Annotated in this window: 56 protein-coding genes and 5 tRNA genes (2 of these 61 only partly in view); 42 read left to right on the top strand and 19 right to left on the bottom strand. The window is 65.4% G+C overall.

The window, feature by feature from the left end; all coding sequences use genetic code 11:
* The 6 genes from PT85_RS04515 to PT85_RS04540 form a co-directional block, all read right to left on the bottom strand.
* Window positions 1-1,071, bottom strand: the 5' portion of a protein-coding gene (locus tag PT85_RS04515) for an iron-containing alcohol dehydrogenase (RefSeq protein ID WP_039606061.1). The gene continues 99 nt to the left of window position 1, outside the view; 1,071 of the gene's 1,170 nt are visible here — the first part of the coding sequence; its start codon is at window positions 1,069-1,071; its stop codon lies off the left edge, out of view.
* A 3-nt stretch (window positions 1,072-1,074) separates the two neighbouring features.
* Window positions 1,075-2,463, bottom strand: a complete 1,389-nt coding sequence (locus PT85_RS04520; RefSeq protein WP_039606062.1) for an aldehyde dehydrogenase family protein — start codon at window positions 2,461-2,463, stop codon at window positions 1,075-1,077.
* 18 nt (window positions 2,464-2,481) lie between these two features.
* A complete protein-coding gene (locus PT85_RS04525; RefSeq protein ID WP_039606063.1) occupies window positions 2,482-3,855 on the bottom strand; it encodes a glutamine synthetase family protein in 1,374 nt (457 codons plus the stop codon).
* Between the two features lie 47 nt (window positions 3,856-3,902).
* Window positions 3,903-4,943: a TRAP transporter substrate-binding protein gene (locus tag PT85_RS04530; protein WP_039606064.1), complete on the bottom strand. Its 1,041-nt coding sequence runs from the start codon at window positions 4,941-4,943 to the stop codon at window positions 3,903-3,905.
* Between the two features lie 64 nt (window positions 4,944-5,007).
* Window positions 5,008-6,348, bottom strand: coding sequence for a TRAP transporter large permease (locus tag PT85_RS04535; protein WP_039606065.1), 1,341 nt, complete (start codon window positions 6,346-6,348; stop codon window positions 5,008-5,010).
* The gene (locus PT85_RS04540) at window positions 6,349-6,855 is read right to left on the bottom strand and encodes a TRAP transporter small permease subunit (protein WP_027589576.1); all 507 of its coding nucleotides are present in this window, start codon (window positions 6,853-6,855) and stop codon (window positions 6,349-6,351) included.
* A 143-nt stretch (window positions 6,856-6,998) separates the two neighbouring features.
* Between PT85_RS04540 and PT85_RS04545 the strand changes: the two genes are divergently transcribed.
* Entirely contained in the window at window positions 6,999-7,325 is a 327-nt protein-coding gene (locus tag PT85_RS04545; RefSeq protein ID WP_039606066.1) for a TraR/DksA family transcriptional regulator, read from the top strand.
* Between the two features lie 111 nt (window positions 7,326-7,436).
* On the opposite strand, the gene PT85_RS04550 is transcribed toward PT85_RS04545, so the two are convergent.
* Window positions 7,437-9,020, bottom strand: a complete 1,584-nt coding sequence (locus PT85_RS04550; protein ID WP_027589574.1) for a peptide chain release factor 3 — start codon at window positions 9,018-9,020, stop codon at window positions 7,437-7,439.
* Window positions 9,021-9,433: 413 nt separating this feature from the next.
* Here PT85_RS04550 and PT85_RS04555 point away from each other — a divergent pair, with 413 nt between their 5' ends.
* Window positions 9,434-10,597 (top strand): type III PLP-dependent enzyme, encoded by a 1,164-nt coding sequence (locus tag PT85_RS04555; protein ID WP_027589573.1) that lies wholly within the window; start codon window positions 9,434-9,436, stop codon window positions 10,595-10,597.
* 144 nt (window positions 10,598-10,741) lie between these two features.
* Here the strand turns inward: PT85_RS04555 and PT85_RS04560 are convergent, their stop codons facing one another.
* From PT85_RS04560 to PT85_RS04580, 5 genes are all read right to left on the bottom strand, one after another.
* The gene (locus PT85_RS04560; RefSeq protein ID WP_052237610.1) at window positions 10,742-12,286 is read right to left on the bottom strand and encodes a sulfite reductase subunit alpha; all 1,545 of its coding nucleotides are present in this window, start codon (window positions 12,284-12,286) and stop codon (window positions 10,742-10,744) included.
* 187 nt (window positions 12,287-12,473) lie between these two features.
* The gene (locus tag PT85_RS04565; RefSeq protein ID WP_039606067.1) at window positions 12,474-13,391 is read right to left on the bottom strand and encodes a DUF4198 domain-containing protein; all 918 of its coding nucleotides are present in this window, start codon (window positions 13,389-13,391) and stop codon (window positions 12,474-12,476) included.
* 15 nt (window positions 13,392-13,406) lie between these two features.
* Window positions 13,407-13,910, bottom strand: a complete 504-nt coding sequence (locus PT85_RS04570; RefSeq protein ID WP_039606068.1) for a DUF2271 domain-containing protein — start codon at window positions 13,908-13,910, stop codon at window positions 13,407-13,409.
* Between the two features lie 10 nt (window positions 13,911-13,920).
* A complete protein-coding gene (locus PT85_RS04575; protein WP_267958205.1) occupies window positions 13,921-14,571 on the bottom strand; it encodes a PepSY-associated TM helix domain-containing protein in 651 nt (216 codons plus the stop codon).
* Window positions 14,572-14,667: 96 nt separating this feature from the next.
* Window positions 14,668-16,893, bottom strand: coding sequence for a TonB-dependent receptor domain-containing protein (locus PT85_RS04580; protein WP_039606070.1), 2,226 nt, complete (start codon window positions 16,891-16,893; stop codon window positions 14,668-14,670).
* A 175-nt stretch (window positions 16,894-17,068) separates the two neighbouring features.
* Here PT85_RS04580 and PT85_RS04585 point away from each other — a divergent pair, with 175 nt between their 5' ends.
* From PT85_RS04585 to PT85_RS04595, 3 genes are read left to right on the top strand one after another with little or no spacing between them, the layout of a single operon-like run.
* A complete protein-coding gene (locus PT85_RS04585; RefSeq protein WP_027589567.1) occupies window positions 17,069-17,818 on the top strand; it encodes a 5-oxoprolinase subunit PxpA in 750 nt (249 codons plus the stop codon).
* Window positions 17,815-18,471: a 5-oxoprolinase subunit PxpB gene (gene pxpB, locus PT85_RS04590; RefSeq protein WP_039606071.1), complete on the top strand. Its 657-nt coding sequence runs from the start codon at window positions 17,815-17,817 to the stop codon at window positions 18,469-18,471. Before PT85_RS04585 ends, pxpB begins: the two co-directional genes overlap by 4 nt.
* Entirely contained in the window at window positions 18,468-19,373 is a 906-nt protein-coding gene (locus PT85_RS04595) for a 5-oxoprolinase subunit C family protein (protein WP_039606072.1), read from the top strand. Before pxpB ends, PT85_RS04595 begins: the two co-directional genes overlap by 4 nt.
* A 13-nt stretch (window positions 19,374-19,386) precedes the next feature.
* Here PT85_RS04595 and PT85_RS04600 read toward each other — a convergent pair whose 3' ends face one another.
* Window positions 19,387-20,088, bottom strand: a complete 702-nt coding sequence (locus PT85_RS04600; protein ID WP_037008541.1) for an SIMPL domain-containing protein — start codon at window positions 20,086-20,088, stop codon at window positions 19,387-19,389.
* Window positions 20,089-20,257: 169 nt separating this feature from the next.
* Between PT85_RS04600 and PT85_RS04605 the strand changes: the two genes are divergently transcribed.
* The 3 genes from PT85_RS04605 to PT85_RS04615 all read left to right on the top strand — a co-directional run bounded on the left by PT85_RS04605 (window position 20,258) and on the right by PT85_RS04615 (window position 23,126).
* Window positions 20,258-21,514 carry an ATP-binding protein gene (locus PT85_RS04605; RefSeq protein WP_027589563.1) on the top strand — a complete coding sequence of 419 codons (1,257 nt, stop codon included), beginning with the start codon at window positions 20,258-20,260 and terminating at the stop codon, window positions 21,512-21,514.
* A 28-nt stretch (window positions 21,515-21,542) separates the two neighbouring features.
* Complete coding sequence (locus PT85_RS04610; RefSeq protein ID WP_039606073.1) at window positions 21,543-22,103, top strand: response regulator transcription factor; 561 nt, start codon at window positions 21,543-21,545, stop codon at window positions 22,101-22,103.
* An 81-nt stretch (window positions 22,104-22,184) separates the two neighbouring features.
* Window positions 22,185-23,126, top strand: a complete 942-nt coding sequence (locus PT85_RS04615) for an AEC family transporter (protein ID WP_039606074.1) — start codon at window positions 22,185-22,187, stop codon at window positions 23,124-23,126.
* 105 nt (window positions 23,127-23,231) lie between these two features.
* Here PT85_RS04615 and PT85_RS04620 read toward each other — a convergent pair whose 3' ends face one another.
* From PT85_RS04620 to PT85_RS04630, 3 genes are all read right to left on the bottom strand, one after another.
* Window positions 23,232-23,735: an RDD family protein gene (locus PT85_RS04620; protein WP_037008539.1), complete on the bottom strand. Its 504-nt coding sequence runs from the start codon at window positions 23,733-23,735 to the stop codon at window positions 23,232-23,234.
* Window positions 23,736-23,880: 145 nt separating this feature from the next.
* Entirely contained in the window at window positions 23,881-24,093 is a 213-nt protein-coding gene (locus PT85_RS04625) for a cold-shock protein (RefSeq protein ID WP_021700367.1), read from the bottom strand.
* Between the two features lie 348 nt (window positions 24,094-24,441).
* Window positions 24,442-24,527, bottom strand: a tRNA-Leu gene (locus PT85_RS04630).
* 105 nt (window positions 24,528-24,632) lie between these two features.
* Between PT85_RS04630 and queA the strand changes: the two genes are divergently transcribed.
* The 6 genes from queA (at window position 24,633) to PT85_RS04660 (ending at window position 30,729) form a co-directional block, all read left to right on the top strand.
* Entirely contained in the window at window positions 24,633-25,682 is a 1,050-nt protein-coding gene (gene queA, locus PT85_RS04635; RefSeq protein ID WP_039606075.1) for a tRNA preQ1(34) S-adenosylmethionine ribosyltransferase-isomerase QueA, read from the top strand.
* Between the two features lie 14 nt (window positions 25,683-25,696).
* Complete coding sequence (gene tgt, locus PT85_RS04640; protein WP_139182009.1) at window positions 25,697-26,812, top strand: tRNA guanosine(34) transglycosylase Tgt; 1,116 nt, start codon at window positions 25,697-25,699, stop codon at window positions 26,810-26,812.
* A 50-nt stretch (window positions 26,813-26,862) separates the two neighbouring features.
* A complete protein-coding gene (gene yajC, locus PT85_RS04645; RefSeq protein WP_027589558.1) occupies window positions 26,863-27,198 on the top strand; it encodes a preprotein translocase subunit YajC in 336 nt (111 codons plus the stop codon).
* Between the two features lie 140 nt (window positions 27,199-27,338).
* The gene (gene secD / locus PT85_RS04650; protein WP_039606077.1) at window positions 27,339-29,201 is read left to right on the top strand and encodes a protein translocase subunit SecD; all 1,863 of its coding nucleotides are present in this window, start codon (window positions 27,339-27,341) and stop codon (window positions 29,199-29,201) included.
* A gap of 13 nt (window positions 29,202-29,214) precedes the next feature.
* Window positions 29,215-30,126, top strand: a complete 912-nt coding sequence (gene secF / locus PT85_RS04655) for a protein translocase subunit SecF (protein WP_039606358.1) — start codon at window positions 29,215-29,217, stop codon at window positions 30,124-30,126.
* A 63-nt stretch (window positions 30,127-30,189) separates the two neighbouring features.
* Window positions 30,190-30,729, top strand: a complete 540-nt coding sequence (locus tag PT85_RS04660) for a glycine zipper 2TM domain-containing protein (protein WP_039606078.1) — start codon at window positions 30,190-30,192, stop codon at window positions 30,727-30,729.
* 65 nt (window positions 30,730-30,794) lie between these two features.
* On the opposite strand, the gene suhB is transcribed toward PT85_RS04660, so the two are convergent.
* Complete coding sequence (suhB, locus tag PT85_RS04665) at window positions 30,795-31,616, bottom strand: type III secretion system regulator SuhB (protein WP_027589554.1); 822 nt, start codon at window positions 31,614-31,616, stop codon at window positions 30,795-30,797.
* 193 nt (window positions 31,617-31,809) lie between these two features.
* Here suhB and trmJ point away from each other — a divergent pair, with 193 nt between their 5' ends.
* From trmJ to PT85_RS04770, 21 genes are all read left to right on the top strand, one after another.
* Window positions 31,810-32,589, top strand: coding sequence for a tRNA (cytosine(32)/uridine(32)-2'-O)-methyltransferase TrmJ (trmJ, locus tag PT85_RS04670; protein ID WP_039606359.1), 780 nt, complete (start codon window positions 31,810-31,812; stop codon window positions 32,587-32,589).
* Complete coding sequence (gene cysE / locus PT85_RS04675; RefSeq protein ID WP_027589552.1) at window positions 32,582-33,370, top strand: serine O-acetyltransferase; 789 nt, start codon at window positions 32,582-32,584, stop codon at window positions 33,368-33,370. The genes trmJ and cysE overlap by 8 nt, the downstream gene beginning before the upstream one ends.
* 140 nt (window positions 33,371-33,510) lie before the next feature.
* Window positions 33,511-34,002, top strand: coding sequence for a Fe-S cluster assembly transcriptional regulator IscR (iscR, locus tag PT85_RS04680; RefSeq protein WP_027589551.1), 492 nt, complete (start codon window positions 33,511-33,513; stop codon window positions 34,000-34,002).
* A gap of 29 nt (window positions 34,003-34,031) precedes the next feature.
* Window positions 34,032-35,246 (top strand): IscS subfamily cysteine desulfurase, encoded by a 1,215-nt coding sequence (locus PT85_RS04685; RefSeq protein ID WP_039606079.1) that lies wholly within the window; start codon window positions 34,032-34,034, stop codon window positions 35,244-35,246.
* A gap of 36 nt (window positions 35,247-35,282) precedes the next feature.
* Window positions 35,283-35,669 carry a Fe-S cluster assembly scaffold IscU gene (gene iscU / locus PT85_RS04690; protein WP_027589549.1) on the top strand — a complete coding sequence of 129 codons (387 nt, stop codon included), beginning with the start codon at window positions 35,283-35,285 and terminating at the stop codon, window positions 35,667-35,669.
* A 10-nt stretch (window positions 35,670-35,679) separates the two neighbouring features.
* A complete protein-coding gene (iscA, locus tag PT85_RS04695; protein WP_027589548.1) occupies window positions 35,680-36,003 on the top strand; it encodes an iron-sulfur cluster assembly protein IscA in 324 nt (107 codons plus the stop codon).
* A gap of 7 nt (window positions 36,004-36,010) precedes the next feature.
* Window positions 36,011-36,532 carry a co-chaperone HscB gene (gene hscB / locus PT85_RS04700; RefSeq protein WP_027589547.1) on the top strand — a complete coding sequence of 174 codons (522 nt, stop codon included), beginning with the start codon at window positions 36,011-36,013 and terminating at the stop codon, window positions 36,530-36,532.
* A 41-nt stretch (window positions 36,533-36,573) separates the two neighbouring features.
* The gene (gene hscA, locus PT85_RS04705) at window positions 36,574-38,436 is read left to right on the top strand and encodes a Fe-S protein assembly chaperone HscA (protein WP_027589546.1); all 1,863 of its coding nucleotides are present in this window, start codon (window positions 36,574-36,576) and stop codon (window positions 38,434-38,436) included.
* Between the two features lie 4 nt (window positions 38,437-38,440).
* The gene (gene fdx, locus PT85_RS04710; RefSeq protein WP_027589545.1) at window positions 38,441-38,779 is read left to right on the top strand and encodes an ISC system 2Fe-2S type ferredoxin; all 339 of its coding nucleotides are present in this window, start codon (window positions 38,441-38,443) and stop codon (window positions 38,777-38,779) included.
* Between the two features lie 3 nt (window positions 38,780-38,782).
* Window positions 38,783-38,983, top strand: coding sequence for a Fe-S cluster assembly protein IscX (gene iscX / locus PT85_RS04715; protein ID WP_027589544.1), 201 nt, complete (start codon window positions 38,783-38,785; stop codon window positions 38,981-38,983).
* A gap of 208 nt (window positions 38,984-39,191) precedes the next feature.
* The gene (ndk, locus tag PT85_RS04720; protein ID WP_027589543.1) at window positions 39,192-39,623 is read left to right on the top strand and encodes a nucleoside-diphosphate kinase; all 432 of its coding nucleotides are present in this window, start codon (window positions 39,192-39,194) and stop codon (window positions 39,621-39,623) included.
* Window positions 39,624-39,647: 24 nt separating this feature from the next.
* Window positions 39,648-40,766 carry a 23S rRNA (adenine(2503)-C(2))-methyltransferase RlmN gene (gene rlmN / locus PT85_RS04725; protein WP_039606080.1) on the top strand — a complete coding sequence of 373 codons (1,119 nt, stop codon included), beginning with the start codon at window positions 39,648-39,650 and terminating at the stop codon, window positions 40,764-40,766.
* 44 nt (window positions 40,767-40,810) lie between these two features.
* Window positions 40,811-41,575, top strand: a complete 765-nt coding sequence (gene pilW / locus PT85_RS04730) for a type IV pilus biogenesis/stability protein PilW (protein ID WP_027589541.1) — start codon at window positions 40,811-40,813, stop codon at window positions 41,573-41,575.
* The gene (locus tag PT85_RS04735) at window positions 41,572-42,483 is read left to right on the top strand and encodes a RodZ domain-containing protein (protein WP_027589540.1); all 912 of its coding nucleotides are present in this window, start codon (window positions 41,572-41,574) and stop codon (window positions 42,481-42,483) included. Before pilW ends, PT85_RS04735 begins: the two co-directional genes overlap by 4 nt.
* Before the next feature lie 11 nt (window positions 42,484-42,494).
* Window positions 42,495-43,604 (top strand): flavodoxin-dependent (E)-4-hydroxy-3-methylbut-2-enyl-diphosphate synthase, encoded by a 1,110-nt coding sequence (ispG, locus tag PT85_RS04740; protein WP_027589539.1) that lies wholly within the window; start codon window positions 42,495-42,497, stop codon window positions 43,602-43,604.
* A gap of 18 nt (window positions 43,605-43,622) precedes the next feature.
* Window positions 43,623-44,915 carry a histidine--tRNA ligase gene (hisS, locus tag PT85_RS04745; RefSeq protein WP_039606081.1) on the top strand — a complete coding sequence of 431 codons (1,293 nt, stop codon included), beginning with the start codon at window positions 43,623-43,625 and terminating at the stop codon, window positions 44,913-44,915.
* A 26-nt stretch (window positions 44,916-44,941) separates the two neighbouring features.
* The gene (locus PT85_RS04750) at window positions 44,942-45,574 is read left to right on the top strand and encodes a YfgM family protein (protein WP_039606360.1); all 633 of its coding nucleotides are present in this window, start codon (window positions 44,942-44,944) and stop codon (window positions 45,572-45,574) included.
* A 1-nt stretch (window position 45,575) separates the two neighbouring features.
* Window positions 45,576-46,718 carry an outer membrane protein assembly factor BamB gene (bamB, locus tag PT85_RS04755; RefSeq protein ID WP_037008531.1) on the top strand — a complete coding sequence of 381 codons (1,143 nt, stop codon included), beginning with the start codon at window positions 45,576-45,578 and terminating at the stop codon, window positions 46,716-46,718.
* 97 nt (window positions 46,719-46,815) lie between these two features.
* A complete protein-coding gene (gene der / locus PT85_RS04760; protein ID WP_027589535.1) occupies window positions 46,816-48,288 on the top strand; it encodes a ribosome biogenesis GTPase Der in 1,473 nt (490 codons plus the stop codon).
* A 194-nt stretch (window positions 48,289-48,482) separates the two neighbouring features.
* On the top strand, window positions 48,483-49,634 hold the full coding sequence (locus PT85_RS04765) for a pyridoxal phosphate-dependent aminotransferase (RefSeq protein ID WP_039606082.1): 1,152 nt from the start codon (window positions 48,483-48,485) through the stop codon (window positions 49,632-49,634).
* A 23-nt stretch (window positions 49,635-49,657) separates the two neighbouring features.
* On the top strand, window positions 49,658-50,440 hold the full coding sequence (locus PT85_RS04770; protein WP_039606083.1) for an amidohydrolase: 783 nt from the start codon (window positions 49,658-49,660) through the stop codon (window positions 50,438-50,440).
* Between the two features lie 190 nt (window positions 50,441-50,630).
* Here PT85_RS04770 and PT85_RS04775 read toward each other — a convergent pair whose 3' ends face one another.
* Window positions 50,631-51,506 (bottom strand): carboxylate/amino acid/amine transporter, encoded by an 876-nt coding sequence (locus PT85_RS04775; RefSeq protein ID WP_039606084.1) that lies wholly within the window; start codon window positions 51,504-51,506, stop codon window positions 50,631-50,633.
* A 70-nt stretch (window positions 51,507-51,576) separates the two neighbouring features.
* On the bottom strand, window positions 51,577-52,281 hold the full coding sequence (locus PT85_RS04780; RefSeq protein ID WP_039606085.1) for an endonuclease: 705 nt from the start codon (window positions 52,279-52,281) through the stop codon (window positions 51,577-51,579).
* A 352-nt stretch (window positions 52,282-52,633) separates the two neighbouring features.
* On the opposite strand from PT85_RS04780, the gene PT85_RS04785 reads away from it, so the two are divergent.
* The 7 genes from PT85_RS04785 to PT85_RS04815 form a co-directional block, all read left to right on the top strand.
* A tRNA-Ala gene (locus PT85_RS04785) sits at window positions 52,634-52,709 on the top strand.
* Window positions 52,710-52,741: 32 nt separating this feature from the next.
* Window positions 52,742-52,817 (top strand) — tRNA-Glu (locus PT85_RS04790).
* Between the two features lie 53 nt (window positions 52,818-52,870).
* Window positions 52,871-52,946, top strand: a tRNA-Ala gene (locus PT85_RS04795).
* Between the two features lie 49 nt (window positions 52,947-52,995).
* A tRNA-Glu gene (locus PT85_RS04800) sits at window positions 52,996-53,071 on the top strand.
* A gap of 260 nt (window positions 53,072-53,331) precedes the next feature.
* Window positions 53,332-53,982 (top strand): bifunctional 4-hydroxy-2-oxoglutarate aldolase/2-dehydro-3-deoxy-phosphogluconate aldolase, encoded by a 651-nt coding sequence (locus PT85_RS04805; RefSeq protein ID WP_027589446.1) that lies wholly within the window; start codon window positions 53,332-53,334, stop codon window positions 53,980-53,982.
* Entirely contained in the window at window positions 53,979-54,419 is a 441-nt protein-coding gene (locus tag PT85_RS04810) for an acyl-CoA thioesterase (protein ID WP_027589445.1), read from the top strand. Before PT85_RS04805 ends, PT85_RS04810 begins: the two co-directional genes overlap by 4 nt.
* 130 nt (window positions 54,420-54,549) lie before the next feature.
* On the top strand, window positions 54,550-55,342 hold the 5' portion of the coding sequence (locus PT85_RS04815) for a tRNA dihydrouridine synthase (protein ID WP_039606086.1). It continues 179 nt past the right edge of the window; the window shows 793 of its 972 coding nt (coding positions 1-793); its start codon is at window positions 54,550-54,552; its stop codon lies off the right edge, out of view.

Consider the following 55,342-nt stretch of genomic DNA (forward strand, 5'->3'; position numbering starts at 1 on the left):
CTGCGCGATGCGCTCGGCCTGGCTGTCATCCAGGCCGATCTCGGCCAGGCTGTGGGGAATGCCGATCTCTTCGCGCAGGCGCAGAATCCATTCCAGCACCCCCTGGGCATCGCAGCGCGCCAGGCCCAGGTAGCGGCCCAGGCGCGACAGCGGCCGTTCGATGGCGGTGCGGTTGGCCTCCAGCACGTAGGGCATGAGGATGGCGTTGAGCAGGCCGTGGTGGCAGTCGTACAGCGCGCCGAGCGGATGGGCCAGCGCGTGCATGGCGCCCAGGCCGCGCTGGAAGGCGGTGGCACCCATGGTCGAGGCGACCAGCATGTGCAGGCGTGCCTCCAGGTCGCTGCCATTGGCTACCGCCTGTGGCAGGTAGTCATGGATCAGGCGCATGCCCTGCAGGGCGACGCCTTCGGCCATCGGATGGAACAGCGGCGAGCAGTAGGCTTCCAGGCAATGGGACAGCGCATCCATGCCGGTGGCGGCGGTCACCTTGGGCGGCAGGCCCAGGCACAGCTCGGGGTCGAGGATCACGATGGCCGGCAGCAGGCGCGGATGGAAGATCAGCCGCTTGAGCTGCGCCTGCTCGTCAGTGATCACCGCCACCCGGCCGACCTCAGAGCCGGTGCCGGCGGTAGTCGGCACCGCCACCACCGGCGCCATGCGGGTCACGTTGACGCGCTGGTAGTTATCGCCCACATCCTCGAAATCCCACAGCGGCCGGTCCTGGCCGACCATCAGCGCCACCGCCTTGCCGGCATCCAGCGCCGAGCCGCCGCCGAAGGCGATCACCCCGTCGTGGCGTCCGGCCTTGAAGGCGGCCACGCCGTCGCTGACGTTCTGCCCTGTCGGGTTGCCCTTGATGGCCGAGAACAACCCCGGGCGCAACCCGAAGGCCCGGCATCCCGCCAAGGCCTGTTCGACCATCGGCAGGCCAGCCAGCCCGGGGTCGGTGACCAGCAGCGGCGCATGCATGCCCAGCTCGCGGCAGGCCTCCGGCAGCTCGGCCAAACGGCCGGGGCCGACGCGGATGGCGGTCGGGTAATTCCAATTCATCCGGTAGCGCGATGCGTCCATGGCTCAGGTCTCGATCTTGAAGTGGAAGGACTTGGGCTGGGTCAGCTGCTCGTAGCCAAGCGCCGATAGCGTGCAGCCGCGCCCGGACTGCTTGACGCCGGTCCAGGCCAGCCCGGGATCCAGGTAATCGCAGCGGTTGAGGAATACCGTGCCGGCCTCCAGGCGGTCGCCCAGCGCCAGGGCGGCGTCGACGTCGCGGCTGAAGATCGCCGCCGTCAGGCCGTAGACGCTGTCGTTCATCAGCGCCAGGGCCTCGTCGTCGTCGCGTACCTTCTGGATGCCCACCGCCGGACCGAAGGTTTCCTCGCGCATCAGGCGCATGCCGTGGTGCACGTTGCTGAGAATCTGCGGCGCCAGGTAGGGCGTGCCGGGGCAGTCCAGGTCGAAGTCGGCGGGGTCGATATGGGCGATGGCGCCTTCGGCCACCGCCTCGGCGATCTGCCCGCGCACGAAATCCGCCGCAGCCGGACGCACCAGCGGGCCCAGGCTGGTCTTGGGCGTGTCCGGGCGGCCCAGCCGGTAGTGGCGGGTGAGGGCGATGGCGCGTTCCAGGAAGTCGTCGTACAGCGCCTCGTGCACGTAGATGCGCTCGATGGCGCAGCAGGACTGGCCGGAGTTGAAGAAGGCACCGTCCACGCAGGTTTCCACCGCATGGGCCAGGTCGGCATCGGCGCGCACATAGGCCGGGTCCTTGCCGCCCAGCTCCAGGCCGGTGGCGATGAAGCGTCCCGCCGCCGCCTTTTCGACCATCGCGCCGCCGGCCACCGAGCCGGTGAAGGCCACGTGGCGGATCTGCGGCGCCTGGATCAGCCGCTCGGTGTCGGCGTGATCCAGGTGCAGGAACTGGAAGACCCCCGAGGGCACGCCCGCTTCCTGGAACGCCTCGACCATGCGTTCGGCGCACAGCGGCGTCTGCGCCGAGTGCTTGAGCATCACCGGGTTGCCGGCCAGCAGCGCCGGCGCCACGGCGTTTACCGCGGTCAGGTACGGGTAGTTCCAGGGCGCGATGACCAGCAGCGGGCCGCGCGGCTCGCGGCGGATGAAGCGCGTGAAACCGGGTTTCTCCGGCAGGCGGATATCGGCCAGCGCCTGTTCGGCGATATCCGCCATGTGGCTGGCGCGCTCGACGAAGCCGCGAATCTCGCCGGGGGCGTAGCGGATCGGGCGACCCATCATCCAGCACAGCTCCTCGGCGAGCTGGTCCTCCCGGGCGGCGAACAGCCGCAGCGCCTCACGGGTCAGCGCGATCCGCTCGGGTAGCGGCGTGGCCTTCCAGCTGGCGCACGTGGCTTCGGCACGCTCCAGGGCGGCGGCGATGTCGCGTGCCTCGGCCAGGGGACGTTCCACATACACGGATTCGTCGATGGGGGACACGCATTGCAATGTTTTCATGGAAGGGGCTCGTGGCGATCAGATGATTTCAAAGTAGCGGTCCAGCTCCCAATCGCTGACATGTTTGCGGAACTCGCGTTCCTCCCATTCGCGGGTCGCGGCGAAATGTTCGACGAAGGCGTCGCCGAACAGCTCGCGGGCGGCCTGGGAGGCTTTCAGGCGCTGCGCCGCGTCCCACAGGGTGTGCGGCAAGGCCAGCTCGGCCGGATGTTCGACTGCGTAGGCGTTGCCGCTGATTGGCGCGGTGGGTTCCCAGCCCTGCTGGATGCCGTACAGCCCCGAGCCCAGCGCGGCGGCCAGCGCCAAGTAGGGATTGGCGTCCGCCGCGCCCAGGCGGTACTCCACGCGCTGCGACTTGGCCCCGCCGGGAATCACCCGCAGGGCGGTAGTACGGTTCTCCACGCCCCAGGTGGCGTCGGTGGGCGCCCAGTAACCGGGGACGAGCCGCCGGTAGCTGTTCACCGTGGGCGCCAGCAGGCTGAGGAATTCCGGCATCAGCCGCTGCTGGCCGGCGATGAACTGGCGTTGCAGGGTGCTCATGCCATGGGGGGCGGCCGGATCATGGAACGCCGACTGCTGGCTGGCCTGCTCGCGCAGCGACAGGTGGATATGCCCGCTCTGCCCGGGGTAGTGCTCCGACCACTTGGCCATGAAGGTGGCCATGCAGCCGCGCCGCTGGGCCAGCACCTTCATGAAGGTCTTGAACAGCGCCGCCTTGTCGGCGGCGGCCTCGGCGTGATCCACGGCGATGGCCGCCTCGACCACCCCGGGCCCGGTCTCCGAATGCAGTCCCTCGATGGGGAAGTCCATGCGCTGACCCAGGTCGAGGATCTCGTGGTACAGCTCGGCATGCACCGAGTTGCGGATGGTCGAGTAGCCGAACCAGTCCGGGGTCAGCGGCTTGAGGTTGCGAAAGCCCTTGTTGCGCACCGAGTGTGGTGTTTCGTCGAACAGGAAGAACTCGTATTCCAGCGCGGCGAGGGGATCGAAACCCATCGCCTGGCAGCGCTGGATCACCCGCAACAGCGTGTTGCGCGGGCAGACGGCCTCGGCCTGTTCGGCGAATTCGCCAAGGAACAGCAGCATGCCGTTCTCGAAGGGGATTTCCCGGCAGCTGGACGGGAGGATGCGCACCGGCGCATCCGGGTAGGCGGTGTGCCAGCCGGTGTAGGTGGTGTTGTCGTAGAGCTTGTCCTTGACGTCCCAGCCCAGCACCACGTTGCAGAAGCCGCTGCCGTGCTCCAGCGCCGAGAAGAACTTGCTGCGGTTGATGTACTTGCCGCGCATCACCCCATCGATGTCGAACAGCCCCACCTTGACGTGGCTGAGGCCGCGCTCCTCGATGATGCGCCTGGCGTCTTCGACGGTCTTCACGTTGCGTGGATCGAGCATGCGGCCCCCCGGCTGCGGAAGTGGTTGAGTGCTCAGCACCGTGGCGGCTAGCGGTACGGCGTACCGGCCTTGGCCATCAGCGCGTTGTATTGCTTGAAGATCTCCACCACCCGGGCGCAGCGCGGGCTGGTCTTGGCGATCTCGTCCCAGAACTTCTGCGCCTCGTCCTCCACGGTCTTCCATTCCTCGGCGGGGATGGAGGTCAGCTCCAGCTTCTGGCCTTCCACCCGCAGGCGCGCCTCGCCGGCCCAGTACCAGTGCTGGCGGTAGTAGTGCGAGCTGTCCATGCACAGGCGGAACAGGGTCTTGAGGTGCTCGGGCATTTCGTTCCACTTGGCCGAGTTGGCGAAGTAGGAGCCGATCCAGGCGCCGGAAATGTTGTTGGTGAGGAAGTATTTGGTGACGTTGGCCCAGCCCACCGTGTAGTCCTCGGTGATGCCCGACCAGGCAATGCCGTCCAGCTCGCCGGTCTGCAATGCCACCTCGACGTCTTCCCAGGGCAGCGTCACCGGGATCACCCCGAAGCGGGTGAGGAACTTGCCGGCGGTGGGGAAGGTGAAGATGCGCTTGCCCTTGAGGTCGGCCAGGCGGCGGATCGGTTCGCGGGTGGCGAAGTGGCAGGGGTCCCAGGCGCCGCTGCCCAGCCAGGTGACGCCCTGCACCTCGCCATAGGCCTCGGCCCAGATGTCGTTCAGCCCCCAGTTGTGGAACAGCGCCGGCACGTCGAGGCTGTGGCGGGTGGCGAAGGGGAAGTAGCCGCCGAACACCGAGACGTCTACCGGCGCGGCGATGGAGTCGTCGTCGCTCTGCACCGCGTCGATGGTGCCGCGCTGCATGGCGCGGAACAGCTCGCCGGTGGGCACCAACTGGTCGGCGTAGTACAGCTTGATCTCCATTTCGCCGTTGGCGGCCTTGTTGAAGGCCTCGATGGACGGCTTGATGACATGCTCGCCCAGCGCCGGACCGGCGTAGGTCTGCAGGCGCCAGGTGATCTTCTTCGGCTCCTGCGCGTAGATGTGCGCCGAGCCCAGGGCGGCGGTGCCGGCCAGTGCGGTGGCGCCGGTGAGGAAACTGCGTCGTGTTGTCATGGCGTTCTCCGGAAAGTGGGGTGCAACAACTCCAACTGCAGGCGCGGCGAGCAGCCGCGTTTCGTTACAGGTCGCCACCTGCCGAGGCCGAATACCACTGCGGCAGCCACAGGGCGATCTGTGGAAAGAGCATCACCAGCGCCAGGGCCAGCAGCATCACCAGCACGAAGGGCAGGACCGAGCGGTAGATGTCGGCCAGGTCGATGCCGGGTGGCGCCATGGCGCGCATCAGGAACAGGTTGTAGCCGAACGGCGGGGTCAGGTAGGCGATCTGGCAGGTGATGGTGTAGAGCACGCCGTACCACACCAGGTCGAAGCCCAGCGCGCCGACCAGCGGGATGTACAGCGGCGCGACGATCACCAGCATGGCGGTGTCGTCGAGGAACATGCCCATGACGATGAAGGACAGCTGCATCAGCACCAGGATCTGCCAGGGGCTCAGGTGCAGGCTTTCCACGAACAGGTTCTCGATGGCCGCCACCGCACCGAGGCCGTCGAACACCGCGCCGAAGCACAGCGCGGCGAGGATGATCCACATGAACATGCAGGTGATGCCCAGGCTCTTGCGCAGGGTGCTTTCCAGCACGGCAGCGCTGAGCCGGCGCTTGAACAGCGCCACCAGGGTGGCGGCCACCGCGCCGACCGCCGCGCTTTCCACCAGGCTGGTGAAACCGAGCAGGAACAGCCCGGTCATGCTGAAGAAGATGAACAGCGGGGCGATGCCGGCGCGCAGCGAAGCGAGTTTCTCGCGGCGGGTAATGGTGCGGCGTTCCTCGGCGGCCATCGGTGGGCCGAGGCGTGGATTGAAACGGCAGCGCAGTACCACGTAGAGGGCGAACAGACCGGCCATCAGCAGGCCGGGGAACACGCCGGCCAGCCACAGCTGGCTGACCGGCTGGCGGGCGATCATGCCGTAGAGCACCAGCACCACGCTGGGCGGCACCAGGATGCCCAGCGAGCTGCCGGCCTGCACCACGCCGGTGACCATCAGCTTGTCGTAGCCGCGGCGAAGCAGTTCCGGTAGGGCGATGCTGGCGCCGATGGCCATGCCGGCGACGCTCAGACCGTTCATCGCCGAGATGGCCACCATCAGGCCGAGGGTACCCAGCGCCAAGCCGCCGGGTAGCGGCCCCATCCACACATGGAACATGCGGTACAGGTCCTCGGCCAGCCCGGACTCGGAGAGCATGTAGCCCATGTACACGAACAGCGGCAGGGTCAGCAGCGGGTACCACTTCATCAGCTTCATGGCGGCGCTGAAGGCCATTTCCGAACCGCCCTGGCCCCACAGCCAGAAGGCTGCCACTACGGCCACGAAGCCGATGGCGCCGAACACCCGCTTGCCGGTGATCAGCAGCACCATCATCGAGGTGAACATCAGCAGGGCGATGTGTTCGTAGGCCATCTACAGCGTCTCCCCGCGCGCGGTGGCGAGGTCCTTGAAGAAGGTGGCCAGCACCTGCAGCAGCATCAGCAGCACGCCCAGGCACATGATGACCTTGATCGGCGCCATGCGCGGCGACCAGGCGGAGTAGCTGGTCTCGTTGTATTCCAGGGCGTAGAGGGTCGAGGAAAGGCCGCCGTAGAGCAGGAAGCCCAGGTACACCAGCAGCAGGCCCACGGTGCACAGGTCGACGATGGCGCGGGTGCGCGGCGACCAGCGGCTGTAGAACAGGTCCATGCGCACATGCTCGCCCTGTTGCAGGGCGTAGGCGCCACCTAGCAGGAAGTAGGCGACCATCAGGAACTGTGCCATTTCCAGGGTCCAGATCGCCGGGTTGGCGAACGACTTGCTGAAGATGGAATAGAACAGCACGCCGATGATGGCGAAGATCAGATACATGGCGCAGCGCCCGACGAAGCGGGTGATTGCGTCGACGCCGCGCACGAATATCCGAATCGCCCTGGGCATGGCAGTCCTTGCGCTGAAAGGCTATGGGAACAGCCTAGTTCAAGTTCTGGCGTGCAAGGCGGTTCGCTGTGCTGATCGATGTCACCACATACGCGGCCAAGAGCGACCACACTTCAGCGATCACCCTGACAGGAGTTCCAAGCATGAATAGCGTCGAACCCAGCGAGCGACTGCAGCAACTGGCGGAGGAATACCGCACCCGCGCCGAGGCGATCCGCCGTGACCTGGCCAGCCAGCGCGACCCCGATTTCGCCGAGCAGGCTCAGGAGCGGCAGAACGATGATGTGCTGCGGGGGCTGTTGCTGGAAGCCGAGGTGGGACTGCGGGAAGTGAACCGCGCGCTGGAACGTCTGGAGGAGGGCAGCTACGGTGAATGCACGCGCTGTGGCGAGCCCATCGGCGAGGCGCGCCTGGAGGCCTTGCCTATGGCCTCGCTGTGCGTGAGGTGCGCAGATCTGCAGGAGACCTAGGGAGCCTGTGACGCCCGCAGATGTAGGGTGGTCAACGCACGGCGTTGGCCACCGCGCGGCTCGCGCCGGCGGCCGGAAAGACGCCGACCGCCCTACCGTCGACCATCCGTCCTAGTGATGCTCGCGGGTGGCGCGGAATTTAACGTCCGGCCAGCGCTCTTCCATCAGGCTCAGGTTCACGCGGGTCGGCGCCAGGTAGGTCAGGTGACCGCCGCCGTCGATGGCCAGGTTCTCGAACGCCTTGTCCTTGAACTCCTTGAGCTTCTTCTCGTCGCGGCACTCGATCCAGCGTGCCGACCAGACATTGATGGCCTCGTAGGCGCACTCGACCTTGTATTCCTCCTTCAGGCGGCTGGCGACCACGTCGAACTGCAGCACGCCCACGGCGCCGAGGATGATGTCGTTGTTGCGCTCGGGGAAGAACACCTGGGTGGCGCCTTCCTCGGCGAGTTCCTGCAGGCCCTGGCGCAGCTGCTTGGACTTCAGCGGGTCCTTCAGGCGCACGCGGCGGAAGAGTTCCGGCGCGAAGTGCGGAATGCCGGTGAAGCCCAGGCTCTCACCTTCGGTGAAGGTGTCGCCGATCTGGATGGTGCCGTGGTTGTGCAGGCCGATGATGTCGCCGGCCCAGGCTTCTTCGAGCATCTCGCGTTCGCTGGAAAAGAAGGTCAGCGCGTCGGCGATGCGTACATCCTTGCCCAGGCGGGCATGGCGCAGCTTCATACCCTTTTCGTACTTGCCCGAGCAGATGCGCATGAAGGCGATGCGGTCGCGGTGCTTCGGGTCCATGTTCGCCTGGATCTTGAACACGAAGCCGGTGAACTTCTCCTCGACCGGCTCGACCACGCGCTCATTGGCGGTGCGCGCCAGCGGCATGGGTGCCCAGTCGACGATGGCGTCGAGCACATGATCGACACCGAAGTTGCCCAGCGCGGTACCGAAGAACACCGGGGTCAGCTGGCCCTTGAGGAACTCCTCCTGGTCGAACTCATGGCAGGCGCCCTGCACCAGTTCCAGCTGCTCGATGAAGCGCTCGTACTCGTCGCCCAGGTGCGCGCGCGCTTCGGCGGAATCGAGCTTCTCGATGATCTTCACCTCGGTGCGCTCGTGGCCGTGGCCCGGGGTGTAGACGATGATGTAGTCGCCCTTGAGGTGATACACGCCCTTGAAGTCGCGGTAGCAGCCAATCGGCCAGGTGACCGGCGCGGCCTTGATCTTCAGCACCGCCTCGATTTCGTCGAGCAGCTCGATGGGGTCGCGGATGTCGCGGTCGAGCTTGTTGATGAAGCTGACGATCGGCGTGTCGCGCAGGCGGCAGACGTCCATCAGCGCGATGGTGCGCGGCTCGACGCCTTTACCGCCGTCAAGCACCATCAGCGCGCTGTCCACGGCAGTCAGGGTGCGGTAGGTGTCTTCCGAGAAATCCTCGTGGCCGGGGGTGTCGAGCAGGTTGATCATGTGCTCGCGGTAGGGGAACTGCATCACCGAGGTGGTGATGGAGATGCCGCGCTGCTTTTCCATCTCCATCCAGTCGGAGGTGGCATGGCGGTCGGACTTGCGCGACTTCACGGTGCCGGCCACTTCGATGGCCTTGCCCATCAGCAGCAGCTTTTCGGTGATGGTGGTCTTACCCGCGTCGGGGTGGGAGATGATCGCGAACGTGCGGCGCTTCGCGACTTCGGCGGCCTGAGTGGTCATCGGAAAGGAACCCGTCGACGTGTGAGTCGGTCTGTCAGAAAAGGGCGCGATTATAGCGGCAAACGGCGCGTTGCGTGGGCGTCGTGATCGTCGGCCATACGCTCGTTTGTGCAGCATTCCGGCCGCTTTGTGGAGAAAACTTGACAATCGAAAAAGCGTGGCCACCCCTGGGCAATTTTCGATTGATCTCGGCCCGCCTTGGTCCTAAAGTGCGCGCCCGAACGCCCATGCTGGAAACGATCCATCCGGCTCAAGTACTGACGACGAGAGGTTGCGGCGCCCCGCGCGGCAATTCTCGGCGACATGCCTTGGGAAGTAGGCGAACCAAAGTGGGGAAACTGTCCGGCGTTCGCGGCCTCTGAGGCCATTCCACACATTTGTTCTGTTTGTTTTGCCATTTGGAGTCCCAACGCATGTCGATCAAGGTCGAAGACTATTACCCGCGCGCCACATTCCAGAAGATGAAGGCGTTCGCCGACCAGCAGGAAACCCCGTTTGTCGTCATCGACAAGCAGACCATCGCCGATTCCTACGACCAACTGGTCAGCTGCTTCCCGTTCGCCAAGATCTACTACGCGGTGAAGGCCAACCCGGCCACCGAGATCACCGAGCTGCTGCGCGACAAGGGCTCGAACTTCGACATCGCCTCCATCTACGAGCTGGACAAGGTGATGAAGGCCGGTGTGAGTGCCGACCGCATCAGCTACGGCAACACCATCAAGAAGGCGCGTGACATCCGCTACTTCTACGAGAAGGGCGTGCGCCTGTTCGCCACCGACTCGGAAGCCGACCTGCGCAACATCGCCAAGGCGGCACCGGGCTCGAAGATCTATGTGCGCATTCTCACCGAGGGTTCCAACTCCGCCGACTGGCCGCTCTCGCGCAAGTTCGGCTGCAACCCGGACATGGCGCTGGACCTGCTGATCCTGGCCAAGCAGCTCAAGCTCGAGCCCTACGGCATTTCCTTCCACGTCGGCTCGCAGCAGCGCGACATCGACGTGTGGGACGCCGCCATCGCCAAGGTCAAGGTGATCTTCGAGCGTCTCAAGGAAGAAGACGGCATCACCCTGAAGATGATCAACATGGGCGGCGGTTTCCCGGCCAACTACATCGCCAAGACCAACGACCTGCAGACCTACGCCGAGGAAATCACCCGCTTCCTCAAGGAAGACTTCGGTGACGAGCTGCCGGAAATCATCCTCGAGCCGGGCCGTTCGCTGATCGCCAACGCCGGCATCCTGGTCAGCGAAGTGGTGTTGGTGGCGCGCAAGTCGCGCACCGCCGTGGAGCGCTGGGTGTACACCGACGTGGGCAAGTTCTCCGGCCTGATCGAAACCATGGACGAGTCCATCAAGTTCCCGATCTGGACCGAGAAGAAGGGCGAGATGGAAGAAGTCATCATCGCCGGCCCGACCTGCGACAGCGCCGACATCATGTACGAGAACTACAAGTACGGCCTGCCGCTGAACCTGTCCAGCGGTGACCGCCTGTACTGGTTTTCCACCGGCGCCTACACCACCAGCTACAGCGCGGTGGAATTCAACGGCTTCCCGCCGCTGAAGGCCTACTACATCTGAGTCCCGCCGCGGACAGTTCGCTCCCCGCTGGCGGGAGCGAACCTGTTCGCGAGCTTCTGGATGGGGCCTGCTGGAAAGCTCGCGGACAAGTCCGCTCCCACAGAATAATGGCCGGCGGGCTAATGGATCAGGGCTTCAAACCCTTCAATACAGATCCCGCCGATACCGTCCATTCCTGGCCAGCTCATCGACCCGTTCCGCGCCGAGCAACCCGCGCAGCAGGGCATCCACCTCGCGGCCCATGCCCTCCAGGCTGCCGCAGATCAGCAGGCTGGCGCCATTGGCGAGCCACTGGCGCAGCGTCTCGGCCTGGTCACGCAGCACGTGCTGCACATAGCGGCGTTCGGCCTGGTCCCGCGAGAACACCCGGTCCAGCCGGGCCAGATGACCGCTGGCCAGCCATCCTTCCAGCTCCTGTGCCAGCAGGCTGTCATGGGCCGCGTTGCGCTCGCCGTACAGCAGCCAGTGACCGTGCTGGCCCAGGGCTTCGCGCTCGCGCAGGTGGGCGTGCAAGCCGGCCAGGCCGGTGCCGTTGCCGATCATGATCAGCGGGCCGCAGGCCGCCGGCAGTTGGAAGGACGGGTTGGCGCGCAGGCGCAGATCGATGCACTCGCCGACTTCGGCGTGCCGGCACAGCCAGCCGGAGCCCAGGCCCGGGCAGCCGTCCGGGGTGTGGGTGAGGCGTACCAGCAGCTCCACGCCGCCGTCGGCGGGCAGCGAGGCGATGGAATAGTCGCGGTGGTTCAGGCGCGGGAGCTGTTCCAGCAGTTGCTCGATGCTCATCTCGGCCAGCTCGTGCGTATCGTCGGGCCAGCGGCGGCTGGCTAGCTCGCCGATAAGCGCGTCGCCCGGCTCGTTCAGCTGCAAGGCGCGCAGCTTCTGGCGGACGGTCGCCACCGGCAGGCGTGGCGCGATCTCGGCGATGTCGCCGGCCTGCCAGTGGGCGGGACCGTCCAGCGGTTCCAGGCGGATGCGGTAGACCGGCGCACCCTGGCTGCCGGGGTTCAGACGGCTGCGCTCGACCAGCCGCCAGGGGCTGAACGCGGGCGCAGCCCATTCCGCGTAATCCGGCTGGCCGCTCAACTGGGCCAACTGCCACTGCCAGCGGCTCAGCGTGGCCGGTGCCAGCCGATCCGCCTCCAGTCGCTCGAACAGCGGGATGGCCTGCCGCTGGCGCAGGCGGTCATCCACGGCGCGGGCGAAGCCGCAGAACTGCCGGTAGTCGCTGTCGCCCAGGCCCAGCAGGGCGTACTCCAGATCACGCAGCGGCGGCAGATTATCCAGCAGGCGCAGGAAGCGCGCGCCATTGTCTGGTGCCTCGCCCTCGCCGTAGGTGGCCAGCACCAGCAGCAGGCGGTGCTGGCGGGCGAGAGCCTCGGGCGTCAGTGCATCCAGCGACACAGCGGCCGCCGGCAATCCACCCAGGGTGAGTTGCTCCGCGCTGCGTTCGGCAATCCGCCGCGCCTGGCCACCCTGGCTGGCGTAGGCGATCAGCAGGTTGTCTGCGACAGGGAGGGCAGGCTTCGCACGCGCGCGCCGCCAGGCGAGGCCGCACAGGCCGAGCCAGGCCAGCATCACCAGCGCGGCGGACAGTTCGCGCGACGGCTGCCAGGCAAGCAACAGCGCAGCCAGCAGCAGGCAGGCCACGAGTGGCCAGTAGGCGAGCGGGGTATTCGGGGTGGCGCGCATGTCAGGGTTCCGGTGGGCAAGGGCGGGGCGGCCAAGGAAAAGGACGACCACCCTAAGCTTCGCCAGGCGCCAGGCGCGATCGTAGGGTGGTTCGCGCTGTATCGAGCCACCATGCGCGCCGGGCTGGCCGGCGCGTTGGTGGCCAATGGAAAACATTGACCACCCTACGAGGCCAGACACCGGTGTCTCAGGGCGCCAGCACTTCCAGGGTGGCGCTGTAGGAGGCGCGACGCTCGGTGACCGGCTTCTTCACGCCCTTGTCGGTGCGCAGCTCGGCTTCCAGCCAGTACATGCCCGGCGCCGGCCAGGTCACCGTCAGGCGGCCCTTGCTGTCGGTCTTCAGGGTCAGCTCGCCGGTAGCGTCACGGTAGCGGTTGCCGCCGGGAATCACGGTCACTTCCACGTCCGCCGCCGGCTTGCCGTCGAGCAGGAAGTCGAAGGTGGCGGTTTCGCCGGCGAACAGGTCGTTCGGGTGGGTGACCGGTACCATTTCCAGGCCGGCCTTGGTGGGCTTGAGCACGGTGCTGGTGGTGTCGCCGGAGGTGACGAACACTTCCATGCGGTTGCTGCCCTGGGTCACGCGCAGATCGTCGGCCTTGGCCGGGAGGTTCTTTTCCAGGTCTTCCAGCTTGCCCATCCAGCGGTGGGCGACGCCGTTTTCCTTCCAGGAGGCCATCAGGCCCTGGTTGGCCACGGCCAGCTTATAGGTGCCCTTCTGGGTCAGCTGCACATCGAAGGTGGTGCGGTAGCGGCCAACGGCGCCGTTCTGCGGCTGCACTTCACTGCCGTCCGGCGCGAGGATCGCCAGCTTGTTGGCCGGGCGGCGCATCGGCGCCGGCGCGGCCGGCTTGTCAGCTTGCCCGGCAGCCGGTGCGGCCTGCGGGCCACGGGCGGGCAGGGCCAGCGGCTTGCCGATACCTTCGAGCTGCAGGGGGAAGTGCTCGAAATAGAACAGGTCGTTGGACACGGCGGCGTCCACCGTCACCCAGGGCTCCTCACCGGACAGCACGGTGGAGGATGGCAACATCCAGGCGCGGTGCGCCTGGGCAGACAGGGGCAGAGTGACGGCCAGGGCCAGGGCGGTCCATTTCAGCAGACGATTCATGTGCGGCTTCCTTGATCAGGGTTTGACAGTGAGGGTGATGGCGCCCAGCTCGCTGGTGCCCTGGGCCTTGGCGGTGGCAGGCTGCGGCCAGGTGAACGGCACCCGCAGCAGTTCGCGTCCGCCCACTTCGCGGGCGGCTTCGACCACCAGGTTGTAGTCGCCAGCTGGCAGGGACTGCAGCGGCGCTTCGCTGCCCTTGTAGCTCAACTGATGGGTGCCCACGGCGCGGGTGGCAGCCGAGACGCCGTCGACCGGCATCTCCAGGCTGCGGCCGCTGCGCCGCCACCACTGGCGCATGTCCTTGAGCCACTTCTCGCCTTCCTTGTCCTTCATCTTCAGGTCGTACCACACGGCCAGATTGGCCACGTGGCTCTGGTCCGGCTTTTCCAGCCACAGGGCCACGTAGGGGCGGTGGTACTCGGCGACGTCCAGGCGCGGGATTTCCACGCTGATGTCCAGGTCGGCCGCGAAGGCGGCCGGGCTGAGCAGAACAACCAGAGGCAGCAGGTGCTTGCGCATAGCGGTTTCCTTAATGAATGAACAGCAGGGCCAGCAGCACGGGAATCACCACACCCAGCGCGGTGAGCGGCCAGGTGCCAGGGCGCCCCGCGGCATGGCGGTGCAGCAACAACAGTCCCGTGACACAGAACACCACGCAGGCCACGGCGAACAGATCGATGAACCAACTCCAGGCCATGCCGGTGTGGCGGCCCTTGTGCAGGTCATTGAAATAGGCGATCCAGCCGCGATCGGTGACTTCGTACTCCAGCTCGCCGGCGACCAGGTCCAGGCTCAACCAGGCATCGCCGCCGGGGCGCGGCAGGCCGACGTACAGCTCGCCCTCAGACCATTCGGCCTCGCGCCCGTCCGGGCGGATGCCGAGGCGGTCTTCCAGCCACTCGGCCAGCTCGGTCGGCACGCCTTCTACCGGCGCGTCCGCCAGCAGGAGTTCCTGCAGGGATTTGGGCAACTGCTCGATGCGACTGGAGACCTGCGCCTTGCCTTCGATCTGGCCGGCATGGTTCAGGGTGATGCCAGTGACGGCGAACAGCAGCATGCCGGCCAGGCAGAGCGCCGAGCTGATCCAGTGCCATTGGCGGAGGGTGCCGAGCCAGAGACGCATGGAAGACTGGTTCCGGTAATAGGTTGCGGCACAAGGCCAGTAGGAATGGGGCGGGATTCTAAGGCGCTTCGGGCCGTAGATGTTAGGGATTTACCAATAACATACATTCGCAAAAAGGCCCGCCCTTGGAAGGGCGGGCCTTTGGGTGCTGACTTAGAAGTCGACCGTGGCGGAGAGCCAGAGGCGCCGACCTTCCTCCAGCGTACCGGTGGTGGCAGCAGCTGACTGGGTGTAGTAGGACGCCCAGCCTACCGCACCCGTGTCGGTGGTATAGGTTTCGCCGTCGAGGAAGTCCTTGTCGAACAGGTTGTAGATACTCGCGTTGAAGGTCACGTTCTCGGAGGCCTTATACGAACCGCCAAGATGGAATACCTCGTAAGCCTTCAGGTCCCCGACTTCATCCTGAAGGGCTTGGTTGGCGGCAGTCAGGTTTTCGTACTTGTCGGTGAAGCGGGCACGCTCGCCACGGTATTCGCCCTTGATCCACAGGGTCAGCCGCTCGCTGGCGTTCCAGTTGAGGCTGGCGTTGAGCATATGTTCGGGCGTGTTGGTCAGCGGAGCGCCCTTGTTGATGCCGCTTTTCTGTTCACTGTCGCTGTAGGTGTAGTTGCCGCTCAGGCTCCAGCGCGGTGCGAACTGCCAGCGGCTGGCCAGTTCCAGGCCCTGTGTGACGGCCTCGTCGATGTTGATGCTTTGCGCGAAGCTTTCCTGGGTGAAGCCACTGCCAAAGCTCACGCAGCCGGGCTGGTTGGGGTTGGCCGTGTAGAAACAGTTGGCCAGCGGTGTGCCGTCGTCGATCTTGTCCTTGAACTTGTTATGGAACAGCGTGGCATTGGCGCTGAAGCCGGCATAGTTGTCGAAGTACACCCCGAACTCGGTATTGGTGGTGATCTCCGGATCCAGGTTCGGGCTGCCGATGGTGATGGTCTGGCCCTGGGCCGTAACGCCGTTGATGCCGTCATGCAGCTGGTTGAGGGTCGGCGTCTTGTAGCCACGGCTGACGCCGCCTTTCAGCGTCCAGTGGTCGCTGGTGTTCCACACCAGATAGGCGCGGGGGCTCACGTGGCCACCGAAGGCGTCGTGGTTTTCGTAGCGGGCGCCGAGGGTCAGTGCCAGGTCGTCACGGAGGCGCCATTCGTCTTCTGCGAACAGCGACCAGGTGGACTGTTCGAATTTCTCGGACGCAATGCCGTCGATGACCTCGGCGTCCCACCATTGGGCGCCCAGGGTGGCGATATGGGACTCGCCGATGGGGCTGACCAGCTTGGTGTCGAATACGAGGTCAGTGGATTTCAGTTCGCGATCGGCGCCCGCAACGATGGAGGGGTAGCCGGTGTAGGCCACGCCGAGCGTGCCGGGAATGGTCCGGCCGAGCGTTTCCGTGGTGTTGTGGGTCAGGCTGCTGTCCAGGGTGCCGAAGCCCAGGCGCGCGGTGTGGCTCAAGGCGAACTGCTCGCGCTCGAAGCGAAGCTCATCCGCATAGCCGTTGACCTTCGTGGGGGCGTCGGTGGTGCAACCAGACACGGCATTGCCGCCAGTCTTGCCATCGAGCGTGCCGAGCTGGCAGTTGTCATTGTCGTAGACCTGGCGGCCGCGCTCGACATCCAGGCTGAAGTCGTGATTCTGGTGGGGGGTCAGGGTCAGGCGAGCGCCCAGGGTGTTGTTGCGGCCTTCCACTGGAGCGGCGCCGCGCTTGCTGACATTGCTGTCATTGTCGAAGGTAAGGTCGGATTCGCCACGGTCCTGCAGGCTGCCGCGCACCGCCAGGCCCAGCAGACCGTCGACCAGCGGGCCGCTCGCGTACAGGCTGGTCTTGCTGGCTTCGCCGTAGTCGCGGTTTTCCTGGAAGGTGTGGTCCAGGCTCAGCGAGCCGCCCCATTCGGAGGCGACCTTTTTGGTGATGATGTTGACCACGCCGCCCATGGCGTCCGAGCCGTAGAGGGTCGACATCGGACCGCGGATGACTTCGATGCGCTCGATGGCCGACAGCGGCGGCATGAAGCTGGTGGATGTTTCGTTGAAACCGTTCGGGGTGACGTTGCCGGCGGTGTTCTGGCGGCGGCCGTCAATGAGGATCAGGGTGTAGTCGCTGGGCAAACCGCGGATGCTGATATTCAAGCCCCCGGTCTTGCCGGTGCCTTGACGAACGTCGATACCTTCCACGTCTTCCAGCGCTTGCGCGAGGTTGCTGTAACGCTTCTTCTGTAGCTCTTCGCCGCTGACCACGGAAATACTGGCTGGCGCATCGGTAATCTTTTGCTCATAACCGGCAGCACTGACAACGGTATCGCCGAGGACCAGCGGATCCTGGGCGAATACAGCAGCGCTGGCGCTCAGCAGGGCGGTGGCCAGCGCGGTGCGGGCAAAGGGCAGCGGCATCGGAAACTCTCCTTGTGGGGCGGTAAAGGTTTCGTAAAGGCAGACGCGGCGCATGATAATGATTTGCGATTAGCTTGAGAAGTATTTTCAATTGCGAAACTGTCTAAGCCTGATTCGCGCTGCGGCGGGGCGTCCGGGCTTGCGGTAGCAGGGGCAAACCCGGAAGCTTGCGGGCATGAACAAGGCAACGCTGCTGCTTAATTGCGACATGGGTGAAAGCTTCGGTGCCTGGACCATGGGCAACGATGCGCTGGCCATGCCGCTGATCGATCAGGCCAACCTGGCCTGCGGCTATCACGCGGGTGATCCGTTGACCATGCAGCGCAGCGTGGCGCTGGCGGTGCGGCATGGCGTGAGCATCGGTGCCCACCCGGCCTATCCCGACCTGCAGGGTTTCGGTCGCCGCTCGCTGAGCTGCTCGCCGGAAGAGGTGCGCGCACTGGTGCTTTACCAGCTCGGTGCGCTGGAAGCGTTCTGCCGGGCGGCGGGCACGCAGGTCGCGTACGTGAAGCCTCATGGCGCGCTGTACAACGATCTGGTGCGTAACGATGCGTTGCTGGAGGCGGTGCTCGACGCCTGTCGCAGTTTCCGGTCCGGCTTGCCACTGATGGTGCTGGCGTTGCCCGACAATTGCCGCGAGGCGCGTCTGGCCGAGGCGGCCGGTGTGCCGCTGCTCTTCGAAGCCTTCGCCGACCGCGCCTATCAGGCTGACGGCCAGCTGGCGCCGCGTCGTGTGGCCGGGGCCGTGCACCAGGATCCGGAGCGGATTCTCGGCCAGGCACTGGCCATCGCCCGGCGGCAGCCGTTTGCCGATATCGACGGCAAGCCGATACGCCTGCAGGCCGACAGTCTGTGCGTGCATGGCGACAATCCGGAATCCCTGGGCGTGCTGCGTCGGCTGCGCGCGCTGCTTGACGCGGCATGATCCGCTGCGAGCCGGCCGGCGCCGAGGCGCTGCTGTTGACGCTGGCCGAGCAGCCGAACGCCGGACTGCCTGCGCGGCTGGCCGCGCTGGTCGATCGCATCCACGCCGAACTGGGCCCGCTGGTGGTGGACCTGGTGCCGGGGTGGACCACGCTACTGCTGCATTACGACCTGCTGCGCACCGACCATGCGCAGTTGTGCGCGCGTCTGCAGCCCGTGCTGGCGGCCTGGGAGCGTTCGGTTGGCGTTGCCCAATCGACCCGTTTGCATGAAATTCCCGTCAGTTACGACGGCGAGGACCTGCCGTGGGTGGCGCAGGCCTGTGGGTTGAGCGTGGCGCAGGTGATCGCGCTGCACAGCGGACGCGAGTACCGCGTCGGCGCCATCGGCTTCGCCCCGGGATTCGCCTACCTCGGCGAGCTGGACCCGCGCCTGGCCCTGCCGCGCCGGGCCACACCCCGCACGCGGGTGCCGGCCGGCAGTCTGGCCATCGCCGAACGGCAGACGGCGATCTATCCGCAAGCGTCGCCGGGCGGCTGGCATCTGATTGGGCGCTGTTCGTGGCGGTTGTTCGACGCGCGACGCGACCCGCCCTGTCCGTTGCGGGTAGGCGACCGGGTGCGCTTCGTGTCCGTTGGCGCGGTGGGCCCATGAACGGCTTGCGCGTCATGCGCCCCGGCGCGCTGAGCGTGTTGCAGGATGGCGGGCGCTTCGGCTGGCAGCATCTGGGTGTGTCACCGGGCGGTCCGTTGGATATCCAGGCGGCGGCTTGGGCCAACCGCCTGCTGGGCAATCCCTGGGGCGCGGCGTTGCTGGAGGTGGCGCTGGGCGGGCTGGAGTTGCTGGCGACGCTGGATACCTGGCTGGCAGTCTGTGGCGCCCAGATGGACGTGTGCGTGGACGGCAAGCCGCGGCCCGGCTGGTCGAGCTTCCCGGTGCAGGCTGGGCAGGTCGTGCGTCTGGGGTATGCGCGGCAGGGGCAACGTTGCTATCTGGCTGCGGCTGGTGGCTTTCTGGCCCGGCCGGTGCTGGGCAGTGTGGCGGCGCACCTGCGCGAGGGGCTCGGCGGTGTGCGCGGGGATGGCCGGCCCTTGCTGCGCGGCGACACGCTGGGCTGCCGACCGGCGCGGTCGAGCGGCGGGCGCAGCGTGCCCTGGCGCTTCCGACCGGACTATGGTCAGGCGTGCGAGTTGCGGGTGATGGCGGCGCCTGGCCACGAAGCGGCGCTGGCCGGACTATTTGCGCAGTCGTGGACGCTCAGTCCGCGCGCTGATCGTATGGGCATGCGACTGGAGGGCGAGCCCCTGGCGGCCAGCGCTCGGGAATGGTCGCAGGGTGTGGTCACCGGCACGATCCAGTTACCGCCGGATGGTCAGCCGATCGTGCTGATGGCCGATCGGCAGACCATGGGCGGCTATCCGGTGCTGGGTTGGGTGCACTCGCTGGACCTGGGGCGGCTGGCGCAGTGCACGGCGCACACCTCGCTGCGCTTTGAGCCCGTGTCGCTTGAAGATGTGCAGCGCGAATTACGCGAGTTCTATCGGTTCTTTCGCTAGCTGCCGTTCCGTCTCAGGGCATGGTCACTTCGATCGTGCCGTCGGCCTGGATGCTGATGCGTGTGGTGCCGGCTTCCACCTGCGGCGCGATGCTGTCGCTGGCGGCTTCCATCATCATCTTGGCCGGCGCGCGGTACACCGGTTGCGGGAAACCGTTGCTGTGCAAGTTGAGGTTGACCAGCCGGTAGCCGGTGCCGCCCAGCGCCTCGCTGGTCAGCCTGGCGCGTGCGCCGAAGGATTGCACGGCCTCTCGCAGCAGCTCATCCTCGTGGCGTTTGCGCAGTGCGTCGGAAACGCTGAAGCTCATGCCGCCCATGCTCAGGGTCTTCAGCAGTTCGCCGGTCAGTTGTGAAAGGGCGGGGAAGTCGGCGCTCTCCAGGCGCAGCTCGGCGCGCTCGCGCCAGGCGCGGATCTTCTGGCTCTTTTCCTCGTATACCGGGTAGCTGCTGCGGCTGCCCTGGCTGACGGTCACGCCCTTGGCCTGGCGCGCCTGGCGGATCGCGGCGTTGAGGGTTTCACTGACGTTCTGGGCGAGACGGGCGGGATCGCTGTCCTGGGACTCGGTGTACAGTGTCACGTGCATACGATCATGGCTGACTTCCTGGCTGACTTCGCTGCGCAGGGAGACCTGGTTGTAGCGGGGTTCCTCGGCTAGCGCGGGCAGGCTGGCACAGGCAAACAGGGCAAGCAGGGACAGGTGAGGCAAGCGGGACATGATGACTCCTGACAGTGCGGGGCCGGAGGTCGCCGGCACAGCGGCGGGGCCTGAGACTTTGGCCCGAACAACCGCTGTGCGCAAGGGTGGCGCGGCTGCGCTTGCGGCGCTATGCCGCAGCGGCGTGGAAAAGTCGCTGGTTATACTCGGGCAACTGCCCGGAGCCACTATGCGAGCCCCACTTTTCCTGCTTTCCGCCAACCGCCAGAACCTGGGCCGGCTGGTTCTTATCCGTGTCCTGGTGCTGTCTGCCCAGGCCGCTTCCGTAGGCGTTGCCTGGCTGTCCGGGGTGGTGGTGCTGCCCTGGCTGGCGTTGGCCATCATCCTGGGCATCTCCACGCTGCTGTGTCTGTTCACGGCCCTGCGGCTGCGCCAGCAATGGCCGGTGACCGAGCAGGAGTATGCCGTGCAGCTGGCCTGCGACCTGGTCATTCACAGCGTGCTGCTGTACTTCTCCGGGGGGTCCAGCAACCCCTTCGTTTCCTATTACCTGGTGCCGCTGACCATCGCTGCGGCGACCCTGCCCTGGTTGTACACGCTGGTACTGTCCGCCCTGGCGCTGACCAGCTACAGCCTGCTGCTGTTTACCCATCATCCGCTGACCCTGCTGGTCACCCTGCCGGCGGAAATCATGGTGTACGGCATGTGGCTGAGCTTCGCGCTCGCCGCCCTGCTGATCACGGTGTTCGTGGCGCGCATGGCCGAGGCGCTGCGTTTCCAGGAACAGCTGCAGGCGCAGCGCCGCGAGGCTGACATGCGTGACCAGCAGTTGCTGGCGGTGGCCACCCAGGCCGCCGGCGCGGCCCATGAGCTGGGTACGCCGCTGGCGACCATGAGCGTGCTGCTCAAGGACCTCATCCAGGATTGCCAGGGGCAGCCGTCCCTGCAGGATGACCTCAAGGTGCTGCAGGATCAGGTGATGCTCTGCAAGGGCACGCTGCAGAGTCTGGTGCGCGCCGCCGAGGCGCAGCGGCGCCAGGAGATCGTCGAGCAGACCGTGCGGGAATGGCTGGAAGCAGCGCTGGAGCGCTGGCACCTGATGCGCCCCGAAGCCACTTATCGCTATGAGTGCACCGGCAAGGGGACGCCGCCGAGCCTGATGCCGCCGGCCGAGCTGACCCAGGCGTTGCTCAATCTGCTGAACAATGCTGCCGATGCCTCGCCGGACAACCTCGCCATCCGTCTGGACTGGGACCACCAATGGATCAAGGTGACCATTCGAGATCACGGAGCCGGCGTGCCGCTGGCGATTGCCGAGCAGCTCGGCAAGCCGTTCTTCACCACCAAGGGGAAGGGGTTCGGCCTGGGCCTGTTCCTCAGTCAGGCCAGCGTGACGCGTGCCGGCGGAACCGTAAAACTGTATAACCACGAAGAGGGTGGTACGCTCACCGAGCTGCGTTTACCGCGCCTCTACGGTTTGCATTGATTGACCATGCCGCAGCCAAGGAGCCTGCATGTCTGAAGAAGTCCTGTTCGAGGGAGATGAGCAGCCTCATCTGTTGCTGGTGGATGACGATGCGACCTTCACCCGGGTGATGGCGCGTTCCATGGAGCGTCGCGGGCTGCGTGTCAGCGTGGCTTCCAGTGCCGAGGAGGGGCTGGTGATCGCGACGCGCGACAGCCCCGACTATGCCGTCCTGGACCTGAAGATGGAAGGCGACTCGGGGCTTGCCCTGTTGCCCAAGCTGCTGGAGCTGGACAGCGAGATGCGCGTGCTGATCCTTACCGGCTATTCGAGCATCGCCACCGCTGTGGAGGCCATCAAGCGTGGCGCCTGCAACTACCTGTGCAAGCCGGCGGATGCTGACGATGTGCTGGCGGCGCTGATGTCCGAGCACGTGGAGCTCAGTTCGCTGGTGCCGGAAAACCCCATGTCGGTCGACCGCCTGCAGTGGGAGCACATCCAGCGCGTGCTGGCCGAGCACCAGGGCAACATTTCGGCCACCGCCCGCGCACTGGGCATGCACCGCCGCACCTTGCAGCGCAAGCTGCAGAAGCGCCCGGTCCGCCGCTGAGCTTTCCCGGCGCCCCGCTTCGCGAGCGGCGGGGCGCCGCGTTACCATGCGGCCTTCTCGCTGTCGCAGTAGGTAGTAGTCGTGCTCGCTCTCATTCAGCAAACATTGGCGGTGACCGCCCCGGTCTTCGCCATGCTGTTCCTTGGTGTCCTGCTCAAGCGGCTCGGCTGGATCGACACCGCCTTCGTCAACACCGCCTCCAGTCTGGTCTTCAAGGGCACCCTGCCGGCGCTGCTGTTCCTCGCCATCCTGCGCGCCGATCTGAGTGCCGCCTTGCAGCCGCGCTTGCTGATCTACTTCACCCTCGCCACGGTAGGCGGCTTCCTGCTCGCCTGGGCATGGGCGATCTGGCGCTGTCCGCATGCGGATCGCGGCGTCTATGTGCAGGGGGCGTTTCGCGGCAACAATGGCATCGTCGGCCTGGCGCTGGCCAGCAGCCTGTACGGCGACTTCGGCCTGTCGCTGGGCGGTGTGCTCGCTGGCTTGGTGATCCTCTGCTACAACGCGCTCTCGGCGCTGGTGCTGGCGCTCTACAGCCCGAGCAGCAAGACCGATCCGTGGAGCATCGCCAAGAGCATTCTCGGTAACCCGTTGGTGCTGGCCGTGCTGGCGGCGATCCCATTCGCCTATTGGCGGATCCCGCTGCCGGACTGGCTGCTGACCTCCACCGGGTATTTCGCGCAGATGAGCCTGCCGCTGGCGCTGATCTGCATCGGCGCCACGCTGTCGCTGGCCTCGTTGCGCGAAAGCGGCGCCACCGCGCTGAGCGCCAGTCTGATGAAGATGATCTGGCTGCCGGCGTTGTCCACCCTGGGTGCCTGGTGGCTCGGTTTTCGAGGGCCGGAGCTGGGTATCCTGTTTCTCTACTTTGCCAGTCCGACGGCCGCCGCCAGTTTCGTGATGGCCAAGGCGGTGGGTTCCAACTATCAACTGGCGGCCGCGATCATCGTGATGACTACGCTGATGGCGGTGCTGAGCACCAACCTCGGGTTGTTCGTGCTGCAGTGGGGCGGTTGGGTGTAGGGTGGATCGCGCTTCATCGTGCCGCCAGGCGCGCCGTCCCGGCTTGATGGTGGCCAGGTAGCGCGCTGACCACCCTGCGAGGCTGGGCGCGGAAGACCGCGTTCCTCACTTCTTGTGCGCGTTCTTCGGCAGTTGCACCACACGGCTTTCCGAATAGATGTCGTGCCAGGTGCGCGACTGCTTGTCCCACAGCATCCAGATGAAGCCCAGGCCGAAGATCAACCAGGAGCCGATGGCGACGATGAAGCGCAGCAGCGCCTGCCAGAGATCGATGGCGGAGCCGTCGGCGTTCTGCACGCGGATGCCCCAGACCTGCATGCCGAGGGTCTGGCCGTTCCAGGTCCAGAACTTGGCGAAGAAGCCGAACAGGCTGAACAGCAGCAGCGTGGCCAGCAAGGGATCGTTGTCCAAGCCGCCGCTTTCCGCCAGCAGCTTGAGCTGGTCGCCGCCATGGATCAGGCGCAGCACGCCTTGCTGGTAGAGCAGGGTGACCACCATCACCAGGGCCACGCAGAGCAGGAAATCGTAGAAGAGTGCGGCCATTCGGCGACCGAAGCCGGCGGCCGGGAACGCGCCGCTGGGCTGGAGCATGCGTTTTGCAGTTGCCATGGGAAGCTCGTCGATGAAAAAGCGACCGCCATTCTAGGGGCTGTCGGCGCCCGATGGCGAGTCGCCTGGCTGCTTGGCTGCGTTTACGGCGGGCACAAAAAAGCCCCCGATGTTTCCATCGGAGGCTTCGGGTGTTGCGTGCTGCTTAGCCCAGAACCTGGACCTTGTCAGCCTGCATGCCCTTCTGGCCCTGGACGGCTTCGAAGGTAACCTTCTGGCCTTCCTTCAGGCTGCGGAAACCGCTGCCTTCGATAGCACGGAAGTGCACGAACAGATCCGGACCGCTTTCGGGGGTGATGAAGCCGAAGCCCTTCTCATCGTTGAACCATTTGACGGTGCCGGTTTGACGATTCGACATGTCTTTATTTCCTTGAAACTAGAGTGGATGGCAGTCCCTGTGACAACAGGGAGCTGGAACTGGTTGCAGGAGATAAGAGAAGTCGAGCGGGATGAAGCAAATCGTCAAGATCTACCGCACCAGGTCACGATTCAACAGCGACCCATGCAAACAGTGAGCGCACTCTACGGAAGTTTCGGGCAAATGCCAACCCCCCGCTCGGCACCTTTATGACGACGGCCGGAATGCTCCGGGGAAAAAGCTACAACTGGGCCGTCGAGGCGGTCGTATCGGGGTCGAGACTTGACGCGGAAGGACGGTCGGGCAGGCCCGGCCGGGGGATAGAAAAAGGGCATTTTCTTATCGGACTGGTGCCTTGGGAGAGACTCGAACTCTCACGTTGTCGCCAACGGCGGATTTTGAATCCGCTGCGTCTACCATTCCGCCACCAAGGCAATGGGCGCGCAGTATAGGGAGGCCAAGCCAGCCGGTCAATCGGCTCGCATGGCCAGCTCCAGGCATTTCCGTTAAGCTTTGCGCCCCTGCAAGACGGCCTCACCATGCGCGTTTCCGACTTTCATTTCGACCTTCCCGATGCTCTGATCGCCCGCCATCCGCTCGCGCAGCGCCGCGCCAGTCGCCTGTTGGTGCTGGATGGCCCGAGTGGAGCCCTGGCTCATCGCCAGTTCGCAGACCTGCTTGGCTATCTGCGTCCCGGCGACCTGATGGTGTTCAACAATACCCGGGTGATTCCCGCACGCTTGTTCGGGCGCAAGGCGACCGGCGGTCAATTGGAGATCCTCATCGAGCGGGTGCTCGACGAGCACCGTGCGCTGGCCCATGTGCGCGCCAGCAAGTCCCCCAAGCCCGGCAGTCGCATTCTGCTGGAGGGTGGCGGCGAGGCCGAGATGCTCGCGCGCCATGACGCGCTGTTCGAGCTACGTTTCGACCAGCCGCTGCTGCCGCTGCTGGAGCGGATCGGCCACATGCCGTTGCCTCCTTATATAGATCGGCCCGATGACACGGCCGACCGCGAGCGTTACCAGACGGTGTACGCCGAGCGTGCCGGCGCGGTCGCCGCGCCGACCGCCGGGCTGCACTTCGACGAGCCATTGCTCGAGGCGATTCGCGAGAAAGGCGTGGAAACCGCCTTCGTGACCCTGCACGTCGGAGCCGGCACCTTCCAGCCGGTGCGCGTCGAGCGCATCGAGGAGCACCATATGCACCGCGAATGGCTGGAAGTCAGTCAGGATGTGGTGGATGCGGTGAACGCCTGCAAGGCGCGCGGCGGTCGCGTCATTGCCGTGGGCACCACCAGCGTGCGTTCCCTGGAAAGCGCGGCGCGCGAGGGCAAGATCAAGCCGTTCAGTGGCGACACCGACATCTTCCTGTACCCGGGTAAGCCGTTCCATGTGGTGGATGCCCTGGTCACCAATTTCCACTTGCCGGAGTCCACCCTGCTGATGCTGGTTTCCGCCTTTGCCGGCTATCCGGAAACCATGGCGGCCTACCGCGCGGCGGTGGAAGAAGGCTATCGCTTCTTCAGTTACGGTGATGCCATGTTCATCACCCGCAATCCCGCCCCGCGCGGTCCCGAGGATCACCCATGACCCGTACCTGTCACATGAACTTCGACGTGCTCGCCACCGAGGGCAAGGCCCGGCGCGGGCGCCTGACCTTCCCGCGTGGCACGGTGGAAACACCGGCGTTCATGCCGGTGGGCACCTACGGCACCGTGAAGGGCATGCTGCCGCGCGATATCGAGGCCATCGGCGCGCAGATCATTCTCGGCAACACCTTCCACCTCTGGCTGCGTCCGGGTACCGAGGTCATCAAGGCACACGGTGATCTGCACAATTTCATGCAATGGCAGGGACCGATCCTCACCGACTCCGGCGGTTTCCAGGTCTTCAGCCTCGGCGAGATGCGCAAGATCAAGGAAGAGGGGGTGTATTTCTCCTCGCCGGTGGACGGCGCCAAGGTGTTCATGGGGCCCGAGGAGTCGATGCAGGTGCAGCGCGACCTGGGTTCGGACATCGTGATGATCTTCGACGAGTGCACGCCGTACCCGGCGGACCATGACACCGCGCGCCGCTCCATGGAGCTTTCGCTGCGCTGGGCCAAGCGCTCGAAGATGGCGCATGGCGACAATCCCTCGGCGTTGTTCGGCATCGTGCAGGGCGGCATGCACGAAGACCTGCGACTGCGCTCGCTGGAGGGCCTGATGGAGATCGGCTTCGATGGCCTGGCCATCGGCGGCTTGTCGGTGGGCGAGCCGAAGGAGGAGATGATCCGTGTGCTGGACTTCCTGCCGCCGCACATGCCGGCCGACAAGCCGCGTTACCTGATGGGCGTCGGCAAGCCTGAAGACCTGGTCGAGGGCGTGCGCCGGGGCGTGGACATGTTCGATTGCGTGATGCCGACCCGCAACGCACGCAACGGCCACCTGTTCGTCACTGGCGGGATCGTCAAGATCCGCAACGCCGTGCATCGCCATGACGATTCGCCGCTGGATCCGGGTTGCGACTGTTACACCTGCAAACACTTCTCCCGCGCCTACCTGCATCACCTGGACAAATGCGGGGAAATGCTCGGAAGCATGCTGAATACCATCCACAATCTGCGCTATTACCAGCGTCTGATGGCCGGTTTACGCGACGCCATCCAACAAGGTACATTGGCCGCCTTTGTCGATGCCTTCTATGCCCGGCGCGGTCTGCCAGCCCCGCCGCTGGACTGAATGAATCCGTATTGAAACCGTAGAAACCATCCCTGCAACAGGAGTGTTACATGAGCTTTTTCATTCCCGCCGCCTACGCCCAGGCCGCACCGGGCGCTGCAGCTCCGGGTTCCGACATGATGGGCATTCTGATGCTCGTGGGCTTCGTGGTCATCTTCTACCTGATGATCTGGCGCCCCCAGGCCAAGCGTGCCAAGGAGCACAAGAACCTGCTGGCCGGCCTGCAGAAGGGCGACGAAGTGGTCACCGGCGGCGGCATGACCGGCAAGGTGGTCAAGGTTGCCGATGACTTCGTGGTGCTGGAAGTGGCCGACAACGTCGAGTTGAAGTTCCAGAAGGCCGCCATCGTAGCGACCCTGCCCAAGGGCACGCTGAAGGCCATCTGATCCTGTCGGGTGGCACCCGCCAGGAACGGCGCTGTTCGCATGTGTCGCTGCCTTCCTGGAGGCTGAGCCGCCCGTTCAGGCTTCACGAGTTACTTTCTTGCGGGGCGCCTAGGCGCCCCGCTCTTTGAGCGGGCGGCGTCATGCTGAACAAATATCCCCTGTGGAAATATCTGCTGATTCTCGCGGTCCTGGCCCTAGGCCTGGTGTATTCCGCGCCCAATTTGTATCCCGATGACCCTTCGATCCAGATCACCGGCACCAGCACGGCGCTGCGTATCGATGAGGTAACGGTCGAGCGGGCTGCCGAAGCGCTGCGCGCGGCGGGCATTACGGTCAAGGCCACCGAAGTCTCCGAGCGCGGTGGCCTGCTGCGCCTGACCCGGCTCGGCGACCAGTTGCCTGCCAAGGACGTGGTTCGCAAGACCCTGGGTGATGAGTACGTGGTCGCGCTCAACCTGGCGCCCACCACGCCCGACTGGCTGCGCAGCATTGGCGCCTCGCCGATGAAGCTGGGTCTGGACCTGTCCGGCGGCGTGCATTTCCTGCTGGAAGTGGACATGGACAAGGCCATCGACGCGCGCCTGAAAGTCTATGAAGGCGAGGTCAAGAGCCTGCTGCGCAAGGAGCGCATCCGCTATCGCAGCATGCCGGGCAGCGACAATGCCTTCCAGTTGGGTTTCACCGACAGCGAAAGTCTCGACCGGGCCCAGAGCCTGATCCGCAAGACCTTCACCGATTTCGAGCTGACCAGCAGCGTGCGCAACCAGCTGCAGGTGCTCAATGTCGCGCTGACGCCAGCCACCCTGGCCGATATCCGCGAATACTCCATCAAGCAGAACCTCACCACCGTGCGCAACCGCGTCAACGAGCTCGGCGTGGCCGAGCCGTTGGTGCAGCGTCAGGGCGCCAATCGCATCGTGGTCGAGCTGCCGGGTGTGCAGGACACCGCCGAGGCCAAGCGGATTCTCGGCAAGACGGCCAGCCTGGAGTTCCGTCTGGCTGCCGAGCCGGATGCCGCGCGCGCCACCACCGAGACCTTCGATTTCCGCGAGGAAGGCCGTGCTCCGGTGGCACTGGAGCGCAGCGTGATCATCACTGGTGACCAGGTGACCGACGCGCAAGCCAGCTATGACGAGAACGGTCGCCCGCAGGTGAACATTCGTCTGGACGGGCACGGCGGCGAGCTGATGAACCGTGCCACCCGCAACAACGTCGGGCGCAGCATGGCGGTGCTGTTCATCGAGCAGCGTCCGGTGACCCGCTATGTCAAGGAGCTGGTCGACGGCGTCGAACAGGAAGTGGCGGTACAGAGCTTCCGTGAAGAGAAGAAGATCATTTCCCTGGCCACCATTCAGTCGGCCCTGGGCAGTCAGTTCCGCATTACCGGCCTGGACGGTCAGGGCGAGTCCTCCGAGCTGGCGCTGCTGCTGCGCGCCGGCGGTCTGGCCGCGCCGATGTACTTCGCCGAGGAGCGCACCATCGGCCCGAGCCTGGGTGCCGAGAACATCGCCAAGGGTATCGAGTCCACCTGGTGGGCGCTGATCCTGGTCTCGCTGTTCGTCATCCTCGTCTACAAGTTCTTCGGCATCCTGGCCACCGTCGCGCTGGCGTTCAACCTGGTGCTGCTGGTCGGCCTGATGTCGGTGATCGGCGCCACGCTGACCCTGCCGGGCATCGCCGGTATCGTGCTGACGCTGGGTATGGCGGTGGACGCCAACGTGCTGATCTATTCGCGGATCCGCGAGGAACTGAAGAATGGCCTGTCGGTGCAGCGCGCCATTCATGAGGGCTTCGATCGTGCCTACACGGCGATCATCGACAGTAACCTGACCACCCTGCTGGTCGGCGCCATCCTGTTCGCACTCGGTACCGGGCCGGTCAAGGGCTTCGCGGTCACGCTGTCGCTCGGCATCCTGACCTCGATGTTCACCGCCATCATGTTCACGCGCGGCCAGGTCAACCTGCTCTTCGGCGGTCGCAACGTGAAGAAACTGTGGATCTGAGGGCCAGGCCGTGATCAAGAAAACCATTCCCTTCATGGCGATCCGCAATCTTGCGTTCGCCATCACGCTGATCCTGACCGTCGTGGGCATCGCCGCGCTGGCGGTCAAGGGTCTCAACTTCGGCCTGGACTTCACCGGCGGCACCCTGATCGAGCTGCAGTACGAGCAGCCGGCTGACCTGGAGCGCATCAAGCGCGAACTGGGGCAGGCGGGCTACACCGATGCGGTGGTGCAGAGCTTCGGCGCCACCACCGACGTGCTGATCCGCATGGCCGGCGACGACCCGCAGCTGGGCGCCAAGGTGGGCGAAGCGCTGCGTGTCATCGACCCGGCCGCGCGCTTCGAGATCAAGCGTGTCGAGTTCGTCGGTCCTCAGGTGGGTGAGGAGCTGCGCGACCAGGGCGGCCTGGCCATGCTGCTGGCCCTCGGCGGCATCCTGGTGTACCTGGCGTTCCGCTTCCAGTGGAAGTTCGGCGTGGGCGCCATCGCCTCGCTGGCCCACGACACCATCCTCACCCTGGGCCTGCTGGCGCTGCTGGAAGTGCCGTTCGACCTGACGGTGCTGGCTGCGGTGCTGGCGATGATCGGCTACTCGCTGAACGACACCATCATCATCTACGACCGCATCCGCGAGAACTTCCGCGTGTTGCGCAAGGCCAGCCTGGTCGAGAACATCGACATCTCGGTCACCCAGACCCTGCTGCGCACCATGGCCACGTCGTTCTCCACCGCGCTGGCGCTGATCGCCCTGCTGGTCTGGGGTGGCGACGTACTGGCCGGTTTCGCCGTTGCCCTGCTGATCGGCGTGGTGGTGGGCACCTACTCGTCGGTTTACATCGGCGCCACGGTGCTCGTCTGGCTGAAGCTGACCAGCGAGGACCTGATTCCGCCGGCCAGCGAAGAGGCGGTCGACGAAAGGCCCTGAACCGGCGTAGCCACCTTCTGTCCAAGGCTCGGATTTTCGAACCTGTGTGCATTGGAGGTGGCTGTGAAGAAATCGATGATCGTCGGCGCGGTGCTTGGTGCCGTTGGCGTAACGGCAGGCGGCGCGCTGGCGACCTATCAATGGGCGGGAGATCGCGAGCCGAAGTTCGCCACCGTGCTGGACGTTTCTCCGGTGAAGGAAACCCAGCGCACCCCGCGTCAGGTCTGCCGTGACGTCGCCGTCACCCATCAGCGACCGGTACAGGATCAGCACCAGATCGCTGGCACCGCCATCGGAGCGGTGGTCGGCGGTCTGCTGGGCAATCAGGTCGGTGGCGGGAGCGGCAAGAAGCTGGCCACCGTGGCCGGTGCGGTAGGTGGCGGCTACGTTGGCAACAAGGCGCAGGAGCGCATGCAGGCCAGCGACACTTACATCACCACCGAAACCCGCTGCGAGACGGTGCAGGATACCCACGAAAAGGTGGTTGGCTACGACGTCAGCTATGAGCTGGGTGGTCAGCACGGCCGCGTGCGCATGGATCGCGATCCGGGGGCGCAGATTCCGGTGCGCGACGGCCAGTTGGTGCTCGCCGAGCAGCCGTAATCGAACCTGCAGAAATGAAAATGAAAAAAGCGCCCTCGGGCGCTTTTTTCATTTTCGGCTGATCATCACAGCTGGCGCTTGAGGCTCGGCCACAGGTGCGGCTGGATGGCGGTGAGCACTGCCTTGAAGCACTTGGTGTTGCCCGCCACGATGTGGCCCTTGTCGAGGAACTCATGGCCGCCGGTGAAGTCGCTCACCAGGCCGCCCGCTTCCTGAATCAGCAGCACGCCGGCTGCCATGTCCCACTCGGACAGGCCGAATTCCCAGAAGGCGTCATAGCGGCCTGCAGCCACGTAGGCCAGGTCCAGGCTGGCGGCGCCAGCGCGGCGGATACCGGCGGTGTCGCCTACCAGGCTGCGGAACATGCCCAGGTAGTTGTCCAGGTGGTCGAGCTGGCTGTCGCGGAACGGGAAGCCGGTGCCCAGCAGTGCGCCTTCCAGGCTCTTGCGGCTACTGACGCGGATGCGGCGGCCGTTCAGCGCGGCACCGCGGCCACGGCTGGCGGTGAATTCTTCCTGGCGTACCGGGTCGAGCACCACGGCGTGTTCCAGGCGACCCTTGTACTTGCAGGCGATGCTGACGGCGAAATGCGGTACGCCGCGCAGGAAGTTGGTGGTGCCGTCCAGCGGATCGATGATCCACTGATAGTCGGCGCCTTCGCCGGTGCCGGCGATCTCGCCGCTTTCCTCGCCCTTGAAGCCGTGGTTCGGATAGGACTTGCGCAGCAGGTTGATGATGCATTGTTCTGCGGCAAGGTCGATTTCGCTGACGTAATCCTTGGCTTCCTTCTCGTTGGCCGAGATGGCATCCAGGCGTTCGATGGAGCGGAAGATCAGTTCACCGGCGCTGCGCGCAGCGCGCAAGGCGATGTTCAGCATGGGCTGCATGGGGGGAAACACCTGGGCTGTTAAAGAAAGCCGCGAATTCTAACAGAAAGCCAGGCAGACGCGTGAGTGGCATTGACCGTCGGGTATCGCAGTGGCGGGCAGGGCGCCGGGGGAATCGCCAATGTTGCGTGGCGAGCGGGAACCGCCATCGGCTAAGATTCTGCCCCTTCCGTTTTCTCAGGTGGATCAGGGCGTGCTACAGAACATCCGCGTGGTGCTGGTCAATACCAGCCATCCCGGCAACATCGGCGGGGCGGCCCGTGCCATGAAGAACATGGGGCTTTCCCGTCTGGTGCTGGTCGATCCCGAGGAGTTTCCCAGTCCCAAGGCGCTGGCGCGGGCATCCGGCGCCAATGACCTGCTGGACAATGCCCAGGTGGTGTCCACGCTTGAGGAGGCTCTGGTCGGTTGTAGCCTGGTGCTGGGCACCAGTGCGCGCGACCGGCGCATTCCCTGGCCGCTGCTCGATCCGCGCGAGTGTGCGAGCAAGAGTCTTGAACAGGTGGCGCTGGGGGGCGAGGTGGCGCTGGTATTCGGTCGCGAATACGCCGGCCTGACCAACGAGGAATTGCAGCGCTGCCAGTTTCACGTGCACATTCCCTCCGATCCGGAGTTCGGTTCGCTGAACCTGGCGGCTGCGGTGCAGGTGCTGACCTACGAAGTGCGCATGGCGTGGCTGGCCGCCCAGGGCGCGCCGACCAAGATGGAGAAGGTGGAAGCCACGGCCATCCTGGATACTCGGCCGGTCACCATGGACGAGCTGGAACGTTATTTCGAACACCTCGAGCAGACGTTGGTGGAAATCGGCTTCCTCGATCCGCAGAAGCCGCGCCATCTGATGGCCCGGCTGCGGCGGCTGTACGGTCGCAGCGGCATCAGCAAGCTGGAGATGAATATCCTGCGCGGCATTCTCACCGAGACCCAGAAGGTGGCGCGGGGCGAGCCCCACAAGCGGAGACCAGATGATGTTTGATCGCATGCGTGAGGATATCCGGAGCGTGTTCAGCCGCGACCCGGCGGCCCGAAGCGTGCTCGAGGTGCTGTTGTGCTACCCCGGCCTGCACGCGGTGTGGATGCATCGGCTGGCACACCGGCTGTGGCGTGCGGATTGGCGCCTGCTGGCGCGGTTGGTCTCGCACCTCGGGCGCTGGCTGACCGGCATCGAGATCCACCCGGGGGCGAAGATCGGCCGGCGCTTCTTCATCGACCATGGCATGGGCGTGGTCATCGGCGAGACCGCCGAGATCGGCGACGACGTGACCCTCTACCATGGCGTCACCCTGGGCGGCACCAGCTGGAACAAGGGCAAGCGACATCCCACCCTGGAGGACGGCGTCATCGTCGGCGCGGGGGCGAAGATCCTCGGGCCGTTTACCGTGGGGGCAGGCGCCAAGGTCGGTTCCAACGCGGTGGTCACCAAGCCGGTGCCAGCGGGTGTCACGGTGGTCGGCAACCCGGGGCGGGTGGTGGTCAAGACCAGTGGCGAGGAGCAGGCCAAGCGCAAGGCCATCGCCGAGAAGTACGGATTCGAGGCCTACGCGGTCGGCGAAAACATGCCGGACCCGGTCACCAAGGCCATCGGTCAACTGCTGGATCACCTGCATGCCGTGGATGGCCGTCTTGAGGAAATGAACCGCGCCCTCAAGGCGCTTGGCTACTGCTGCGGCGAGCTGCCGGCGCTGCGTGACGAGGATTTTGTCGAGATCAAGGAAGAGATGCGCGGCGAGAGCCGGGAGCCTGGCGCCCAGGGTTGATGCGCTGCCAGCAGCGGCCTGCTATCATGCCGGCCGCTTTCCGCTGGTAAATCCGAGTATTTCAATGGGTCTTATAGTTGACTCAAATACTCGGAAATTGGATACTTGCGCCCATTCCAGCGAACCTGTGGTACCCCGCGATGCGACTCACCACCAAAGGCCGTTACGCCGTCACCGCCATGCTCGACCTGGCCCTGCATGCGCAGCAGGGGCCGGTTTCCCTGGCCGACATCTCCGAGCGTCAGGGCATTTCCCTGTCCTACCTGGAACAGCTCTTCGCCAAGCTGCGGCGCAACGAGCTGGTCACCAGTGTCCGTGGGCCCGGCGGCGGCTACTACCTTTCCCGTGACACCCGCGACATCCAGGTCGCCGAAGTGATCGACGCCGTCAACGAATCGGTGGATGCCACGCGCTGCCAGGGCCTGGGTGACTGCCACTCCGGTGACACCTGTCTTACCCATCACCTGTGGTGCGATCTGAGCGAGCGCATCCATGAATTTTTGAGTGGCATCAGCCTGGCCGACCTGGTGGGTCGCAGCGAGGTGCAGGAAGTATCCCGGCGTCAGGACCAGCGCTGCACCACCGGCAAGAAGCCGCAACTCGACAAGATTGAAGCGTCCGCCGTGGAATGAGTGGGCCGCCGCCTGTTAGGAGAGAGTCAATGAAGTTGCCGATTTACCTCGATTACTCCGCCACCACCCCGGTAGACCCCCGTGTGGCGAAGCTGATGTGCGATTGCCTGACCCAGGAAGGGAATTTCGGCAATCCGGCGTCGCGCTCCCATGTCTTCGGCTGGAAGGCCGAGGAAGCCGTGGAAAATGCTCGTCGCCAGGTGGCCGACCTGGTCAATGCTGATCCCCGCGAGATCGTCTGGACCTCCGGCGCCACCGAGTCCGACAACCTGGCCATCAAGGGCGTTGCGCACTTCTACGCCAGCAAGGGCAAGCACATCGTCACCTCGAAGATCGAGCACAAGGCGGTGCTGGACACCACCCGCCAGCTGGAGCGCGAAGGCTTCGAAGTCACCTACCTGGAACCGGGTGAGGACGGCATCATCACCCCGGCCATGGTCGAGGCGGCGCTGCGCGACGACACCATCCTCGTGTCGATCATGCATGTGAACAACGAGATCGGCACCATCAACGACATCGCCGCCATCGGCGAGCTGACCCGCGCCCGCGGCATCCTGTTCCATGTGGACGCCGCCCAGTCCACCGGCAAGGTGGCCATCGACCTGGAAACCATGAAGGTCGACCTGATGAGCTTCTCTGCCCACAAGACCTACGGTCCCAAGGGCATTGGCGCGCTGTACGTGCGCCGCAAGCCGCGGGTGCGCCTGGAAGCCCAGATGCACGGCGGCGGTCACGAGCGCGGCATGCGTTCCGGCACCCTGGCGACTCACCAGATCGTCGGCATGGGCGAGGCGTTCCGCATCGCCCGGGAAGAGATGGCCCAGGACACCGCCCACGTGCTGGCCCTGCGCGATCGCTTCCTCAAGCAGGTCGAGGACATGGAAGAGCTGTACATCAACGGCAGCATGGCCCACCGGGTGCCGCACAACCTGAACCTCAGCTTCAACTACGTGGAAGGCGAGTCGCTGATCATGGCGCTCAAGGACCTGGCGGTTTCCTCCGGTTCCGCCTGTACCTCCGCCTCCCTGGAACCGTCCTACGTGCTGCGCGCCCTGGGACGCAACGACGAGCTGGCCCACAGCTCCATCCGCTTCACCTTCGGCCGCTTCACCACCGAGGAAGAAGTGGACTACGCCGCGCAGAAGGTGCGTCAGGCCGTGGCCAAGCTGCGCGAGCTGTCCCCGCTGTGGGACATGTACAAAGAGGGCGTCGACCTGACCCAGGTCGAATGGCAGGCGCATTAAGACGCTGCCCGCACGTGATTCAAGAGGAGTTGCACCATGGCTTACAGTGACAAGGTCATCGACCACTACGAAAACCCGCGCAACGTCGGCAAGTTCGACGCCGAGGATCCCGATGTCGGCACCGGCATGGTCGGCGCGCCGGCGTGTGGCGACGTGATGCGCCTGCAGATCAAGGTCAACGAGGCGGGCGTCATCGAAGACGCCAAGTTCAAGACCTATGGCTGTGGCTCGGCCATCGCCTCCAGCTCCCTGGCCACCGAATGGATGAAGGGCAAGACCCTGGACGAGGCCGAGGCGCTGAAGAACACCATGATCGCCGAAGAGCTGGCATTGCCGCCGGTGAAGATCCACTGCTCTGTGCTCGCCGAGGACGCCATCAAGGCGGCCGTGCGCGACTACAAGCACAAGAAGGGTCTGCTCTGAGGAGGTTGCCATGGCGATCAGCATGACTGAAGCGGCGGCCCGCCACGTGCAGCGTTCCCTGGATGGGCGCGGCAAGGGCGTGGGCATCCGCCTGGGGGTGCGTACCACCGGTTGTTCCGGCCTGGCGTACGTGCTGGAGTTCGTCGACGAACTGAAGCCCGAGGATCAGGTGTTCGAGAGCCATGGCGTGCGCGTCATCATCGACCCGAAGAGCCTGGTCTACCTGGATGGCACCGAGCTGGACTTCACCAAGGAAGGCCTGAACGAAGGCTTCAAGTTCAACAACCCCAACGTGCGTGGCGAATGCGGCTGCGGCGAAAGCTTCAGTGTCTGAGGTGAGCATGGGTACGCCCTGCCACTTCGCCCTGTTCGAGCTGCAGCCGGACTTTCGCATCGACCAGCAGGAGCTGGCCGCGCGCTATCGGGAACTGGCCCGCGCGGTCCATCCCGACCGTTTCGCTGATGCCGGCGAGCGCGAGCAGCGCCAGGCGCTTGAGCGTTCCGCGGCGCTGAACGAGGCGTACCAGGTGCTGCGCAGTGCGCCGCGCCGGGCGCGTTACCTGCTGGCGCTGGACGGGCATGAGCTGCCGCTGGAAGCCACTGTGCAGGACCCCCAGTTCCTGTTGCAGCAGATGCACTGGCGTGAAGAGCTGGAAGACCTGAGCGACAGCCTGGACCTGGCCGGTGTGGCCACCTTCAAGCAGCGCCTGAAGCAGGCACAGCAGCAACTGGAGGACCAGTTCGCCGCCTGCTGGAACGACAATGCGCAGCGCGAGCAGGCCGAGCGCCTGGTACGCCGCATGCAGTTCCTCGACAAGCTCTCCCATGAGGTGCGCGAGCTGGAAGAGCGCCTCGACGATTAACCCGGCCGCGCACTGGCGCGGTCCTCGATACGCAGGCAAGCATGGTTTTACTGCAGATCGCCGAACCCGGACAAACCCCGCAACCGCATCAGCGCCGCCTGGCGGTGGGCATTGATCTGGGCACCACCAATTCCCTCGTGGCCAGCGTACGCAGCGGTCGCGCCGAACCCTTGCCGGACGCCGAAGGCCGGCTTTTGCTGCCCTCGGCGGTGCGTTACCACGCCGATCGCGTCGAGGTGGGCCATGACGCCCGCGCCGCGGCGGCCAGCGATCCGTTCAACACCGTGATGTCGGTCAAGCGCCTCATGGGACGCGGTATCGAGGACGTCAAGCAGCTGGGCGAGCAGTTGCCCTACCGTTTTTCCGAGGGCGAGTCGCACATGCCGTTCATCGAGACCGTCCAGGGGCCGAAAAGCCCGGTGGAAGTCTCGGCGGATATCCTGCGCGTGCTGCGCCAGCGCGGTGAGGAATCCCTGGGTGGCGAGCTGGTGGGTGCGGTGATCACCGTGCCGGCCTATTTCGACGACGCCCAGCGGCAGGCGACCAAGGACGCCGCGCGGCTGGCCGGACTCACCGTGCTGCGCCTGCTCAACGAGCCCACTGCGGCAGCCGTGGCCTATGGTCTGGATCAGCAGGCGGAAGGTGTCGTCGCAATCTACGACCTGGGCGGCGGTACCTTCGACATTTCCATCCTGCGCCTGTCGCGCGGCGTCTTCGAAGTGCTGGCCACCGGCGGCGACAGCGCGCTGGGCGGCGACGACTTCGACCATGCCATTGCCGGCTGGATCATCGAGCAGGCCGGCCTGTCCAGCGACCTGGACCCGGGCGCCCAGCGCCGCCTGTTGCGTGTGGCCTGCGCCGCCAAGGAAGCCTTGAGCGCCAAGGATAGCGTCGCGCTGGAACACGAAGGGTGGCGCGGCGAGCTGAGCCGCGACACCTTCAACGCGCTGATCGACCCATTGCTGGCGCGCAGCCTGAAGGCTTGCCGGCGCGCGGTGCGCGATGCCGAGCTGGACATCGAGGACGTCACCGCCGTGGTCATGGTCGGCGGGTCTACCCGCGTGCCGCGCGTGCGCGAGGCGGTTGGCGAGCTGTTCGGCCGCCAGCCGCTGACCGATATCGATCCCGACCAGGTGGTGGCCGTGGGTGCCGCCATCCAGGCTGATGTGCTGGCTGGCAACAAGCGTGGCGGCGATGAGCTGCTGCTGCTGGACGTGATTCCGCTGTCGCTCGGCCTGGAAACCATGGGTGGGCTGATGGAGAAGGTGATTCCGCGCAACACCACCATCCCGGTGGCGCGTGCCCAGGAGTTCACTACGTACAAGGATGGCCAGACGGCCATGATGATCCATGTGCTGCAGGGCGAGCGCGAGCTGGTGCGCGACGGCCGCTCGCTGGCGCGCTTCGAGCTGCGTGGCATTCCGCCGATGGTGGCCGGCGCGGCGAAGATCCGCGTGACCTTCCAGGTGGATGCCGACGGTCTGCTGAGCGTGTCCGCCCGTGAACTGAGCTCCGGGGTCGAGGCGAGCATCCAGGTCAAGCCGTCCTACGGGCTGACCGATGGCGAGATTGCCCGCATGCTCAAGGACTCCTTCGAACACGCTGGCGACGACATGGCGGCCCGTGCGCTGCGCGAGGCCCAGGTCGATGCGCGGCGCCTGATCGAGGCCGTGCAGGCCGCCCTGCAGGCCGATGGCGAGCGCCTGCTGGATGCCGACGAACGCCTGGTCATCGACGCCGAGATGGAGCGCCTGCAAGGGTTGCTGGACAGCAGCGACCTGGCCGCCATCGAACAGCAGACCAAACGCCTGACCCAGATCACCGACGCCTTTGCCGCGCGCCGCATGGATGCCTCCGTGAAGGCGGCCCTGGCCGGGCGCAGCCTGACCGATATCGAGGAATAACCGCATGCCGCAGATCATTTTCCTGCCCCACGCAGAACATTGCCCCGAGGGCGCCGTGATCGAGGCCAGTCCAGGCGAAACCGTGCTGGACGCGGCGCTGCGCAACGGCATCGAGATCGAGCACGCCTGCGAGAAATCCTGTGCCTGCACCACCTGTCACGTGGTCATCCGCGAGGGCTTCAACTCGCTTGAAGCCTCCGACGAGCTGGAGGACGACATGCTCGACAAGGCCTGGGGTCTGGAGCCGACCTCGCGCCTGTCCTGCCAGGCCGTGGTGGACAACCAGGACCTGGTGGTCGAGATTCCCAAGTACACCATCAACCAGGTTTCGGAAGGACACTGAGCCATGAGTCTGAAATGGGTGGATGTGCTGGAGATCGCCATTCAACTGGCCGAAACCAGGCCGGATGTGGACCCGCGTTACGTGAACTTCGTCGACCTGCATCGCTGGGTGACCGAGCTGCCCGAGTTCGACGACGAGCCGGGGCGTGCCGGCGAAAAGGTGCTGGAAGCCATCCAGGCCGCCTGGATCGAAGAGCGCGACTGATCGAGCCGGTTTCCGCCGTGGGAGCGGGCTTGTCCGCGAGCTTTTCCGGACAGACTGCACCCTGGCCGGCCATCCGAACGCTCGCGAATGAATTCGCTCCCACAGGCAGGTGCCTCCGCACCGCGTATAGCCTGCGACTACCTTCATCCGTATAATCGTGCGCCTTCATTTTTCCGCTTCATCCAACCCCGCCTTCTGGAGTGATCCCATGGCCGTTCAACGTACCTTCTCCATCATCAAGCCGGATGCCGTCGCCAAGAACGTCATCGGTGAAATCACCACCCGTTTCGAAAAGGCCGGCCTGCGCGTCGTCGCCTCCAAGATGGTGCAGCTGTCCGAGCGCGAAGCCGCCGGCTTCTACGCCGAGCACAAGGAGCGCGGCTTCTTCAAGGATCTGGTTGCCTTCATGACCTCCGGTCCGGTCATCGTTCAGGTGCTGGAAGGCGAAAACGCCGTTGCCAAGAACCGCGAGCTGATGGGCGCCACCAACCCGAAGGAAGCTGCTGCCGGCACCATCCGTGCTGACTTCGCCGTTTCCATCGACGAGAACGCCGTGCACGGTTCCGACTCGGAAGCCTCCGCTGCCCGCGAAATCGCGTACTTCTTCTCCACCACCGAGCTGTGCGACCGCATTCGCTAAGCGAGCGGGTAGATAGGTGAATCCATGACTGCTCAAACCGGCCTCGTGAACCTGCTGGGCCTGACCCAGCCGCAACTGGAACAGTTCTTCGAGTCCATCGGCGAGAAGCGCTTCCGGGCCGGCCAGGTCATGAAGTGGATTCACCACTTTGGCGTCGATGACTTCGACTCCATGACCAATCTCGGCAAGGCCCTGCGCGAAAAGCTCAGGGCCTGTGCCGAGATTCGCGGTCCCGAGATCGTCAGCCAGGACATTTCCAGCGACGGCACCCGCAAGTGGGTAGTGCGCGTGGCGTCCGGCAGCTGCGTCGAGACCGTATACATCCCGGCGAACGGGCGCGGCACCCTGTGTGTGTCCTCCCAGGCCGGCTGCGCGCTGGATTGCAGCTTCTGCTCCACCGGCAAGCAAGGATTCAACAGCGACCTGACCGCCGCCGAGATCATCGGCCAGGTGTGGATCGCCAACAAGTCGTTCGGCACCGTGCCGGCGAAGATCGACCGCGCCATCACCAACGTGGTGATGATGGGCATGGGCGAGCCGCTGCTGAACTTCGACAATGTGGTCGCCGCCATGAGCATCATGATGGACGACCTCGGCTACGGCATTTCCAAGCGCAAGGTGACGCTGTCCACCTCCGGCGTGGCGCCGATGATCGACAAGCTGGGTGAAGTGACGGACGTGGCCCTGGCCCTGTCGCTGCACGCGCCCAACGACGAGCTGCGCAACCAGTTGGTGCCGATCAACAAGAAGTACCCGCTGGATGTGGTGCTGGCCGCCTGCCGACGCTACATCGACAAGCTGGGCGAGAAGCGCTACCTGACGGTCGAATACACCCTGCTGCAGGGTGTCAACGATCAGCCCGAACACGCCGAGCAGATGATCGCGCTGCTCGCCGACATGCCTTGCAAGATCAACCTGATTCCCTTCAATCCCTTCCCGCATTCCGGTTATGAGCGGCCGAGCAACAACGCCATCCGCCGTTTCCAGGATCTTCTCCAGCAGGCCGGCTACAACGTCACCGTGCGCACCACCCGGGGCGACGACATCGACGCTGCGTGCGGCCAGCTGGTGGGGCAGGTCCAGGACCGTACCCGACGCAGCGAACGCTACATTGCCGTGCGCCAGCTGAATGCCGAAGGGTGAGGCGCCGGCAACCGACCGCCGTATCTGAAGGGAGTTGCCATCGCATGAGTTTGCGCCTTGCGACCATGATCTGTCTGACTGGCCTGCTGGCCGGCTGCATGTCTCACACCAGCGGCATGAATCCGCTGAGTACCCCCCAGGGCCGCGAGCAGGCTCGCGACGCCTATATCCAGCTGGGCATCGGCTACCTGCAGAAGGGCGCCAGCGAGCGCGCCAAGGAACCGTTGAGCAAGGCGCTGGAGATCGACCCGAACCACGCCGATGCCCATGCCGCCCTGGCCCTGGTGTTCCAGACCCAGATGGAACCGGCGCTGGCCGACCAGCACTACCGCAAGGCCTTGGCCGTGCGTCCGAAGGATGCCCGCATCCTCAACAACTACGGCACCTTTCTGTACGAGCAGAAGCGCTACGAGCAGGCCTATGAGCGTTATCGCCAGGCCAGCGAGGACACGCTCTACGGAGAGCGTTCGCGCGTATTCGAGAACCTGGGGCTGACCGCCCAGGCGCTCAAGCGCGACGACCAGGCCGCCGAGCACTTCCAGCGCGCCCTGCGCCTGAATGCCAATCGCCCGCAGGCCTTGCTCTCGATGGCCGAGTTGTCCTACAACCGCAAGGACTATGTGGCCGCGCGTAACTATTACGAGCGTTTCACTGGCCTCTCGGAGCAGAATGCCCGTAGTCTGCTGCTCGGCATTCGCCTGGCCAGGGTGTTCGGCAACGCCGGCCAGGCCGCCAGCTACGGCCTGCAACTCAAACGCCTGTACCCCGCATCGCGGGAATATCAGCTCTACCTGTCGGAGTACAAATGAACACGTCGAACAGCGAATCCGCGATGACGACTCCGGTCAACCCGGGCGAACGCCTGCGCCAGTCCCGGGAAGCCCGGCACTGGTCGAGGGCCGAAGTGGCCCTGCAGTTGCACCTCTCCGAGGATGCCGTGCGTTACATCGAGGACGGCCTGTTCGACAAGCTGCCCGGTGCCACCTTCGCGCGTGGCTATATCCGTTCCTATGCGAAGTTGCTGGGCCTGGATGCCACCGAACTGGCCCACGAGTTCGATCAGTTCACCGGCACCCAGCCGGCGGCCAGTACGCCGCAGGGGTTGAGCAAGGTGCAGGAGCCGGCGCGTCTGTCGCACAACGTGCTGCGCGGCGGCCTGTTCGCGCTGTCGCTGGTAGCGGTCGGCATCGGCGTGCTCTGGTGGCAGGAACGCTACGGCGAGCCGCCGGCGCGCACGACCGCGCCGATCGAACGCGTCGAGGTGGACACCGCCGACGGGTCCACCGAGGTGCTGACTCTGGATGAACCCGAGGATCAGGCCGTACAGGCGGCCCAAGTGCCGATCGATCTGCTGGAGCCACCGCCCGCCCTGCCGGAGGGTGAGGGTGTGACTGCTGCTGGCGAGACGCCCATGGTCGCGCAACCCACTCCCAGCGAGCCCGCCGAAGCCGCAGTGGCTGCTCCCGTGCCGGCCGCTGGTGAAGGTCGCCTGCAGATCAGCTTCATCGAAGATTGCTGGGTGCAGGTCACCGATGCCAACGGCAAGGTGCATGTCGCGCAGCTGAAGAAGAAGGGCGAAAGCCTGGACCTGAGCGCCCCGGCACCCATGCAGGTGCGCCTGGGCTTCGTGCAGGGCGCGCAGATCACCTACAACGGGGAGCCTGTCGACCTCAGCGGTCGCCGTTCCCAGACCGCCAACCTGCGCCTGGGCGAATAGAGCCGAGCACCATGCATAGCGAATCCCCCATCAAACGCCGAGTGTCCCGCAAGATCTGGGTCGGCTCGGTCCCGGTCGGCGGCGATGCACCCATCGCGGTGCAGAGCATGACCAACACCGACACCCACGACGTGGCCGCCACCGTGGCGCAGATCCAGCGCCTGGAAGCTGCCGGCGCCGACATCGTGCGCGTCTCGGTGCCGGACATGGACGCCGCCGAGGCCTTCGGCCGCATCAAGCAGCAGGTCAAGGTGCCGCTGGTGGCCGACATCCACTTCGACTACCAGATTGCCCTGCGGGTGGCTGAGCTGGGTGTCGACTGCCTGCGCATCAACCCGGGCAACATCGGTCGCGAAGACCGCGTACGCGCCGTGGTGGATGCCGCCCGCGACAAGGGCATCCCGATACGCATCGGCGTCAACGCCGGCTCGCTGGAGAAGGACCTGCAGAAGAAATACGGCGAGCCGACCCCGCAAGCACTGCTGGAATCCGCGTTGCGCCATGTGGAGCACCTGGACCGTCTGGACTTCCAGGACTTCAAGGTCAGTGTCAAGGCCTCCGATGTGTTCATGGCTGTGGAGGCCTACCGCCTGCTCGCCAGGCAGATCACCCAACCGCTGCACCTGGGCATCACCGAGGCCGGTGGCTTGCGCTCCGGTACCGTGAAGTCCGCAGTCGGTCTGGGCATGCTGCTGGCCGAAGGCATCGGCGACACCATCCGCATCTCCCTGGCCGCCGATCCGGTGGAGGAGATCAAGGTCGGCTTCGACATCCTCAAGTCCCTGCGCCTGCGCTCGCGTGGCATCAACTTCATCGCCTGCCCGAGCTGCTCGCGGCAGAACTTCGATGTGGTGAAGACCATGAACGAGCTGGAGCAGCGCGTCGAGGACCTGCTGGTGCCGCTGGACGTGGCGGTGATCGGCTGCGTGGTGAACGGGCCTGGCGAAGCCAAGGAGGCCCACATCGGCCTCACCGGTGGCACGCCCAATCTGGTCTACATCGACGGCAAGCCGGCGCAGAAGCTGACCAATGACAATCTGGTGGACGAGCTGGAACAGCTCATCCGTCGCAAGGCCGCCGAAAAGCAGGCGGCCGACGCCGCCGTGATCGCGCGCAGCTGAAGTAGTTAAGGAATTTTCGTGAGCAAGACCCTGCAAGCCATCCGTGGCATGAACGACATCCTGCCGGCGCAGACCCCGGCGTGGCGATACCTGGAAGGCACCTTCGCCGAGCTGCTGGACAGCTACGGCTACAGCGAGATCCGCCTGCCCATCGTCGAGTACACCGAGCTGTTCGCCCGCGGCATCGGCGAAGGCACCGACGTGGTGGACAAGGAGATGTACACCTTCCTGGATCGCAACGAGGAATCCCTCACCCTGCGTCCGGAAGGCACCGCCGGCTGCGTGCGCGCCGTGCTCGAGCATGGCCTGTCCGGCGGCGGCCAGGTGCAGAAGCTCTGGTACATGGGGCCGATGTTCCGCTACGAGAAGCCGCAGAAGGGACGCTACCGCCAGTTCCACCAGATCGGCGTGGAAGTGTTCAATCAGCCGGGTCCGGACATCGACGCCGAGCTGATCATCCTCACTGCCCGCCTGTGGAAGCAGCTGGGCATGGCCGATGCCGTGACCCTGCAGCTCAACAGCCTGGGTTCCAGCGAAGACCGCGCCCGCTACCGCGACGCGCTGGTCGAGTACCTCAAGGCGCGCTTCGAGCAGCTCGACGAGGACAGCCAGCGTCGCCTGACCACCAATCCGCTGCGCATCCTCGACAGCAAGAACGCCCAGACTCAGGCCCTGCTGGCCGATGCGCCGACCCTGGCGGACTACCTGGATGACGAGTCGCGCGCGCACTTCGAAGGTCTGAAGGCGCGCCTGGACGCCGTGGGCATCGCCTACGAGATCAATCCCAAGCTGGTGCGTGGCCTGGATTACTACGGCCGCACGGTATTCGAGTGGGTCACCGACAAGCTGGGCGCCCAGGGCACCGTATGCGCCGGTGGCCGTTATGACGGCCTGGTCGCCCAGTTCGGCGGCAAGCCGACGCCGGGTGTCGGTTTCGCCATGGGCGTGGAACGCCTGGTCCTGCTGCTGGAAACCCTCGGCCTGGTGCCGGCGGAACTGTCGCGCGCGCCCCATGCCTATATCTGCGCCTTCGGCGAAGCGGCGGAGCTGGCCGCGCTGCAGCTCTCGGAGCGCTTGCGTGATACCCTGCCGGGCCTGCGCGTACTGGTGAATGCCGGCGCCGGCAGCTTCAAGAGCCAGTTCAAGAAGGCCGACAAGAGCGGCGCGCATTTCGCCCTGATCCTGGGCGAGGACGAACTGGCGCAGCGCGTGGTGGGCGTCAAGCCGCTGCGCGATGACAGCGAACAACAGAGCATTGGCTGGGATGCACTGGCCGGCCACCTGGCCGCGTCGCTGCAACTGCGCGCCTGAGACACATAAGGAGAATCGGTGTGAGCATGACCGAAGACGAACAGATCGCCCGTCTGAAGGAGTGGTGGAGCCGCAACGGCATGCCGCTGGTTACTGGCGGGCTGCTGGCCCTGGCCGTGGTATTTGGCTGGCAGGCCTGGCAGAACCATCAGACCAACAAGGCGCAGGGCGCCTCGGTGGTCTATCAGCAACTGGTGGAAACCGCGCTCGGCAGTGAAAAGCCTGACACCGCGCGGGTCGCCGAGCTGGCTGCCCAGCTGAAGAACGACTTCGGCGGTACGCACTATGCCCAGTTCGGCAGTCTGTTCGTCGCCAAGGTGGCGGTCGAGGCCGGTCAGCTGTACGAAGCCGCGGCCGAGCTGCGTACCGTGCTGGACAAACCCGCCAGCGCCGACCTGGAAGAGCTGGCCCGTCAGCGCCTGGCCCGCGTGCTGAGCGCTCAAGGCAAGGGCGAGGAAGGTCTGGCCCTGCTGGATGGCAAGGTCGATGCCGCCTACCTGGCTGGCCGTGAGGAAGTGCGTGGCGACCTGCTGCTGCAACTGGGCCGCAAGCAGGAGGCCTTCGCCGCCTATACCAAGGCCAAGGAAGCGCTGCCGGTCAACGGTGCCGCCGGTACCCTGCAGATCAAGCTGGACGACCTGGCCAACGGAGACGCCTGACGTGAGAACCCCCTGGACCTGGGCGCTGCTGTTCAGCATGGCCGTACTGGCCGGTTGCGGCAGTTCGAGCAAGAAGGAGCTGCCGCCGGCCGATCTGCCGGACTTCACGGCGGAGCTCAAGCTGCGCAAGGAATGGAGCCGCTCGATTGGCGACGGCCAGGGGGACCTCTTCAATCGTCTGGTGCCGGCGGTGGATGGCGAACGCATCTTCGCCGCCGACGCCGACGGCCTGGTGCAGGCCATGGATCGCCTGACCGGCAAGGTGCTGTGGAAGAAGAAGCTCAAGCTGCCGGTGTCCGGCGGCGTGGGCGCCGGCTTCGGCCTGGTGCTGGTCGGTACGCTGAAGGGCGAAGTGATCGCCCTGGACGCCGACAGCGGCGAGCAACGCTGGCAGGCCAAGGCCACCAGCGAGGTGCTGGCCGCTCCGGCCACCAACGGCGACGTGGTGGTGGTGCAGACCCAGGACGATCGCCTGATCGGCCTGGATGCCACGACTGGCATGCAGCGCTGGATCTACGAGAGTTCGCCGGCGGTACTGACCCTGCGTGGCACCGGTGCGCCACTGCTGACCAACCAGCTGGCCATCGCCGGCCTGTCCACCGGCAAGGTGATCGCCGTTGACGCGCGTCGTGGTCTGCCGGTCTGGGAGCAGCGGATTGCGGTTCCCCAGGGGCGTTCCGAACTGGAGCGTATCGTCGACATCGACGGCGGGTTGCTGGTCTCCGGCAGCACCTTGTACGTGGTCAGCTACCAGGGGCGCCTGGCGGCGCTGGACCTGAACAGCGGCCGGGTGCTCTGGCAGCGCGAAGCGTCCAGTTCGGTCGGTGTCGCCCAGGGCTTCGGCAGCGTATACCTCAGCCAGGCCAACGGCACGGTGGAGGGAATCGACGAGCGCTCCACCACCGCGCTGTGGAGCAACGACCAGTTGGCCCGTCGCCAGCTGTCGGCCCCGGAGGTGTTTTCCAGCTACGTGGCGCTCGGTGACTACGAGGGTTACCTGCACCTGATCAGCCAGGTGGATGGACGCTTCGTCGCCCGCACCCGCGTCGACAGCGACGGCCTGCGCGCCCGACCGATCGCCGTGGGTGGCTGGCTGTATGTCTATGGCGATGGCGGCAAGCTGATGGCGCTGACCATCGAATAGCGACCGGGCGCGAACCCGCGCGTCGTCGCTGCGAATGATCGGCCGCTGCCTGGGCAGCGGCCTTCGTGTTTTCTGATTTTTTAAAGTGGAGAGCCGCATGGTTCCCGTAATTGCCCTGGTCGGCCGCCCCAACGTGGGCAAGTCGACTCTGTTCAACCGCCTGACCAAGTCCCGCAACGCCATCGTCGCCGAATTCGCCGGCCTGACCCGTGATCGCCAGTACGGCGAGGCCAAGTGGCAGGGCCGCACCTATATCGTCGTCGACACCGGCGGCATTACCGGTGACGAGGAAGGCATCGACGCCAAGATGGCCGAGCAGTCGCTGCTGGCCATCGAAGAAGCCGACGCCGTGCTGTTCCTGGTCGACTCCCGCGCCGGACTGACCGCCGCGGACGAGCTGATCGCCGAGCACCTGCGCAAGCGCAACAAACGCAGCTTCCTGATTGCCAACAAGGTCGATACCGTCGACCCCGATCTGGCGCGCGCCGAGTTCAGCCCGCTGGGCCTGGGCGATGCACTGCCGATTGCCGCAGCCCATGGCCGCGGCATTCACCCGATGCTGGAAGAAGTGCTGGGTGTGTTCCCCAAGGACGAAGACGCCGAGGCGCTGGAAGCGGTTGCGCAGGAAGAGGTCGCCGAGGGCGAGGAGGCATCGCGCATTCCCGGCCCGAGCGAGAAGGATGGCATCAAGATCGCCATCATCGGCCGGCCCAACGTCGGCAAGTCCACCCTGGTCAACCGCATGCTCGGCGAGGAGCGGGTGGTGGTCTACGACCAGGCCGGCACCACGCGGGACAGCATCTACATCCCCTTCGAGCGTGACGACGAGAAGTACACGCTGATCGACACCGCCGGCGTGCGCCGGCGCGGCAAGATCTTCGAGGCCATCGAGAAGTTCTCGGTGGTCAAGACCCTGCAGGCCATCCAGGACGCCAACGTGGTGGTGTTCGTGATGGATGCCCGCGAGGGCGTGGTCGAGCATGACCTCAACCTGCTGGGATTCGTATTGGAGACCGGCCGCGCGCTGGTCATCGCGCTCAACAAGTGGGACGGCATGGAGCCTTCCGAGCGCGACTACGTGAAGAAAGAGCTGGAGCGCCGGCTGTTCTTCGTCGACTTTGCCGACATCCACTTCATCTCCGCGCTGCATGGCACCGGGGTGGGCAATCTGTACAAATCCGTGCAGGCCGCCTTCCACTCGGCGGTGACCCGTTGGCCCACCAACCGGTTGACCAACATCCTCGCCGACGCGGTGCAGGTGCATCAGCCGCCGCTGGTCAACGGTCACCGCATCAAGCTGCGCTACGCCCACCTGGGCGGCGCCAACCCGCCACTGATCGTCATCCACGGCAACCAGGTGGAAGCGGTGCCCAAGTCCTACACCCGTTACCTGGAAAACACCTTCCGCAAGGTGCTCAAACTGGTGGGTACGCCGATCCGCATCGAGTACAAGGGCGGCGAAAACCCCTTCGAGGGCAAGAAGAACAAGCTCACCGACCGCCAGGTGAACAAGAAGCGCCGCCTGATGGCCCACCACAAGAAGGCCGAGAAGAAGCGCAAGAAGAAGTAGCGGCTTCGGTGCGGTTCTTTGTTGGGAGCGGACTTGTCCGCGAGCTTTTCATTCAGGTTCAGCTAGCTAGCCGGCCGCTCCAAAAAGCTCGCGAATGAATTCGCTCCCACGAGTTCCCCGCAGATGCCTCCCGCTTGCACCCTCCCGCTTCCCGCTTCTATGCTCGACGCCCCGTTTCCCTGGCGTCGAAGCCCATGATCCACAGCAAGCTGCCCCACGTCGGCACCACCATCTTCACCACCATGTCCCAGCTTGCCACGCAGGTCGGGGCGATCAACCTGTCCCAGGGCTTCCCCGATTTCGACGGGCCGGATGCGCTGCGCGAGGCGGTCGGCCGCCACGTGATGGCCGGCCACAACCAGTACGCGCCGATGACCGGCCTGCCGGCCCTGCGCGAGCAGGTAGCGGCCAAGGTGGCGCGTCTGTACGGCCGCCAAGCAAAAGCCGATACCGAAATCACCATCACCCCCGGCGCGACCCAGGCGATCTTCTGTGCCATCCAGGCGCTGGTGAGCCCCGGCGACGAGGTGATCGTCTTCGATCCCTGCTACGACAGTTACGAACCCTCGGTGCAGCTGGCCGGCGGGCGCTGCGTCCATCTGCCGCTCAGCCTGCCGGACTTTGCCATCGACTGGCAGCGCCTGCAGGACGCACTGACGCCGCGCACCCGGCTGATCATCCTCAACAGCCCGCACAATCCCAGTGGTGCGCTGCTGGAACGCGCCGACCTGGAACGCCTGGCCAGCCTGCTGCGCGGTCGCGAGGACATCTACCTGCTCAGCGACGAGGTCTACGAGCACCTGGTGTTCGACGGCCGCGAGCATGCCAGCCTGCTGCGTCACGACGAGCTGTACGCACGCGCCTTAGTGGTCAGCTCCTTCGGCAAGACCTACCACGTCACCGGCTGGAAGACCGGCTATGTGGTGGCGCCGCCGGCGCTCACCGCCGAGCTGCGCAAGGTGCACCAGTACGTGAGCTTCACCGGCGTCACCCCGCTGCAATGGGCGCTGGCCGACTACATGGCCGCCTATCCGCAGCATGTCGACGAGCTGCCGGATTTCTACCAGGCCAAGCGTGACCTGTTCTGCGGGCTGCTGGCCGAATCGCGCCTGCGCTTCACGCCGACGCCGAGCACCTATTTCCAGCTGGCCGACTATTCGGCGATTCGCCCGGACCTGGATGATGTGGCGATGAGCCAGTGGCTGACCCGCGAACACGGGGTGGCCTGCATTCCAGTGTCGGTGTTCTACCAGACGCCGCCGGCGGATCTGCGCCTGGTGCGCTTCTGCTTCGCCAAGCGCGAGGAAACCCTGCGCCAGGCGGCCGAGAAGCTGTGTGCCGTATGAACCGATGGCTGTGAGGATTCGACATGAGTGACAAACCCGACCTGCGCCTGGCCCTGGTGCAGACCGATCTGGTCTGGCATGACGCGCCGGCCAACCGTGAGCGCTTCGCGCAGTTGCTGGAGCAGGCGCGCGGTGCCGATCTGGTCATCCTGCCGGAGATGTTCACCACCGGCTTCTCCATGGAGTCGGCGACGCTGGCCGAAGCGGAGGAGGGCGCCACCCATGCCTGGCTGCGGGAGCAGGCCGAGCGGCTGCAGGCGGTGGTCACCGGCACGCTGATCATCCAGGCGGCCGACGGTAGCTACCGCAACCGCCTGCTGTGGGCGCAGCCGGATGGCCAGGTGCGCTATTACGACAAGCGCCACCTGTTCCGCATGGCCGGCGAGCACGAGCATTTCGCCCCGGGTGGCGAGCAGGCGCTGTTCGAGCTGAAGGGTTGGCGGGTGCGCCCGCTGATCTGCTACGACCTGCGCTTCCCGGTGTGGAGCCGCGATCCCCAGGGCACCGATCTCTTGCTCTACACCGCCAACTGGCCGGCGGCCCGGCGCAACGCCTGGAACCGTCTGCTGCCCGCGCGGGCCATCGAGAACCTCTGCTACGTGGCGGCGGTGAACCGCGTCGGCACCGATGGGCATGGCTATCCCTACAGTGGCGACAGCCAGGTGGTGGACTTTCTCGGCGATAGCCTGCTGGACGCGGGGGAGGGCGACGGCGTGTTCCAGATCAGCCTGAACGCGGACAAGTTGGCGCGCTTTCGCGAACGCTTTCCGGCCTGGCGGGATGCGGATGCCTTCGAGCTGAAATGAGAGTCGTAGGGCGGTCGGCGTTTTTCCGGCCGCCGTCTGGCGAGCCCGCGCCAGGCGCAGATCGTAGGGTGGGTCGCGCTTCATCGACCCACCGTGCGTGCCGGCGCGGTGGTGGACAAGAAAAACGTTGTCCACCCTACGGATGCGTTCAGGGTAGGGCGCGCGCTTTATCGACCCACCGTGCGGGCCGTCAGGCGCGCTGTGCCGCCGCCATTCCAGGTTTGCGGCCCAGCCGGTTCACCCACAGCGAGCCAACGATGATCAGGCCGCCGACCGTCAGGCGCAGCAGGTCTTCTTCAGTGTTCCAGACCAGCAGGTTGATCAGCAGTCCCACCGGTACGCTGAGGTTGTTCATCACCGCCAGGGTGCCGGCGTCCACCTGGGTGGCGCCCTTGTTCCACCAGAACTGGCCCAGCGCGGTGGCCAGCAGGCCCATCCACACCAGTACGCCCCATTGCACATCGGTGGTCGGCAGGCGCTGCGGATTGCCCAGCAGGAGCCAGGCCGGCAACACGATGATCAGCGCACCGAGGAAGAAGTAGCCGAAGCGCCGGAACAGCGGCACGTCGCAGGGATGGCGGGCCACCAGGCGCTTGTACAGCACCTGGCCGGTGGCGAAGGTGAAGTTGGCGATCTGCAGCAGGAAGAAGCCGAGCAGGAAATCGCCGCTGACGTCGTCATAGCGGATCAGTGCCGCACCGAATACCGCCAGGGCGGCGGCCAGCAGCGCCCAGCCATTGAAGCGTCGGTTCAGGGCGTCGTCGATCAGCGTCACGTGCAGCGGCGTGAGCACGGTGAACAGCAGCACCTCCGGCACCGTCAGGACGTTGAAGCTCAGGTACAGGCAGAGGTAGGTGATGCCGAACTGCAGCGCGCCGACCAGCATCACGCCGCGGATGAACGGTGGCGGCACGCCGCGCCAGCGGGTGAGCGGCAGGAACACCAGGCCGGCCAGGACCACCCGGGTCAGGACCGCGAAATAGCTGTCGACCTGACCGGCCAGGAAGGCGCCGATCAGGTTGAAGGAAACCGCCCAGAGCAGGGTGACGACAAGCAGATAGATCATGTGGGACTCCCGGTCAGGGCGCCGACATTACCTGCTGCCCTGGCCGATCACAATTGCCCCGGCGGCGAACTCAGCGGCGGGCGAGCGGTGTGCAGCTGGACAGGTCCACCTCGCCCACATAGGGATTGGCGTTGCCCTGCACGCAGGCAATCTTGCGGTTGCGCCACTGTTCCCATTCGCTCACCGGATACTGGCGGTTCCAGATGTCGTACAGGCGCTGATCCTGGCGCGACAGGCGCAGGTGGTATCGCTCGCTCATGTACAGGTAGATGCGTGCGATCGCGCCCCGGGTGGACTCCGGTGGCATGGCGGTGCGCTGCTTGAAATCCACCACAAACGGACAGGCACCGTACTGATGGGGTTTCTGGGTAAGCATGCCGAAGCCGTAGTTGCTGCGGTCGCCGTTCACCTCGCCAATGGACGGCACCAGATTGTGCAGGTCGGCCTCGGCGCGGCTGAACACCGGGTCGTTGGCAGTGCAGTTCTTGCGCCCGCCGTCCTGCCAGCACTGGCGCTGGTGGCCGATTACCCAGGCCGGTACCACGTGTTCCCACTCGATGCGCCCGGCACGTTGTGCGTTCTTGCGCGGCTCGTAGCCACAGCTGTCCAGATCGACGCGATTGCCCTTGTAGGTGCAGCCGCAATAGAACTCGACCGGTCGCTCGGCATATAGCTTCCAGGCGATCTTCTTGGCTTCGACGAAGGTGCGGGGGGCGTCGGCCTGGGCGAAATGCACAGGCACGGCGATGAACAGCAGGGCGAACAGCAGGCGCATGGAAACTCTCGACAACGTGACTGAGAGCGCATCCGTGCGCGTGAGGCCGCGATTCTAGCCTGCTGTTGGTTAATAAATGCAAGGAATACAAGAGCTTGCGCAGGGGGAAAGAGACAATGCGGCTGATGCGCTGACCTGTAGGAGCGGCTTCAGCCGCGATGCTTTTGAGCGGGCGCGATCGTGGCCGAAGCCGCTCCTACAAAAAACGTTGCGCCCAGCCCCGGAGAAAACCCCGATCAACGGCCGGTTTGCCTAAGTGTTTGTTCTGCTGGCAAAAAAAATTCACTTCCGTTGAAAAATACTGTTGACAGGGGAGCGGGTCGAACCTAATATGCGCCCCGTCCTGACGCACGGGGCTATAGCTCAGCTGGGAGAGCGCTTGCATGGCATGCAAGAGGTCGACGGTTCGATCCCGTCTAGCTCCACCAAACCTCTCTTGAGGTGCGGTCTTGAAGGTTTCGTCCCCTTCGTCTAGTGGCCTAGGACACCGCCCTTTCACGGCGGTAACAGGGGTTCGAGTCCCCTAGGGGACGCCATATTCCAGCGGTATCGCAGTCATGCGGTACACACGTCGAGAGACGAAAAATCCGGGGCTATAGCTCAGCTGGGAGAGCGCTTGCATGGCATGCAAGAGGTCGACGGTTCGATCCCGTCTAGCTCCACCAAATTCCACGGCAAGGCCAGCTCAAGCTGGCCTCGTTCTTCGAAGGTTTCGTCCCCTTCGTCTAGTGGCCTAGGACACCGCCCTTTCACGGCGGTAACAGGGGTTCGAGTCCCCTAGGGGACGCCATTTTCTTGCCCGTGCTTTTTGCGGGAATCCAGGGTCGCCCATGTGGCGGCCCTTTTGTTTTTTCCGTGAAAAAAACCATGGTCACGGTTGCCTCAGCGCTGTGGGGACGGAACGCGTCTGAAGACTCGCGAATGAATTTGCTCCCACAGGGGGCTGCGCCGCGATCCGCTGGCCTTGTTCGCGAAGTATTTGCGATCATGCTCGGGTCGCACGGGTAGATGCCCGGGCGACCTTTCTTTCCGTATTGCGGGGTGCGTGTCATGAGCCTGACGATGGAAGCGATTTTGCAGCAGGCCCGTCCGGTTCTGCCGGTGCTGGTGATCGAGGACGTGGGCAGTGCGCTGGCCCTGGCGCAGGCGCTGCATGCCGGTGGCATCCGGGTGCTCGAAGTCACGCTGCGCACGCCACGCGCGCTGGAGGCCGTGTCGATCATCCGCCGCGAGCTGCCGGACCTGATCGTCGGCGCCGGCACCCTGATCCATGCCGAGCAGTTTCTCGAGGCGCGCGACGCTGGCGCCCAGTTCGCTGTCAGCCCCGGTTGCACCGAGCGCCTGGCGCTGGCGGCGGAAAATGTACAGATGCCCTACCTGCCGGGGGTGCTGACACCCTCCGAAGTGCTGCTGGCGCTGGAGTACGGGTACCGCTCGCTGAAGCTGTTTCCGGCCAATGGCACCGGTAGCGTGAAGATGCTCAAGAGCCTCAAGGGGCCGTTCACCGGCATCCGTTTCTGTCCCACCGGTGGTATCAACGTCGACAACCTGCTGACCTTCCTGCGTCTGCCCAACGTGGCTTGCGTCGGCGGAACCTGGATCGCCCCGGCTGATCTGGTCAAGGCGCGTGCCTGGGACCAGATCACCCAGCTGGCCAGCGAAGCCTGCTCGCTGGCCGCCAGTCTGGACGCGCCGCGATGAAGTGGGATCTTCCCGATCCCTTCGTGCGTGAGCTGGAGGTGGTCGCTGAGGATATCGATGAGCTGGGCCATGCCAACAATGCCACCTACGTCAGGTGGATGGAGCGTTGCGCCTGGGGCCATTCGCAGCATCTCGGCCTGGACCTGGCCGCTTACCGGCGGCTGGATCGGGCCATGGCCGTGGTGCGCCACGAGGTGGACTACCTGGCTAGCGCCTATCAGGGTGAGTGGCTGTGCATGGGTACCTGGATCGTCGAATCCGACCACCGGCTGCGCATGCTGCGGCGCTTTCAGTTGGTGCGCCCGGCCGATGGCGTGACCCTGCTGCGCGCGCAGACCACCTTTGCCTGCATCGAGCTGTCCACTGGTCGCCCGCGACGCATGCCGGCCGAGTTCGTTGAGGGTTATGGTCGGGCGTTGGTGATGACACAGCCGTAGGCAGCCGCCGACGAGCTCGCGGACGAGTCCGCTCCCACAGAGCCGGTCGCGGTGCTGGACCCGCGCCAGCTCCCGCCTGCGCAATCATCCCCGTACACTACGCGCCCCTTGCGCTCCACGAGTCATACCCATGCAAATCGCCCTGGCCCCCATGGAAGGGTTGGTCGACGAACTGATGCGTGACCTGCTCACCCGGGTGGGCGGCGTCGACTGGTGCGTCACCGAATTCATCCGCGTCTGCGACCGGCTGCTACCGGAGAGTCAGTTCCTCAAGCTGGCGCCGGAGCTGGCGCGTGGTTCGCGCACCGCGGCCGGCACGCCCATGCGTGTGCAGCTGTTGGGTTCCGATCCCGCCTGTCTCGCCGACAACGCCGCCCTCGCCTGTGAGATGGGCGCGCCGGTCATCGATCTGAACTTTGGCTGTCCGGCCAAGACGGTCAACAAATCACGCGGTGGGGCGGTACTGCTCAAGGAGCCGGAGCTGCTGCACCGGATTCTGTGCGAGGTACGGCGTGCGGTGCCGGCGTCGATTCCGGTCACCGCCAAGATGCGCCTGGGCTTCGACAGTCCCGACGGCGCGCTGGATTGCGCGCGTGCGCTGGTGGACGGTGGGGCCGGGCAACTGGTGGTGCATGCCCGCACCAAGGTGCAGGGCTACCGTCCGCCCGCCCACTGGGAATGGGTGGCTCGCGTCCAGGAGGCGGTGCGCGTGCCCGTATACGCCAACGGCGAAGTCTGGACATTGGAAGACTGGCAGCGCTGTCGGGCTGTCAGCGGCGTTGAGGATGTGATGCTCGGTCGGGGCCTGGTGGCGCGGCCCGATCTGGCGCGGCAAATTGCTGCTGCCCGCGTCGGCCGTGTCGTCGAGCCCATGGGGTGGGGCGAGCTGCTGCCGCTGCTGCACGAGTTCTGGCAGCGCTCGC

It is taken from the genome of Pseudomonas flexibilis, assembly GCF_000806415.1.
Lineage (GTDB): Bacteria > Pseudomonadota > Gammaproteobacteria > Pseudomonadales > Pseudomonadaceae > Serpens > Serpens flexibilis.

Excerpts from the sequence above, each read along its gene's own strand:
- PT85_RS04520 (WP_039606062.1), bottom strand. The coding sequence starts at position 2,463 with ATGAAAACATTGCAATGCGTGTCCCCCATCGACGAATCCGTGTATGTG.
- PT85_RS04525 (WP_039606063.1), bottom strand. The coding sequence starts at position 3,855 with ATGCTCGATCCACGCAACGTGAAGACCGTCGAAGACGCCAGGCGCATC.
- PT85_RS04530 (WP_039606064.1), bottom strand. The coding sequence starts at position 4,943 with ATGACAACACGACGCAGTTTCCTCACCGGCGCCACCGCACTGGCCGGC.
- PT85_RS04535 (WP_039606065.1), bottom strand. The coding sequence starts at position 6,348 with ATGGCCTACGAACACATCGCCCTGCTGATGTTCACCTCGATGATGGTG.
- PT85_RS04540 (WP_027589576.1), bottom strand. The coding sequence starts at position 6,855 with ATGCCCAGGGCGATTCGGATATTCGTGCGCGGCGTCGACGCAATCACC.
- PT85_RS04545 (WP_039606066.1), top strand. The coding sequence starts at position 6,999 with ATGAATAGCGTCGAACCCAGCGAGCGACTGCAGCAACTGGCGGAGGAA.
- PT85_RS04550 (WP_027589574.1), bottom strand. The coding sequence starts at position 9,020 with ATGACCACTCAGGCCGCCGAAGTCGCGAAGCGCCGCACGTTCGCGATC.
- PT85_RS04555 (WP_027589573.1), top strand. The coding sequence starts at position 9,434 with ATGTCGATCAAGGTCGAAGACTATTACCCGCGCGCCACATTCCAGAAG.
- PT85_RS04560 (WP_052237610.1), bottom strand. The coding sequence starts at position 12,286 with ATGCGCGCCACCCCGAATACCCCGCTCGCCTACTGGCCACTCGTGGCC.
- PT85_RS04565 (WP_039606067.1), bottom strand. The coding sequence starts at position 13,391 with ATGAATCGTCTGCTGAAATGGACCGCCCTGGCCCTGGCCGTCACTCTG.
- PT85_RS04570 (WP_039606068.1), bottom strand. The coding sequence starts at position 13,910 with ATGCGCAAGCACCTGCTGCCTCTGGTTGTTCTGCTCAGCCCGGCCGCC.
- PT85_RS04580 (WP_039606070.1), bottom strand. The coding sequence starts at position 16,893 with ATGCCGCTGCCCTTTGCCCGCACCGCGCTGGCCACCGCCCTGCTGAGC.
- PT85_RS04585 (WP_027589567.1), top strand. The coding sequence starts at position 17,069 with ATGAACAAGGCAACGCTGCTGCTTAATTGCGACATGGGTGAAAGCTTC.
- pxpB (WP_039606071.1), top strand. The coding sequence starts at position 17,815 with ATGATCCGCTGCGAGCCGGCCGGCGCCGAGGCGCTGCTGTTGACGCTG.
- PT85_RS04595 (WP_039606072.1), top strand. The coding sequence starts at position 18,468 with ATGAACGGCTTGCGCGTCATGCGCCCCGGCGCGCTGAGCGTGTTGCAG.
- PT85_RS04600 (WP_037008541.1), bottom strand. The coding sequence starts at position 20,088 with ATGTCCCGCTTGCCTCACCTGTCCCTGCTTGCCCTGTTTGCCTGTGCC.
- PT85_RS04605 (WP_027589563.1), top strand. The coding sequence starts at position 20,258 with ATGCGAGCCCCACTTTTCCTGCTTTCCGCCAACCGCCAGAACCTGGGC.
- PT85_RS04610 (WP_039606073.1), top strand. The coding sequence starts at position 21,543 with ATGTCTGAAGAAGTCCTGTTCGAGGGAGATGAGCAGCCTCATCTGTTG.
- PT85_RS04620 (WP_037008539.1), bottom strand. The coding sequence starts at position 23,735 with ATGGCAACTGCAAAACGCATGCTCCAGCCCAGCGGCGCGTTCCCGGCC.
- PT85_RS04625 (WP_021700367.1), bottom strand. The coding sequence starts at position 24,093 with ATGTCGAATCGTCAAACCGGCACCGTCAAATGGTTCAACGATGAGAAG.
- queA (WP_039606075.1), top strand. The coding sequence starts at position 24,633 with ATGCGCGTTTCCGACTTTCATTTCGACCTTCCCGATGCTCTGATCGCC.
- tgt (WP_139182009.1), top strand. The coding sequence starts at position 25,697 with ATGAACTTCGACGTGCTCGCCACCGAGGGCAAGGCCCGGCGCGGGCGC.
- yajC (WP_027589558.1), top strand. The coding sequence starts at position 26,863 with ATGAGCTTTTTCATTCCCGCCGCCTACGCCCAGGCCGCACCGGGCGCT.
- secD (WP_039606077.1), top strand. The coding sequence starts at position 27,339 with ATGCTGAACAAATATCCCCTGTGGAAATATCTGCTGATTCTCGCGGTC.
- suhB (WP_027589554.1), bottom strand. The coding sequence starts at position 31,616 with ATGCAGCCCATGCTGAACATCGCCTTGCGCGCTGCGCGCAGCGCCGGT.
- cysE (WP_027589552.1), top strand. The coding sequence starts at position 32,582 with ATGTTTGATCGCATGCGTGAGGATATCCGGAGCGTGTTCAGCCGCGAC.
- iscR (WP_027589551.1), top strand. The coding sequence starts at position 33,511 with ATGCGACTCACCACCAAAGGCCGTTACGCCGTCACCGCCATGCTCGAC.
- PT85_RS04685 (WP_039606079.1), top strand. The coding sequence starts at position 34,032 with ATGAAGTTGCCGATTTACCTCGATTACTCCGCCACCACCCCGGTAGAC.
- iscU (WP_027589549.1), top strand. The coding sequence starts at position 35,283 with ATGGCTTACAGTGACAAGGTCATCGACCACTACGAAAACCCGCGCAAC.
- iscA (WP_027589548.1), top strand. The coding sequence starts at position 35,680 with ATGGCGATCAGCATGACTGAAGCGGCGGCCCGCCACGTGCAGCGTTCC.
- hscB (WP_027589547.1), top strand. The coding sequence starts at position 36,011 with ATGGGTACGCCCTGCCACTTCGCCCTGTTCGAGCTGCAGCCGGACTTT.
- hscA (WP_027589546.1), top strand. The coding sequence starts at position 36,574 with ATGGTTTTACTGCAGATCGCCGAACCCGGACAAACCCCGCAACCGCAT.
- fdx (WP_027589545.1), top strand. The coding sequence starts at position 38,441 with ATGCCGCAGATCATTTTCCTGCCCCACGCAGAACATTGCCCCGAGGGC.
- iscX (WP_027589544.1), top strand. The coding sequence starts at position 38,783 with ATGAGTCTGAAATGGGTGGATGTGCTGGAGATCGCCATTCAACTGGCC.
- ndk (WP_027589543.1), top strand. The coding sequence starts at position 39,192 with ATGGCCGTTCAACGTACCTTCTCCATCATCAAGCCGGATGCCGTCGCC.
- rlmN (WP_039606080.1), top strand. The coding sequence starts at position 39,648 with ATGACTGCTCAAACCGGCCTCGTGAACCTGCTGGGCCTGACCCAGCCG.
- pilW (WP_027589541.1), top strand. The coding sequence starts at position 40,811 with ATGAGTTTGCGCCTTGCGACCATGATCTGTCTGACTGGCCTGCTGGCC.
- PT85_RS04735 (WP_027589540.1), top strand. The coding sequence starts at position 41,572 with ATGAACACGTCGAACAGCGAATCCGCGATGACGACTCCGGTCAACCCG.
- ispG (WP_027589539.1), top strand. The coding sequence starts at position 42,495 with ATGCATAGCGAATCCCCCATCAAACGCCGAGTGTCCCGCAAGATCTGG.
- PT85_RS04750 (WP_039606360.1), top strand. The coding sequence starts at position 44,942 with ATGACCGAAGACGAACAGATCGCCCGTCTGAAGGAGTGGTGGAGCCGC.
- der (WP_027589535.1), top strand. The coding sequence starts at position 46,816 with ATGGTTCCCGTAATTGCCCTGGTCGGCCGCCCCAACGTGGGCAAGTCG.
- PT85_RS04765 (WP_039606082.1), top strand. The coding sequence starts at position 48,483 with ATGATCCACAGCAAGCTGCCCCACGTCGGCACCACCATCTTCACCACC.
- PT85_RS04770 (WP_039606083.1), top strand. The coding sequence starts at position 49,658 with ATGAGTGACAAACCCGACCTGCGCCTGGCCCTGGTGCAGACCGATCTG.
- PT85_RS04775 (WP_039606084.1), bottom strand. The coding sequence starts at position 51,506 with ATGATCTATCTGCTTGTCGTCACCCTGCTCTGGGCGGTTTCCTTCAAC.
- PT85_RS04780 (WP_039606085.1), bottom strand. The coding sequence starts at position 52,281 with ATGCGCCTGCTGTTCGCCCTGCTGTTCATCGCCGTGCCTGTGCATTTC.
- PT85_RS04805 (WP_027589446.1), top strand. The coding sequence starts at position 53,332 with ATGAGCCTGACGATGGAAGCGATTTTGCAGCAGGCCCGTCCGGTTCTG.
- PT85_RS04810 (WP_027589445.1), top strand. The coding sequence starts at position 53,979 with ATGAAGTGGGATCTTCCCGATCCCTTCGTGCGTGAGCTGGAGGTGGTC.